The organism is Pseudomonas sp. DR48 (assembly GCF_019823085.1).
GTDB lineage: Bacteria > Pseudomonadota > Gammaproteobacteria > Pseudomonadales > Pseudomonadaceae > Aquipseudomonas.
In genome coordinates this window covers 2,433,431-2,491,101 of the sequence record NZ_CP081946.1, presented here as the reverse complement: position 1 = coordinate 2,491,101, position 57,671 = coordinate 2,433,431, and the positions used below count along the sequence as shown (strand labels likewise).

Annotated in this window: 44 protein-coding genes and 1 riboswitch (2 of these 45 running past the window's edge); of the genes, 12 read left to right on the top strand and 32 right to left on the bottom strand. The window is 59.1% G+C overall.

Annotation, left to right across the window (positions count from 1 at the left end; translation table 11 throughout):
* Positions 1-212: the 5' end (the start) of a phosphomethylpyrimidine synthase ThiC gene (gene thiC / locus K5K95_RS11315; protein WP_222589511.1), read on the bottom strand. 1,678 nt of this gene lie to the left of the window's left edge; the window shows 212 of its 1,890 coding nt (coding positions 1-212); the start codon lies at positions 210-212; the stop codon falls past the left edge of the window.
* Between the two features lie 163 nt (positions 213-375).
* Positions 376-481: riboswitch (TPP riboswitch) on the bottom strand.
* Positions 482-673: 192 nt separating this feature from the next.
* Between thiC and K5K95_RS11310 the strand changes: the two genes are divergently transcribed.
* Complete coding sequence (locus K5K95_RS11310) at positions 674-2,113, top strand: TolC family outer membrane protein (protein WP_222589510.1); 1,440 nt, start codon at positions 674-676, stop codon at positions 2,111-2,113.
* Positions 2,114-2,232: 119 nt separating this feature from the next.
* Here K5K95_RS11310 and waaA read toward each other — a convergent pair whose 3' ends face one another.
* Complete coding sequence (waaA, locus tag K5K95_RS11305) at positions 2,233-3,507, bottom strand: lipid IV(A) 3-deoxy-D-manno-octulosonic acid transferase (RefSeq protein ID WP_222589509.1); 1,275 nt, start codon at positions 3,505-3,507, stop codon at positions 2,233-2,235.
* Positions 3,508-3,518: 11 nt separating this feature from the next.
* Positions 3,519-4,421: a LysR family transcriptional regulator gene (locus K5K95_RS11300; RefSeq protein ID WP_222589508.1), complete on the bottom strand. Its 903-nt coding sequence runs from the start codon at positions 4,419-4,421 to the stop codon at positions 3,519-3,521.
* A 103-nt stretch (positions 4,422-4,524) separates the two neighbouring features.
* Between K5K95_RS11300 and K5K95_RS11295 the strand changes: the two genes are divergently transcribed.
* The 4 genes from K5K95_RS11295 to K5K95_RS11280 all read left to right on the top strand — a co-directional run bounded on the left by K5K95_RS11295 (position 4,525) and on the right by K5K95_RS11280 (position 8,040).
* Positions 4,525-4,857 (top strand): DMT family transporter, encoded by a 333-nt coding sequence (locus tag K5K95_RS11295; RefSeq protein ID WP_222589507.1) that lies wholly within the window; start codon positions 4,525-4,527, stop codon positions 4,855-4,857.
* 197 nt (positions 4,858-5,054) lie between these two features.
* Positions 5,055-6,230 (top strand): NAD(P)/FAD-dependent oxidoreductase, encoded by a 1,176-nt coding sequence (locus K5K95_RS11290; RefSeq protein ID WP_222589506.1) that lies wholly within the window; start codon positions 5,055-5,057, stop codon positions 6,228-6,230.
* Complete coding sequence (locus tag K5K95_RS11285) at positions 6,227-7,039, top strand: aldo/keto reductase (protein ID WP_090176347.1); 813 nt, start codon at positions 6,227-6,229, stop codon at positions 7,037-7,039. The genes K5K95_RS11290 and K5K95_RS11285 overlap by 4 nt, the downstream gene beginning before the upstream one ends.
* 32 nt (positions 7,040-7,071) lie before the next feature.
* On the top strand, positions 7,072-8,040 hold the full coding sequence (locus tag K5K95_RS11280) for a metal ABC transporter ATPase (protein WP_222589505.1): 969 nt from the start codon (positions 7,072-7,074) through the stop codon (positions 8,038-8,040).
* 125 nt (positions 8,041-8,165) lie between these two features.
* Here K5K95_RS11280 and hldE read toward each other — a convergent pair whose 3' ends face one another.
* The 3 genes from hldE to msbA form a co-directional block, all read right to left on the bottom strand.
* Entirely contained in the window at positions 8,166-9,590 is a 1,425-nt protein-coding gene (hldE, locus tag K5K95_RS11275) for a bifunctional D-glycero-beta-D-manno-heptose-7-phosphate kinase/D-glycero-beta-D-manno-heptose 1-phosphate adenylyltransferase HldE (RefSeq protein ID WP_090176352.1), read from the bottom strand.
* 228 nt (positions 9,591-9,818) lie between these two features.
* Positions 9,819-10,523: a sulfotransferase family 2 domain-containing protein gene (locus tag K5K95_RS11265; RefSeq protein ID WP_222589504.1), complete on the bottom strand. Its 705-nt coding sequence runs from the start codon at positions 10,521-10,523 to the stop codon at positions 9,819-9,821.
* 157 nt (positions 10,524-10,680) lie between these two features.
* On the bottom strand, positions 10,681-12,483 hold the full coding sequence (gene msbA / locus K5K95_RS11260; RefSeq protein ID WP_222589503.1) for a lipid A export permease/ATP-binding protein MsbA: 1,803 nt from the start codon (positions 12,481-12,483) through the stop codon (positions 10,681-10,683).
* Positions 12,484-12,639: 156 nt separating this feature from the next.
* Between msbA and K5K95_RS11255 the strand changes: the two genes are divergently transcribed.
* Together K5K95_RS11255 and K5K95_RS11250 are read left to right on the top strand one after the other, a co-directional pair.
* Entirely contained in the window at positions 12,640-14,502 is a 1,863-nt protein-coding gene (locus K5K95_RS11255) for an O-antigen ligase family protein (protein WP_222589502.1), read from the top strand.
* Positions 14,502-15,725 (top strand): acyltransferase family protein, encoded by a 1,224-nt coding sequence (locus K5K95_RS11250; RefSeq protein WP_222589501.1) that lies wholly within the window; start codon positions 14,502-14,504, stop codon positions 15,723-15,725. Before K5K95_RS11255 ends, K5K95_RS11250 begins: the two co-directional genes overlap by 1 nt.
* 74 nt (positions 15,726-15,799) lie before the next feature.
* On the opposite strand, the gene K5K95_RS11245 is transcribed toward K5K95_RS11250, so the two are convergent.
* The 18 genes from K5K95_RS11245 to K5K95_RS11160 form a co-directional block, all read right to left on the bottom strand.
* The gene (locus K5K95_RS11245; RefSeq protein ID WP_222589500.1) at positions 15,800-16,684 is read right to left on the bottom strand and encodes a glycosyltransferase; all 885 of its coding nucleotides are present in this window, start codon (positions 16,682-16,684) and stop codon (positions 15,800-15,802) included.
* Positions 16,681-17,835 carry a glycosyltransferase family 4 protein gene (locus K5K95_RS11240; protein ID WP_222589499.1) on the bottom strand — a complete coding sequence of 385 codons (1,155 nt, stop codon included), beginning with the start codon at positions 17,833-17,835 and terminating at the stop codon, positions 16,681-16,683. The genes K5K95_RS11245 and K5K95_RS11240 overlap by 4 nt, the downstream gene beginning before the upstream one ends.
* Positions 17,832-18,716 (bottom strand): DUF6625 family protein, encoded by an 885-nt coding sequence (locus K5K95_RS11235; RefSeq protein ID WP_222589498.1) that lies wholly within the window; start codon positions 18,714-18,716, stop codon positions 17,832-17,834. Before K5K95_RS11235 ends, K5K95_RS11240 begins: the two co-directional genes overlap by 4 nt.
* A 53-nt stretch (positions 18,717-18,769) precedes the next feature.
* The gene (locus tag K5K95_RS11230; protein ID WP_222589497.1) at positions 18,770-20,203 is read right to left on the bottom strand and encodes a PIG-L deacetylase family protein; all 1,434 of its coding nucleotides are present in this window, start codon (positions 20,201-20,203) and stop codon (positions 18,770-18,772) included.
* A gap of 8 nt (positions 20,204-20,211) precedes the next feature.
* A complete protein-coding gene (locus tag K5K95_RS11225) occupies positions 20,212-21,108 on the bottom strand; it encodes an antimicrobial resistance protein Mig-14 (protein WP_222589496.1) in 897 nt (298 codons plus the stop codon).
* The gene (locus tag K5K95_RS11220) at positions 21,108-22,238 is read right to left on the bottom strand and encodes a glycosyltransferase (RefSeq protein WP_222589495.1); all 1,131 of its coding nucleotides are present in this window, start codon (positions 22,236-22,238) and stop codon (positions 21,108-21,110) included. The genes K5K95_RS11225 and K5K95_RS11220 overlap by 1 nt, the downstream gene beginning before the upstream one ends.
* On the bottom strand, positions 22,222-23,979 hold the full coding sequence (locus tag K5K95_RS11215; RefSeq protein ID WP_090176383.1) for a carbamoyltransferase: 1,758 nt from the start codon (positions 23,977-23,979) through the stop codon (positions 22,222-22,224). The genes K5K95_RS11220 and K5K95_RS11215 overlap by 17 nt, the downstream gene beginning before the upstream one ends.
* Positions 23,980-24,206: 227 nt before the next feature.
* Positions 24,207-25,070 carry a DUF3800 domain-containing protein gene (locus K5K95_RS11210; RefSeq protein WP_222589494.1) on the bottom strand — a complete coding sequence of 288 codons (864 nt, stop codon included), beginning with the start codon at positions 25,068-25,070 and terminating at the stop codon, positions 24,207-24,209.
* A gap of 5 nt (positions 25,071-25,075) precedes the next feature.
* A complete protein-coding gene (locus K5K95_RS11205) occupies positions 25,076-25,411 on the bottom strand; it encodes a YceK/YidQ family lipoprotein (RefSeq protein WP_222589493.1) in 336 nt (111 codons plus the stop codon).
* A 240-nt stretch (positions 25,412-25,651) separates the two neighbouring features.
* Complete coding sequence (locus K5K95_RS11200; protein WP_222589492.1) at positions 25,652-27,103, bottom strand: lipopolysaccharide kinase InaA family protein; 1,452 nt, start codon at positions 27,101-27,103, stop codon at positions 25,652-25,654.
* Positions 27,103-27,855, bottom strand: coding sequence for a lipopolysaccharide kinase InaA family protein (locus tag K5K95_RS11195; RefSeq protein WP_222589491.1), 753 nt, complete (start codon positions 27,853-27,855; stop codon positions 27,103-27,105). The genes K5K95_RS11200 and K5K95_RS11195 overlap by 1 nt, the downstream gene beginning before the upstream one ends.
* Positions 27,852-28,586 (bottom strand): lipopolysaccharide kinase InaA family protein, encoded by a 735-nt coding sequence (locus K5K95_RS11190; protein WP_222589490.1) that lies wholly within the window; start codon positions 28,584-28,586, stop codon positions 27,852-27,854. The genes K5K95_RS11195 and K5K95_RS11190 overlap by 4 nt, the downstream gene beginning before the upstream one ends.
* Positions 28,586-29,392, bottom strand: coding sequence for a lipopolysaccharide core heptose(I) kinase RfaP (gene rfaP / locus K5K95_RS11185; protein WP_090176398.1), 807 nt, complete (start codon positions 29,390-29,392; stop codon positions 28,586-28,588). Before rfaP ends, K5K95_RS11190 begins: the two co-directional genes overlap by 1 nt.
* A complete protein-coding gene (locus tag K5K95_RS11180; protein WP_222589489.1) occupies positions 29,392-30,513 on the bottom strand; it encodes a glycosyltransferase family 4 protein in 1,122 nt (373 codons plus the stop codon). Before K5K95_RS11180 ends, rfaP begins: the two co-directional genes overlap by 1 nt.
* The gene (waaC, locus tag K5K95_RS11175; protein WP_222589488.1) at positions 30,513-31,574 is read right to left on the bottom strand and encodes a lipopolysaccharide heptosyltransferase I; all 1,062 of its coding nucleotides are present in this window, start codon (positions 31,572-31,574) and stop codon (positions 30,513-30,515) included. The genes K5K95_RS11180 and waaC overlap by 1 nt, the downstream gene beginning before the upstream one ends.
* A 1-nt stretch (position 31,575) precedes the next feature.
* Positions 31,576-32,610, bottom strand: coding sequence for a lipopolysaccharide heptosyltransferase II (waaF, locus tag K5K95_RS11170; RefSeq protein WP_222589487.1), 1,035 nt, complete (start codon positions 32,608-32,610; stop codon positions 31,576-31,578).
* Between the two features lie 283 nt (positions 32,611-32,893).
* On the bottom strand, positions 32,894-35,833 hold the full coding sequence (glnE, locus tag K5K95_RS11165; protein WP_222589486.1) for a bifunctional [glutamate--ammonia ligase]-adenylyl-L-tyrosine phosphorylase/[glutamate--ammonia-ligase] adenylyltransferase: 2,940 nt from the start codon (positions 35,831-35,833) through the stop codon (positions 32,894-32,896).
* Positions 35,830-36,222, bottom strand: a complete 393-nt coding sequence (locus K5K95_RS11160) for a hypothetical protein (RefSeq protein ID WP_090176413.1) — start codon at positions 36,220-36,222, stop codon at positions 35,830-35,832. Before K5K95_RS11160 ends, glnE begins: the two co-directional genes overlap by 4 nt.
* Between K5K95_RS11160 and aceE the strand changes: the two genes are divergently transcribed.
* The 5 genes from aceE to msrA all read left to right on the top strand — a co-directional run bounded on the left by aceE (position 36,217) and on the right by msrA (position 46,288).
* Positions 36,217-38,862 (top strand): pyruvate dehydrogenase (acetyl-transferring), homodimeric type, encoded by a 2,646-nt coding sequence (gene aceE / locus K5K95_RS11155; RefSeq protein WP_090176415.1) that lies wholly within the window; start codon positions 36,217-36,219, stop codon positions 38,860-38,862. The genes K5K95_RS11160 and aceE overlap by 6 nt on opposite strands.
* Before the next feature lie 11 nt (positions 38,863-38,873).
* The gene (aceF, locus tag K5K95_RS11150) at positions 38,874-40,847 is read left to right on the top strand and encodes a dihydrolipoyllysine-residue acetyltransferase (protein ID WP_222589485.1); all 1,974 of its coding nucleotides are present in this window, start codon (positions 38,874-38,876) and stop codon (positions 40,845-40,847) included.
* Between the two features lie 270 nt (positions 40,848-41,117).
* Positions 41,118-42,512 carry an alkaline phosphatase D family protein gene (locus K5K95_RS11145; protein WP_222589484.1) on the top strand — a complete coding sequence of 465 codons (1,395 nt, stop codon included), beginning with the start codon at positions 41,118-41,120 and terminating at the stop codon, positions 42,510-42,512.
* Between the two features lie 231 nt (positions 42,513-42,743).
* A complete protein-coding gene (locus K5K95_RS11140; RefSeq protein ID WP_222589483.1) occupies positions 42,744-45,437 on the top strand; it encodes an EAL domain-containing protein in 2,694 nt (897 codons plus the stop codon).
* Between the two features lie 203 nt (positions 45,438-45,640).
* Complete coding sequence (gene msrA / locus K5K95_RS11135; protein WP_222589482.1) at positions 45,641-46,288, top strand: peptide-methionine (S)-S-oxide reductase MsrA; 648 nt, start codon at positions 45,641-45,643, stop codon at positions 46,286-46,288.
* A 91-nt stretch (positions 46,289-46,379) separates the two neighbouring features.
* Here the strand turns inward: msrA and K5K95_RS11130 are convergent, their stop codons facing one another.
* From K5K95_RS11130 to putP, 8 genes are all read right to left on the bottom strand, one after another.
* The gene (locus K5K95_RS11130; RefSeq protein WP_222589481.1) at positions 46,380-47,216 is read right to left on the bottom strand and encodes a 23S rRNA (adenine(2030)-N(6))-methyltransferase RlmJ; all 837 of its coding nucleotides are present in this window, start codon (positions 47,214-47,216) and stop codon (positions 46,380-46,382) included.
* A 232-nt stretch (positions 47,217-47,448) separates the two neighbouring features.
* Positions 47,449-47,772, bottom strand: a complete 324-nt coding sequence (locus K5K95_RS11125; protein WP_222589480.1) for a hypothetical protein — start codon at positions 47,770-47,772, stop codon at positions 47,449-47,451.
* Positions 47,773-48,215: 443 nt separating this feature from the next.
* A complete protein-coding gene (locus K5K95_RS11120) occupies positions 48,216-48,635 on the bottom strand; it encodes a hypothetical protein (RefSeq protein WP_222589479.1) in 420 nt (139 codons plus the stop codon).
* A gap of 106 nt (positions 48,636-48,741) precedes the next feature.
* Positions 48,742-49,092 (bottom strand): hypothetical protein, encoded by a 351-nt coding sequence (locus K5K95_RS11115; RefSeq protein WP_222589478.1) that lies wholly within the window; start codon positions 49,090-49,092, stop codon positions 48,742-48,744.
* Between the two features lie 2 nt (positions 49,093-49,094).
* Positions 49,095-53,879: an RHS repeat-associated core domain-containing protein gene (locus K5K95_RS11110; RefSeq protein ID WP_222589477.1), complete on the bottom strand. Its 4,785-nt coding sequence runs from the start codon at positions 53,877-53,879 to the stop codon at positions 49,095-49,097.
* Positions 53,879-54,616 (bottom strand): DUF4123 domain-containing protein, encoded by a 738-nt coding sequence (locus K5K95_RS11105; RefSeq protein WP_222589476.1) that lies wholly within the window; start codon positions 54,614-54,616, stop codon positions 53,879-53,881. Before K5K95_RS11105 ends, K5K95_RS11110 begins: the two co-directional genes overlap by 1 nt.
* The gene (locus tag K5K95_RS11100) at positions 54,606-56,639 is read right to left on the bottom strand and encodes a type VI secretion system tip protein VgrG (RefSeq protein WP_222589475.1); all 2,034 of its coding nucleotides are present in this window, start codon (positions 56,637-56,639) and stop codon (positions 54,606-54,608) included. Before K5K95_RS11100 ends, K5K95_RS11105 begins: the two co-directional genes overlap by 11 nt.
* Positions 56,640-57,005: 366 nt before the next feature.
* Positions 57,006-57,671 carry the final stretch of a sodium/proline symporter PutP gene (gene putP / locus K5K95_RS11095; protein WP_222589474.1) on the bottom strand. It continues 819 nt past the right edge of the window, so only the last 666 of its 1,485 coding nucleotides appear in the window; its start codon lies off the right edge, out of view; its stop codon occupies positions 57,006-57,008.

The following is a 57,671-nucleotide window of genomic DNA, read 5'->3' as shown; positions in this document are numbered from 1 at the left end:
CCCGAGGTGTCGTACACCACTACCGGCGCATTGACCTCGCCGCCGAAGTCGGTCGGGGTCACATCGAGGCTGATTTCGCGCATCGGCACGAGGATGTCCGGACGGGAGCCCTGAACGTAGATTTTTTGCGAGCGGGTAAACGGCTGAACCGACTGTTGATCGACTTGGGCCGAGTCACTCAGGTTCGTATGGTCTTTTAGTTTTATCGTCATCACGGGCTCTCCGAACACATCCAGGCAGTGGATTTTTGTCGGAGCGAACCTGTAAACGAATGGACGCACGTGCGCTGGGAAAACCAGCTGTGCTGTGCTCAGTGCTCGAGGGGTGTTCGATTGTCGAACAACATCCCGGACGAAGCACAAGAGGACTCGCCGGGTGACGAGAAATCTTGTTCCCTACGCAGGCGCTAACCTGATCAGGTTCAACGGGATCCGAAATTATTCGATCTCAGCCTCATAGCAAGGCACCCCGACAAGAACCCGGCCAGTCTAGACACAACCAGCAAAGAACGCCAACACCGCGGTAAACACCATGATGAATGGCGCAATTAACGGATTGTTGCCGAACGTGGCCACCACTACACTCGCAAGCCATGCCGCACCTTGACGCTGTGTGGGCCGCGCCGTAGCCTTGGCGCTCAAATTATCAGCATAATTTTTTTAGGGATGGCCTCATGCTGCGCAAACTCTCACTGGCCCTTGCCGTGTCTTGTGCGTCCAATGGAATGGCCTGGGCAGCAGAAGCGCCCTTATCGACCAAAAACGATCTGGTCAGCGTGTATCAGGAAGCGAAGGACAACAACGCCGACCTCGCCGCCGCCGTTGCTCAATATGGCGCACAGAAAGAAGTCGTGCCTCAGGCTCGCGCCGGGCTGCTGCCCAATATCTCGGGCGGCGCAGAAATGGCCAACGTGCGCACTGTCATCGATCAGCCTTCGGCGACCGCCAACCGCAACGCCCACTCCTACCAGGCGACGTTGGCTCAACCGCTGTTCCGCGCTGATCGCTGGTTCCAGTTCCAGGCCGCCAAAGACGTCAACGAGCAGGCTGCACTGCAACTCTCGGCGACCGAGCAAAACCTGATCCTGCAAACCGCCAACAGTTACTTCAACGTCTTGCGCACCCAGGACAACCTGGCCTCGACCAAGGCCGAGGAAGCCGCGTTCAAACGCCAGCTCGATCAGTCCAACGAACGCTTTGACGTCGGCCTGTCGGATAAGACTGACGTGTTGCAATCGCAAGCGAGCTACGACACCGCGCGCGCCAACCGGATCCTCGCGCAGCGTCAGGTGGATGATGCTTTCGAAGCTCTGATCACCCTGACCAACCGTCAGTACAACTCGATCTGGGGTATTTCCCATACGCTGCCGATCCTGCCGCCCGCGCCGAACGACGCCAAGGCCTGGGTCGATACGGCGGCGAAGCAGAACCTCAATCTGCTGGCCAGCAACTACGCCGTCAGCGCGGCCGAAGAAACCCTCAAGCAGCGCAAGGCCGGCCATGCGCCGACCCTCGACGCCGTGGCGAAATACGAGAAAGGTGACAACGACGCCCTGGGTTTCAGCAACCCGAACGCCTTCCCCCAACCGTATGGTGGCAACGTCTCGCAAACGACGGTGGGCCTGCAACTGAACATCCCGATCTACAGCGGCGGCTTGACCAGTTCCCAGGTGCGTCAATCGTATGCGCAACTGGATCAGTCCGAGCAGCAGCGCGAATCCCTGCGTCGGCAGATCGTGGAAAGCACCCGCAACCTGCACCGCGCGGTGAACACCGACGTTGAGCAGGTGGCGGCGCGCAAGCAGTCGATCATTTCCAACCAGAGTGCGGTTGAAGCCACCGAAATCGGTTATCAGGTGGGCACGCGAAACATTGTCGACGTGCTGGATGCGCAGCGTCAGCTGTACACCTCGGTGCGCAATTACAACAATACCCGTTACGACTACATTCTCGACAACCTGCGCTTGAAGCAGGCGGCGGGCACGTTGAATCCCGGGGATTTGCAGGACCTGGGGCGTTATCTGAAGGCCGACTACAACCCGGATAAAGACTTCCTGCCACCGGACCTGGCCAAGGCTGCGGCGGCGCAGTTGAAGGCTAATCCGACGCAGTAAAAACAAAAGATCGCAGCCTCGTTTCACTCGACAGCTCCTACACCGGATTTGCATCAATCCTGTAGGAGCTGTCGAGTGAAACGAGGCTGCGATCTTTTTGTTTCAGACGACCCGATCGATCAATCGATCAGCCGCCCCAACCCATCCAGCAATCGCTGCAACGCCCCCTGATTGGTGCGCATCACCTTCAACCCCGCCTCCGCCATCCGCTGCGCATCGCGCGGCAATTCGAACAGCCGCTGCACGGCCAGCGCCAGACCTTCGGCATCTTCCACTTCCTGTAACGCCCCGGCGCTGCGCAATTGCGCGGCGATTTCGAGGAAGTTGAACAGGTGCGGCCCACTCAGCACCGGCTTGGCCAGTGCCGCCGGTTCCAGCAGGTTATGCCCGCCGTTTGGCACCAGACTGCCGCCGACAAATGCGCTGTCCGCCAGCGCATACAGAAACAGCAGCTCGCCCATGGTGTCGCCCAGCAACACCGACGTGCCGGCGGTGACCGGTTCGCCAGCGGAACGACGCACCGTGGCAAACCCCTGTTGCCGACACAACTCGAACACGGAATTGAATCGCTCTGGATGACGTGGCACCAAAATCAGCAGCGCATCGGGATGATTGGCCAACAACCGACGATGAGCCGCCAGCACCACTTCGTCTTCGCCTTCGTGAGTGCTCGCAGCGATCCACACCGGACGTTCCTGAGCCAGCCATTGCGCCCGCAGTTCGGCAGCGCGCTGAAGCAGTGCAGGGTCGATGGTCAGGTCGAACTTGATCGAACCGGTCACCTCGACAGTTTCTGCACGCGCGCCCAAGTCACGGAAGCGCTGGGCCTCGGCTTCGGTCTGCACCGCGAACAGACTCATCTCGGCAAGCATCGGTTGAGTCAGTTTGCTGAAGCGGCCATATCCCCTGGCCGAACGCTCGGACAGTCGCGCGTTGGCCAGCGCCACCGGAATGTTGCGTTTGGCGCATTGGTGAATGTGGTTAGGCCACAGTTCGGTTTCCATGATCACCGCCAGTGTCGGCCGGACCCGATCGAGAAATCGCTTGGCGGCGCACGGCAAGTCGTAAGGCAAATAGCAGTGCTGGATGCGCGGTTCGTTGGCGAACAGTGCGTGGATGCGCTCGGACCCGGTTGGGGTCATGCAGGTCACGGTAATCGGCAGCTGTGGATAACGTTGCAGCAAGGCGCGAATCATCGGCGCCGCCGCAATGCTTTCACCCACGGACACCGCGTGCACCCAAATGCCGCCCGGTTTCATCGCCGGCATGCCAAGGGAGAATCGCTCGCCAATCCGTTTGGCATACGCCGGTGCCTTGCGCGAGCGCAGCCACAGCCGAATCGCTACCAGTGGCAGCCCCAGGTAAAACAGCGCGGTGTAGAGAGTTCTATTCATGGCGGCGGAGTTTATCGGCTTTTTTGACCGATCGCCTGCAAGTGCACGGCAAAACGTTCCGCCAGCCAACGCGCCGCCGGACCGAGGGGTTCATCGCGGCGCCATACCAGCTCCACCACCAGCGCCGGCGGAGTCCATTCGCTGTCCAGCTCAACCATCAGGCCCTGATACGCCGGGTATTGCACCACGTGCCGCGGCAGCCAGGCCCAGCCGAGGCCGCGCACCAGCCATTCCGCCATGACGTAGAAGCTGTCGGCCCGCCAGACCTGCGGGCTGGCCGGCTCACTGCCGGGGTAGACGCTGGACTGTGTGGACATCAGCAGCTGTCGATGCTGCGCCATTTGCTGACAATCAATCTGCATCTGCCTGGCCAACGGATGTCCGACACCGCACACGGTCACCATCTCGACGCTGCCCAGCACTCGCCGCTCAAGGGCTTCGGGAATCTGATCGTGATAGAACAGCAAGCCCAGATCGGCCCGGCGCTCCACCAGCTTGCGCGCCACATCGCCTTGGGCGGCGCTGGTCAGTTGCACTTCAAGGCTGGGAAATTTTTCCGCCAGGGCTTCAAAGCTCTCGATGATCGGCTGATAGGGCATCGCCTCATCCTGAGCCACCCGCAGGCGTGCCTCCTGGCCGCGCATCATCGCCAACGCCCGCCCATTGAGGCGTTCACATTGACGCAGCACTTCGCGCGCCTCTTCCAGCAAGGCGTTGCCGGCTTCGGTGAGTTTGGGCTGACGGCCACTGCTGCGGTCGAACAGGCTCACGCCGAGGTCGTCCTCCAGCTGGGCAATCGAACTGCTCACCGCCGATTGCGCCTTGCGTTGATCCCGCGCAACCGCCGAAAACGAACGCTGCTCCGCTACGCTGACAAACAGCCGCAGATGCTCCAGATTCCATTGCATGCTCATGAGGCAACCCATCTTCAGAACAGATAGGTAATGACTTTACCGCATCTGGGGAGTCTCTAGAATGCCGACCACACAAAGCAACACTTCACACGAGGATGCACCCATGACCGCTTACTACTATCTGGCCATTGCCATCTGCGCCGAAGTGATCGCAACCGTTTCGATGAAAGCCGTCAAAGGCTTCAGTACCCCGTTGCCGCTGATTCTGGTGATTGTCGGCTACGGCATTGCCTTCTGGATGTTGACCCTGGTGGTGCGCAGCGTTCCGGTGGGTGTTGCCTACGCGGTGTGGGCCGGCATGGGAATCGTGATGGTCAGCGTGGCGGCGCTGTTTATCTACGGCCAGAAGCTGGATGTGCCGGCGATGCTGGGGATGGTGCTGATCGTATTGGGTGTTGTCGTGATCCAGCTCTTCTCCAAAACCGCCGGGCATTAAGCTCCAAGCACTATCCATTGTGGGAGCGGGCTTGCTCGCGAATGGGCCATATCAGTCGACATCAATGTTGCCTGACACACCGCTTTCGCGAGCAAGCCCGCTCCCACAGGTTTTGCGCCACCCGATTGATCACCAACAAATCCCCTTTTCTTCGAGTCTGTATACTGCGCCCTCGTCTTGAACATTGAGGTCGCTGCATGCCATCCGTTATTTCCACCGACGTTCTGATTGTCGGCGCTGGTGTCGCCGGCCTCTGGCTGAATGCGCGCCTGCGCCGTCAGGGTTTTTCGACCGTGCTGGTGGAAAGCGCCAGCCTCGGCGGCGGACAGAGCGTGAAGTCTCAGGGCATCATCCACGGCGGCGCCAAATACGCGCTGCATGGCGCCCTGACCGGCGCCTCGGAAGCCATCGCCGACATGCCGCGCCGTTGGCGTGAGGCGTTGGCCGGCGACGGCGAGCTGGACCTGTCCGGCGTGCGCCTGTTGTCCGAAGCCCATTACCTCTGGTCCCCCGGCACCCTCGCCGGCAACCTCACCAGTTTCTTCGCCAGCAAAGCCGTGCGCGGCCGCGTCGATCAGGTCAAGGGCGACCAACTACCGCCGGCCCTGCAAAACAAGCGCTTCAAGGGCAAAGTCTATCGACTGGCAGAATTGGTGGTCGACGTACCGAGCCTGATCCAGCGCCTCGCCGATCTGGCGGGGGACGGCTTGCTCGCCGGCCAGAAGATTGAACCGTTGCTGGAGGATGGCGTTCTGGTGGGCCTGAAGGTCGACGAGCGCGAGATCCGTGCGCAGCGCATCGTGCTCAGCGCCGGTGGCGGCACCGCAGCGCTGCTCGAAGCACTCGGCCTGAGCCAGCCCGCCATGCAGCGCCGGCCGCTGCACATGATCATCGCCAAAGGCCCTAGCCTCAAACTGCTGTACGCCCATTGCCTGGGCGGCGGCACCAAGCCGCGCATCACCGTGACCACCCACCCGGCGGCCGATGGCCAATGGGTCTGGTACCTGGGCGGCGATATCGCTGAAGCCGAAGGTGTTGCTCGCGAACCCGCCGAACAAATCGCCACCGCGCAGAAAGAACTTGGCCAGTTGCTGCCATGGATTGATCTGAGCACGGTGCAATGGGCGACCCTGCGCGTGGACCGCGCCGAGCCGCTGCAATCGGGGCTGACCCGTCCTGACAATGCATTTTTGGCCGAAGAAGGTCGACTGCTGGTCGGCTGGCCGACCAAATTGGCACTGGCGCCAGACTTCGCCGACCGGGTGATCGCAAGCCTTGCGCGTGACGGCATTCAACCCGGCCCTACGACGCCGCTACCCGATCTGCCAAAACCACCGATTGGCATCCCCGCCTGGGAGCAACTGTTGCCATGAGCCAACCGACCCTGCACGAACTGCATCGCCCACTGGGCAGCACCGGCCTGCTGGTTTCGCCGCTGGGCCTGGGCACGGTCAAGCTCGGCCGCGATCAAGGGGTGAAATACCCCAGCGGCTTCCAGATTCCCGATGACGACGAAGCGCGGATGTTGCTCAAGCTTGCGCACAACATGGGCATCAACCTGATCGACACAGCCCCGGCCTATGGCCGCAGCGAAGAACGTCTCGGGCCGTTGTTGCGTGGCCAGCGTCAGGATTGGGTGATCGTCAGCAAGGTCGGTGAAGAGTTTAGCGACGGCCAGTCGAGCCATGACTTCAGCGCCGCGCATACCCGACTGTCAGTGGAGCGCAGCCTGCAACGCCTGGAAACAGACTTCATCGACCTGGTGCTGGTGCACTCCGACGGCAACGACCTGGCGATCCTCAATGACAGCGAGGTCTATGCGACCCTCGCCGCACTCAAGGCCGAAGGCAAGATTCGCGGCTTCGGCTTTTCCGGCAAAACCGTAGAAGGCGGTTTGAAGGCTCTGGAACAAGGTGATTGCGCCATGGTCACCTACAATCTGAACGATCAGAACGAGAAGCCGGTCATTGACTATGCTGCTGCTCACGGTAAAGCCATTCTGGTCAAGAAAGCCCTCGCCAGCGGTCACGTCTGCCTGAGCCCGGGTGTAGACCCGGTGCGCGCCAGCTTCGAGTTGTTGTTTGAACATCCCGGCGTTGCCAGTGCTATTGTCGGGACCATTAATCCGCTGCACCTCGCCCACAACGTCGCGACCGTTGCCCAGGTCCTTCGTAGAAACTGATGCCGCCCACGCGGCCTTAAGCAGGAGCCGACATGCCGCGTACGCTCATAAGAAAGAACCCGAGCAACTTCAAGACCCTGCCGTTATACGTCGAAGCGACTCCCGAAGGCCTGAGTTATCAGAGCGTCGGGATGCCGCTCAATTTTTCCCAGACCCTGCAACGTCGCCGCCCGGTGGCGGTGGCCGACCCTCAGCGCTTTGCGCTGGAACTGGCCAACCTCGGGGTCTCGGTGCGCCTGACCCTGCATTGGCAAAATCGCGATTACTGGGTATTGGTGCGTCAGCGTCGGCAGGACCGTGGCGACGTGGTACTCAAGTTGATCTCTGGTTACGTGCCGGCCCACGAACTGAACCTGCCGCTGCACACCGCGATCCAGGAGATAGCCGAAGAGTGTCTGCTCGAAACCCCGGAAGGCTGGCTCGGTGGACGCTTCAATGACACCTGGTTGCCGGCGCCCTACTCGTCCGCGCTGCATTACCGCGAGGCATTGCCCTTTCGCCTGACACCGTTGTCCGGCTCTGCGCGGCCGGTGCGTTGCGCCAAGATGCAGTTGATCGAACGTCCGCATGCCTATGTGCATCTGCCGACGGCTTCGTTGCAATTGATCTATGACTTGCGCCTGGAGGTGCCCAAGGAAGCCAAATCCCTGAGCCTGTTCCATGTCGATGAAAGACTGGAGGGTGATCAGCTGGTGGCCCGGCTCGATCGCAAGCGCCCCGATTTGTACCTGATGCCTCTGCAGGACGGCCAGCCGATGGCCGAGTTGTATACCTTGAAAAAGGATCAGCTATACCCGGCGAGTACGCGTGGGTTGTATCTGGCAGAGAGTTTTGCCCAGCAGGAAGGCTGGCTGGTGCGCGACGAGCGGATTCGCTGGAAGGACTGGATGCGACAGCAGGGATTGAGCCCGCCGGGGAAAGATTCCGGTTTGGCGCGGCTGCGTGGGAAAGCGAAGCTATTACTGAAGAAGATTGTGCCGCGGAAAAAAGTCAGCTCTTGATCGTTCTCACGTCGAACCGGTCGAACCGTCGGCGTGGAAGGCTTCAATGGACGCTCGGCGTCCGCTCTGGGACGCCGAGCGTCCCGGGCTGCATTCCCACGCGGAGCGTGGGAACGATCAACGTGTCATTCGGACTTGCGGATTTTCTCGACTATTGCAGTCGTCGAGCTGTTCGCAACCAGCCCCAGCACTTTCACCGTCCCGCCGTAAGCGGTCACGATGTCCGCGCCGACCACCTGGTCGATTCCGTAATCACCGCCCTTGACCAACACATCCGGCTTGACCTCGCGCAGCAGGTTTTCCGGGGTGCCTTCAGGGAAGCTGATAACCCAGTCCACCGCGCCGAGACCGGCCAATACGGCCATGCGACGGTCAACGCTGTTGATCGGACGACCGGGCCCTTTCAAGCGGCTCACTGACGCATCGTCGTTGACCGCGACGATCAGACGATCGCCCTGGGCCCGAGCCTGCTCAAGATACGTTACGTGGCCGGCATGCAGGATGTCGAAACAACCGTTGGTGAACACGATCTTCTCTTTATGCGCACGCGCATCGGCGACCGCCAACAGCAACTGCTCCAGGCCCAGTACGCCGCGCTCGGAACCTTCTTCACGCTGAATGGCACGACGCAACTCCGGCGCGCTGATGGCCGCCGTACCGAGTTTGCCGACCACGATGCCCGCCGCCAGGTTGGCCAGGGCCACCGCGTGAGGGAGTTCTTCACCCGCTGCAATCGCTGCCGCCAGGGTGGAAATTACCGTATCGCCGGCACCGGTCACGTCGAACACTTCACGGGCACGGGCCGGCAGGTGCAGCGCCGGATGGTCCGGACGCAGCAAGGTCATGCCATGTTCGCCTCGGGTCACCAGCAATGCGCCGAGATCGAGGTCGTGCATCAGCTGCGCGCCTTTGCTCACCAGTTCGTGCTCATCGGCGCAACCGCCGACGATGGTTTCGAATTCGCTGAGGTTCGGGGTGATCAGGCTCGCGCCCCGATAGATCGAGAAGTCCTTGCCCTTGGGATCGGCCAGCACCGGAATGCCACGGGCACGGGCGGCCTGGATCAGCACCTGATGGTTTTTCAGCGCGCCTTTGCCGTAGTCGGACAACACCAGCACCTTGATGCCTTCGAGCAATTCGTCGACTTGCTCGCCCAGCGCCAGTGCGTCGGTAGCGAACGGCTCCTCAAAGTCGATACGCAGCAATTGCTGGTGACGGCTCATGACCCGCAGCTTGACGATGGTCGGCTGGTGCGCGATGCGCTGGAACAAGGCACGAACGCCTGCCCCCTTGAGACTATTGGCCAGACTGTCGGCTGCTTCGTCGTCGCCGGTCACGCCGACCAGCGAGGCCGGAGCACCGAGGGCGGCAATGTTCAACGCAACGTTGGCGGCACCGCCCGGGCGGTCCTCGATTTGCTCGACCTTGACCACCGGCACCGGTGCCTCAGGGGAAATCCGTGAGGTACCACCATGCCAGTAACGGTCGAGCATGACATCGCCGACCACCAAGACAGGGGCTTGATCGAATCGCGGCATGGACAACTTCATGGAGCAACCCACATACAAAATGAACAGGGGCGCGATATTACCACAGGGTGGGCACTGGCTTGCGCGACGGCTGCAACCGGATGATTCGACACTAAAATCTGGTCATTTATTGAGCAGAAATGACGATAACTGCCTGCAAGCATCTGCCTGCGCCCGTTTTTCGGTGTCGATCTCGCACTCGGCAGACAGCGGCGCCTCGTACGTCCAGATCACCAACATGGCAGCGACTCATTCATAACCGAGCAACTCGTAGTCACGTTGATACGCTCGCCGCACCAGGCGGCGTGTGCGCGCCGTGCAGAAATCCCGGGCCGGCGTTGCAAGTCGTTGCCGGGAGGCGTTGAGGTGAGGCAATGCCACCGACTGACCCAACCGCTCGCAAACCAGCTGGAAGTCACGTTCCAGGTGTTCCTGATAACCAACGAAATCCAGGGCCAGATGCCCCAGGGAGTCGGTGACAAAGTCTGTCTGCGCGGCGAAGTGCAATTGCCGGTTGATGGTTTCCGGGTGCAGCCAGCGCCTGACGAAGTCATCGAAGTCGCGGTAGTGACTGACCAGTTGCTGCGCTGCGTGATCACGCTGCCCCAACACATTGCCCCGTAAAAAAGCGTAGGCCGAGTAGGCCCTTTCCAGTGGATCACGAACGAAGGCGAACTTGAAACTGGCGGCATACTGCTGGGGAAACTGCTGCTCGTACCAGTACAACGGCAAGTGCCCCGGGCTCCAGTTATCGAATATCGCCGCACAGATGCTGCTCCCGGCGCATTTAGGGACGTGGATGAACAGACAGGCATGCTGCTCGAAGGCCCGAGGGAAACGCAGGTTGCCCGACATCGACTTGTTCACTGCCTGACGGTCCACCACCGACAGGCGCCCCAGCAGGAAGGCCCGTTGCGGCTTGGGCAGGATTTTCCAGAGATAACGTTGAAACATGGCATTACCCGCGCGAAAGGGATGACCCTATCGTTGAAGTCAAGATTCGTTCAGGAACCTTAGCAAGCGCGGCACGCAGTTTTATTCAGGTTTGGTCAAGAAGGGTAAAGGTCTGGATACAAATCACCGGGCGCATTGCACGCCCGGTGATCATTTGTCAGGCGATGTCTTCGGCCGGGGCATCGAGGCCCATGGCATTGAGTCGGGCGTAGTAACCATTGTGCGCCAGGAGTTCGGCATGGGTGCCGCGCTCGACGATCCGCCCCTGGTCCATCACCAGAATCAGGTCCGCCTTCTCGATGGTCGACAACCGATGCGCGATCACCAGGGTGGTCCGGCCTTTCATGACCTGATCCAGCGCTGCCTGAATGTGACGCTCCGACTCTGTATCGAGGGCCGACGTGGCCTCGTCCAGAATCAGCAGGGGCGCGTTCTTCAACAGCGCCCGGGCAATTGCCAGCCGCTGGCGCTGACCGCCGGAAAGCAGCACGCCGTTCTCGCCGACCTGGGTGTCCAGGCCTTCGGGCAGTTGCGCGATAAAGTCCATCGCATAAGCATCCCGAGCTGCTTTTTCAATGTCTTCACGGGGCGCGCCGGCCAGATCGCCATAGGCAATGTTGTTGGCCACGGTATCACTGAACAGCGTGACGTGCTGGGTCACCTGGGCGATGTGCTTGCGCAGGTTCAGCAGTTTGTACTGCTCCACTTCGACACCGTCGATCAGGATCTCGCCCTTGTCGTGGTGATAGAAGCGCGGAATCAGGTTGGCCAGCGTCGACTTGCCGCTACCCGATCGACCGACCAACGCCACCATTTGCCCCGGCTCGACCGAGAAGCTGATGTCATCGAGCACCTGGCGCTCGGTGTCGGGGTAGGTGAAGCTCAGGTGGCGCACGTCCAGACGGCCGCTGACGGCATCACGCTCGACGGTACCGGTATCGACTTCAGGCGCGACGTCCAGTTGCTCGAAGATGCTCTCGGCACCGGCCACGCCTTTCTGGATGGTCGAGCTGACTTCGGACAATTGGCGAATCGGTTTGGGCAGCAGACCGGCCAGAGTGATGTAGGCAACCATGTCGCCCGCCGACGAATCACCGCGCAGGTAAAGCACCAGGAACATCAGTACCGCCATCGCGGTGTAGATCACCAATTGCAGCAACGGCGTGTAGATGGCGCCGGTACGGGTCATGCGCAGTTGCTTGTCGGTGTTGCCCTGACTGGCTTCGAAGAAACGCTTTTCTTCGTAGACTTCGCCGCCAAAGCTGCGCACCACGCGATAACCCTGAATGGTCTCCGACGCCACATGCGTCACGTCACCCATGGCCAACTGGATTTTCTTGCTCTGCTTACGGAATTTCTTGCTCGCGGTGCGCACCATGATAGCGATCAACGGCAGGATGGCGACCATGACCAGCGTCAGGCGCCAGTTCATGAACAGCAGCGAAGCGAACAGGAAGATCACCGTCATGCCTTCACGGATTACGACCTTGATCGCATCTGTGGCCGCCCCGGTGACCATTGTCACGTTGAAGGTGATACGCGAAATCAAATGACCCGAGTTATGCTTGTCGAAATATCGATTGGGCAAGACCAGCAGGTTATTGAACAGCTGCACACGCAAGTCATGCACCAGCCCGAGGGAAACCTTGGCCAGAAAGTAGTTGCCCAGATAAGATCCCAATCCCTGCCATGCGGCAATCAGGATGATCAGCAACGGCACGGCCTGCAGCAGTTGCAGATCACGCAGGTAAGGCACGTTTGGAAACAGTGCCGCCTCGGGGTTGGACAAACCGTCGACGAAATACTTGAGGATGTAGCCAAGCATCGGCTGCGTCGAAGCGAAAATCAGAAAACCGACGATGCTGATCAGAAACAGACTGATGTACGGCCGGACATAACCGAGCAGGCGGAAGTAGATTTTCAAGCTCGAAGGGCTTGCGGAGAGACTGGAGTCGGTCATATCACGCGAATGTCGATAAAAAGGACGCTGACTTTAGCACAGCTTCCTCAGGGTTCTGGCAATCGCACAAAGGCTGTTATTGTTAGACGTAGTGTTCAGCATCAAATAGCCATCACCCCGAAATGGCCGATCAACTTCAGGATTGAATCTTTCAGCATGCAGCTAAGCGGTTTAAACAACGTGTCCAATCGAGTTTTCGATTTCATTTGCCTCTGGATTCTTCCCGTTGGCTATTTTCTGCTCTTGTGCGCGATGTTTTTCCTGCCGGGCCGAAGTTTGCACCACAAGCTTTTTTATGGACTGTTCAGCATTCCGGCATTGGTTGCCCTTTGCCTGCGGCCTCGTGCACTAAAGGAGCTGCTACGCCAACCGATCTTCATTGCAGCGCTGGTGTTCGTCGCCTGGGCTATGGTGAGTTTATGCTGGACCCCTGACAGCAAAAGCTTCTTCGGCGAATTCAAGCCACCGCTGCATACGTTGTTGTTGTTCGCAGGGTGTTATTTGCTGGTGCGTTATCGCAGTGAAATCATTCAACCACTGTTGCTCACCGCCGCAATCGTGGGTCTGATCTGCACGGCCTACTACTTATTCATGTTTTCTCGTATCTACGAGCCTGGGCTACGCCTGATCGGTGGCGGTGCGTTCGACAATCCCTTGCTCAGCTCTCACGTGTTCGGATTTTTCTGCGCGTATTGGTTGAGTTTGAGCATGACTTGCAAGCGCAAGCAGGTGCTCTGGCTGAGCATCCCGGCGATGGCCGTGATGTTCGCCGCCGTCATTGCGACCGGCTCCAGAACCCCGCTGGTTGCGCTGACCATCGCCTCGTTTTGGCTGAGTTTCATCTGCTGGGGTCGGCGGTCCATGGTCTTGCTTGGCGTGCTGCTCGTCAGCGGGGCAACCGTAGCAGTGCTGTTCTCACGGATGATCATCGAGCGCGGCGACTCTTATCGTTTCGAAATCTGGCAGTTGGCGCTGAACAAAATTGCTGAACACCCGTGGATCGGCCATGGCTACAACGCTGATCTGGCCATAGACCCGGGGGTCGGAACAAACTTCCAGGAGCCTCACAGCTTTGCCTTGGGCGTTCTGTATTACGTCGGCATTATAGGCCTGCTTCCGTGGTTGTTCTTTCAGGCCTGGGCGTTGCTGAGCAGCTGGCGTAATCGCGTGCAACCGCTGTTTATCATTGCCTCGACGTGGTTGATATTCGGGATTGGTGCGGGTCTGACCGAAGGTGGCGGCATTATCTCGCGACCTAAAGAGCACTGGTTTCTGCTATGGATTCCGTTGGCACTGGTCGCCGCCCTGAGCATCAACCTGCGCACCAGACGCCTGTTGGCAATGCCGGTCAAGGCACTGAAGCCGACAGACCTGCAAGCGCTGACGGCCAATGCGCAGGTAATCGAAGAAGATGGCCTGGGCCCTAAAGTCCTGCGTCTGGTTGATGGCAGCTTCCTCAAGCTGTTCCGTCGCCGCCGCTGGTACACCTCGGGCAGCTTCAACCCGTACTCCGAACGCTTTGCCGTCAACAGCGAACAATTGCGCGGCATGGGGATTCCCACCCCGAAAATTCTTGACCTGTACCGGCTCCACGATGGCAGCAGCGCCGTGCACTATATGCCACTCCCGGGCAACACCTTGCGCCAGGTGATGCAAGGCATTACAGCTCCGGCAGTGCGTCAGGCTCTGGTGGAGCGATTCGGCAAGTTCATGGCTCAACTGCATGAGCAAGGTGTGTATTTCCGCTCGCTGCACCTGGGCAACGTGTTGGTGCTTGAAGATGGCGAGTTCGGCTTGATCGACGTGGCCGACATGCGCATCTACCCTTCATCCCTGAGCCTGTCGCTGCGTCAGCGTAATCTGCGCCACATGCAACGCTACACGGTAGATCGACGCTGGTTGTTCGAAGATCACTTCGAAGCGTTGCTCCAGGGATATGCCATGACGGCGTCAAAATCCGCTGTCGATAATCTGCACAGGCAAGTGCTGGCCGGGAGTCTCCCGGCTCGGTCTCATTGATGACCGAAACCAACCCACTCATTGCGCCGGCAGCCTATCTGCTGGCCATCCTGACCGCCGCCCTGTTGTTGCGCGCCGTCCCGAAAATAGCCCGTCACCTGAAGCATTCCGGCGAAAGCCGTTACGCCAGCATTGACGGGTTACGCGGCTATCTGGCGTTCGGCGTGTTCGTGCATCACTCGATCATTACCTGGATCTTCCTGCGCACCGGCGTGATCGATTTTCCGCCGAGCAATTTTTACGCACAACTCGGCCAGGGCAGCGTCGCGCTGTTTTTCATGATCACCGGCTTCCTGTTCTGGAACCGATTGCTCACCCAAGGACGTCAACACGACTGGCTTGCCTTTGCCGTGTCTCGCCTGTTTCGCCTCTACCCGTTGTACCTGCCGCTGATGCTGATCGTATTTGTCACGGTGTTTTATCTGCAGAACTGGGAACTCAAGGAACCTGGCATCCGTCTGCTCGGACAGATTCTGGCCTGGCTGACCTTCGCCCTACCCGACGTCAACCAGTACCACCGCACCGGCATGTTGATCTCCAACGTCACCTGGACCTTGGGCTATGAGATGTTTTTCTACCTAGCCCTACCGCTCGCCGCCATGGTGTTTATCTATCGCACAACCTGGATGCAAGTGGTGCTGTGCCTGATCGGCATCTATGCCCTTTACCAGGTGGTCGGCTGGGAACATTCGTTGAAAAAACACTTCCTGGCGAGCTTCCTCGGCGGCATCGGAGCCGCGTACTGGATTCGCCGGCCACAACTGATGGCCTGGAGTCAGACACGAATGGCGGGCATTGTCGCATTGCTGGCATTGGCCATTGCATTCACGGCATTCAACCGCGCCTTCAGCCTTAGGCCATTGTTGCTCATGTCGTTGTTTTTCGTGATCGTGGCGTCCGGAAACAACCTGTTCGGCCTGTTGAAACCGCGCAGCATCCGCTGGCTCGGGGAAATCAGCTACAGCACCTATTTGCTGCACGGGTTCGTGCTTTGGTTATTGGTGCAGCGACTGCCGCCCATGCTGGAGCTGGATGCTCGCGACACTTCGACCTTTCTGACGCTGCTGGCCGTGTGCAGCTGCCTGTTGATAGTCATCAGCAGCTTGACGTTCCTGTACATCGAACAGCCGGGCATCAACGCAGGCAAGAAAGTCTTGCAGTGGTTGCGGCAAAGCAGGAGCAGGAAGGTCGACAAGGGCCTGACGGAAAAGATCGCTCGCTGATCTCACATACCCTCTAGCAGCTGGCGCAGCCGAATGCAGGCTTCGCCAGCTGTTAAGAATATTGCGTCAAGACCTTAGTCTTTTTCCAGCGGCGAGAAGTACAGCCGCCCGAGACCACGCCAGGTCTTCTTGTTCCAGGCTTTGAACGGGATCTGTGCCAGCAGCTCGCGAGCCAACTTGCGATCGCGGTTGGAGGTTTTGAGAAACATTGAACTGAGGAACTTGTAGCGCACCTCGTCGTACAGCGGATGATCGCTGAACAGCGCGTAGGAGCGCAGGATATTGTCGACCATGAAGCGGTGGTTCTTGTAGGAATTGGTGGGGTGCTTGCGATAGCGCGCCATCAATACATTCAGGCCATCGATGAAGTACCCGGCACGGGTCACCTTCAATTCGATCAGCAAGTCTTCCAGCCGAATGTTCGGATCGAACCCACCCACCTTGTCCAGCGCTTCCCGACGGATCATCAGGGTCGGCGCGGGCGGATAGGGTTTGCGCTCCAGGAACATGTCATCAAAGTCCAGGCGCCGAAACGGCACATCGCGGCGCTGGCGCTTCTCGGGAAACAGATTGCCGTCGGCGTCGATCAGCTCGATGTTACCGGCGCAGATACCGACCTCAGGCTTGCCATCCATGTAGGCCACCTGCGTCGCAATACGTTCCGGGAGCATGATGTCGTCGGAACCGAATGGCACGATCAGGCTGCCCTTTGAGCGGGCAATGGCGGCATTGAGGGTATTCGTCAGGCCCTGGTTCTGTTGAACCCGGAAATCGAAGCCGTACTTTTCCTGCAATACCTTGATGCGCTCGACACTGTCGTCACTGGAACCATCATCGACCACCAGCAGTTCGATGTTCTTATAGGTCTGATTGAGAACGCTGAGGATACTTTCCTCGATGTAGCGAGCGTGGTTATACGACGCGATGATGACCGTTACGAGAGGTTGCGCGTCGCTCATGGTTGTTCCTTGCGAGCCTGTTCAAGGCCGGATTCGATCAGGTTCAGGTATTCCTGGCGGAACACCTCGATGTCATGTTCTTTCTGCAGATAAAGGAACGCCTGCTCACCCTTGGCCTTGAGTTCGTCATCCGACAGGGCAAGGTAGTTATCCAGCGCCGTGACCAGGCTCGGCACATCCTTCGGCGTAATCGCCAACCCGCCAGCCCCTTCGATCAACGGCAGCATTGCCGGCACATTGGAGGCGATAACCGGCAGGTGTCCGCTCATGCCTTCCAGCAGCGCCAGGCCCAGGCCTTCAGCCAGGGACGGCATGGTCCAGATATCGAACGCACGAATGTACTGCAAGGCGATTTCCTTGAAGCCCAAAAGGTGTGCGCGACCGGTCAGGCCCAGGCGCTCGATCTCGGCTGCCAGTTTCGACTCTTCGCGGCCGGCCCCGATGATCGCCAATTGGGTGTTCGGGTATTTGTCTTTGAGCGCGGCAAACGCCTGCAGCAGATAGGTGTGGCCCTTGACCGGCACCAGACGACCCAACGCGCCGATCAAGCGCACCGACGGATCGATGCCCAGCAACTCGCGGGCGCGCTCACGACTGTGCTGTAAGCCTTCGGCCTGTTCGATGTCGATCGCATTGGTGATCGCGTAGGTGTTCTGGTCGGTGAAACCACAGTCGCAGTCCAGCAGGTACTGTTTGACGGCCGGCGATACGCCGACAAAACGCCAGTGCCGATCGATCAGGCGCTGGGTCTGGCGACGCCGGTAAAACCGGTCGTACTCGCCAAAGCCGTGGGAGATGCCAATGCACAGCGGCACTTTCAACCAACGGTTGAGGGTCAGCATCATGTTCACGGGTTTGAAGCGGTTGCAGATCACCACGTCGAATTTTTCCGCGCGGCAAAACTTGTACAGCTGCCACATCGCCCGCAGGCGCATGCCCTTGAGGGACTTGTCGGAGAACTCGAAATACACCGAACGGTCAGCCCGGCTCACGGCCTCGCCTGGCCCGGGCTTGCCACGCAGGAACGCGGCGGTCACTTCATAGCGCTCGCTCGGCAAAGCCTTGACGATCTGCTCCGCTAGGTCGGCAAAATCATGGGCTTTGACGTTGTAGTCTGGCTGCAACTGCAGAACCTTTGACCGTTGACTCATAACTCTCCCCGGTGAAAACCAGTCGCATCAATGACCCAGGTCGCGTCGGCGGCAATACGCCGGACCTCGGCTGGATCGGGTGAAGGCAACCGTGACCACTCATTGCGCTTCCAGCAGACGAAGTGGAAATACGGAAACCGGCGATCGCCATCGCGATCGTTGCTCAAACAGCCATTGCGCCAATACCAGTGGCGCGGAAAATCATCCGTGCCGTCGTGCCACTTGATGCAGCCTCCCGGGGTGCTGAACGCCTCAGTGAATTCACTGCGTCGTCGAGACGGATTGAGCTTGCCCACCCAGGTGAACAAGGGCTCGGGAAAATTTTTGCGCCAGTGGAAGATTCGGCTGAATGCGCCCTCGTCCAGCGCGTGGTGCACTTGGTCGGTAAAGCGCTTTCGCCAGTCCTTCATCTTCATGAACAACTCACGCTTTCGGGTGTTGTTACGCATCAGGCAAAGATGGCCCGCGACCCGCCGCTCGTGAGTCGAGAACAGGTCATGACCGGCCAGTCGCTCCGAGGTGAAATAACCACGAAGGTCACCATACACCAGATCAATATCGCCGAACCCCCAGAAATCATAGCCTTGCAGGCGGTCGGCATGAATATGCCCCAGCGCCGGTTTGATATCACAGAGTTTGTAAGGCGCATCCGGTGCAAAGTCGATATCGAGCCGATCAGACACCAGCCCACAGTACTCACTGAATGTCATGCATTCGACCGTGACGTTGGGCGGCAGATGCTCCGGGATACCGCAGTCGCTGAACAGCAACCAGACGATATCGGGGTTACGACGACAACTCTCCAGAAAGAACGGCATCCAGAACGGCCAGCAGCCGAAATACGGAATCAAAAAAACTATTCGTGGGCATGGGTTGATCACGGAAGAATCACTACAGTAGTTTGAGTCGCAGCCATGCTAGGCCGCGCAGAACTTCATTTCTGCTGCCTAGGTGTTTCAGTATGCTTCAAAAGCCATAGCAACTCGTGACGCCTGATCGCCTTACGAAAAAATTCGTTTTCGCCATACAGCGGCAGTGCTCTACGGGCCAGCAGTCGCTGTATCAACCGACGCACACGGCGCTTGAAGGGCATGGGCGGTTGCAGGTCATGCATCATGCCCAGCGCCATGGCTTTATCTCTCTGCAAGTCCAGCGACAGCGGCAGGCAGTACGGCTCCATCGGCGTGACCGAGTCAAAGGCAGGAGGCAGTGCGATGCCGTGGCCTGCATCGCCCATTGGCCAACGGTCGTTGTCGTGCAAATGGTTGGCATAGCCGAGCAGTGTCGTCGGCTGCCACTCCAGCCCCTGCAAGGCTTCGAGAACTGCTTGCTGGGCGCAAATATGATCAGGGTGCGGATCGAGTATCGGGTGTGGCAACACAATCACCTCGGGCCGCGCGCGCAGCAACAGCTCGCGCAGATCGGCCAGCAGATTGTTCCAGGTCGCAGCGCCGTCGACATCGCCTGGCAGGGCGAATGGGTTCAACTGGCGAAACACTCGGGTGTCGCTCAGATCCGCTTCCCGCGAACCCACCGATTGAGCCGGCGTGGCCTGCATCGCCGCCAATTGCAGACAGAAATAACCCAACTGAACGCAATGCGCTTCAGGCACACCGGCCCAACGCGGCACCGCGATGCTGTCCCAGGCGCGCAAACGCCCTTTGAGGCGTGCTGCCTCGACCTTGTTCAGGCCCAGTTGTCGATAGTGTTCAGCTTCGATTTCACCGGCGGTGAGCGTGACAATCCAGGCTTCATCGGCCTGACTGTATAAACCATAGGCCGCCAACTCTGCATCGTCAGCGTGGGGCGCAATCACCATCACGCGCTGGCGTCGATAATCGGGTTGTTCGAATGCCCAGAGTACGGGCTCGCCGAACAATCGGCAGAACCGCCCACGCAGACGTAACTCGCCTCGCGACAGCACCTGCGCCTGACCGCTGAGGTTCAGGTAACGCAGACCGTTGACACCCCGTTCGAAGGTTTGCCGGTCGGGACTCTCGCCGCCCGCCAACTCAACCACCGGATCGATAAAGCGTCCCAGCCACGTGCTCTTTATCCGCAGCGCCAGCACCAGAGTGGCGTCATCGACCAGCATGACGCCTTCGTCCAGCCGTAGACGCTCACCGTCCAGATGAACCTTGGGCTGCTGGGTGTACGGCGCAAAACTGTATTGGTAATCGTCTTTGGGCGAATAGAACAAATGGTCGGCAAACCAGGCTTCGTGAGCAATCCAGCCCAACACCGCCAACACCGGCGGCAACCACCAGGCCACCCACACGCCGATGGCAATCAGCAGCACCAGTGCGATCAACAGACCGATGCGCTTGTTGCGACGATGGCGTTTGAGCAGTTGCTGTTTGCGGCTCATGGGCTGTCTCACACGGTGAAGACCGGCACGGGATTGCACCAGCGGTCCTTGTATTCACGATCGGCGCGCCCGAAGGAAAACCGCAGGGGCTTATCCAGGGCCCGCGCATGCTCCCAGGCACTTTGAGTGTTGAGAAAACTCAGCACACTGCCGGGACTGAACTCACGCGTTTGAGGGTCGACGCCCCCGTTGATGTATTCAACGCTGATCCACTGCGGCGCCTCGACGCGATACACCAGCTGAATCGCAATCGGTGCATCGTTGAGGAAAATCACCGAGCCTATCAGGAAGTCGCGCAGCAGCTCGATCACCTCGCCCATGCGCTCGGCCCCGGTGGCCGGGAAGCCCCAGCGCCGCTGGAACAGGTCGCAGTAGATCGCTGCCAGCTCAGCGCTGGAGAAATCGGCGACCGGACGCACCACCCCGCCCGCCTCTTCCAACAGGCGCAATTCACGGCGCTGGTTGTAGCGAAATTTTTTCGACAACTCTTCGGGTGTACGGGCCATCGCCAGTTGTTCGGCCTGCAACTTGATGTCGGTGAAGCGGCCTTCGCTCAAGGCTGACAAATATCGCCCGCGATGGCGCAGAGGTGCTTGAGCATCTGCGGCGGCCGGCAAGATCAGCTCGGCATTACCGAGGTCGAACAGGCCCTTTTTACCGCGGCGCTTGAGCACATCCTTGGACAGCGCAAGGTCGCGCCCCCAGGTCGGAATCGCTGCTTTGACTTCACCGTTTTGCTCCCAGGCCAGGTACCGCACCGGGATCTCGGCCAACTGCGCCAGGCGTTCAACCACCAGGGGATGAGTCGCGACGCTGCCGCCAAAACGCTGCCAGGCCTGGGCATAAGTCGAGGCATCGACCACCGCCCAGCCACGTTCGCGCCAGCCTTGAAATCGGTTGAGCATCAGCCCCTCTGCGCCAGTTCTGTGACCTGTGGCAAATGCCAGAAAGCATCACGTACCGCGCGGTCGGAGAAATGCTCACGCAAGCGATCGAGCATCAGTTCGGCGCACTGGTGACGTTGCTGGTCGTCCATCGCGGCCAGATGTTGCAGCCCTTGGGCCAAGTGTTCGGCATCGCCCAGCGGGAATAGAATGCCCACCCCTTCAACGATTTCCTTCGCCCCACCGCACGCAGTGGCGAGCAACGGAACGCCGGCAGCCATGGCTTCCAGCAGCACCATGCCGAAGGGTTCGTGATCAGAGCTCAAGGCAAACACGTTGAATGCGCGGAAATAGCGGCGCGCATCCGGTACCTGACCGAGAAACAGCACGCGATCGCCGATACCCAATTCACGGGCCAGGGCCTTGAGGTCCTGTTCGAGTCGGCCGCTACCGAGGATCACCAACTGACTGTTGGCCGGCAAGCCCGGCAATGCTGCGGCGAAACCGTGCAGCAGCGTGGTCTGGTCCTTGTCCGGATGCAGCCGCCCGACGTTGCCGACAATCCAGGCATCCGCCGACAGGCCGAGGGTTTCCCGTGCCTCGCGGACCGACACCTGGCTGGTCTGCAACGCCGGCACGTCGATGCGGTTATAGAGAGTCTGAATCCGCTCGGCGGGCCATTTCGGCAGGCAACTGCGCATGTCATCACGCACCGCATCGGAAACCCCGAGCAGGCTCAGGCGCTTGCGGAAAAGATTGGCGAAAAGTTTGCGGGTGCCGCGTTTGTAATCGCCAAACGCGTGGTGCACACCGATCACCGGCAGCGAGGTGCCGAGCAAGGCGATGTAGATCGGCTTGAACCGGTGAGCGATGCAGAAACTGAAATTGCGTGAGGCGGCGATCTTGCGCAGATCGCTGATGGCGCCCAGCTTCAGGCCACGGATGGCCTTTGAGCTGTACTCCATGAACAGCACTTCATCGGAAGCGCAGCCTGCCGCGACATCGCTGTCGGCGGCCCCGGTAAGGAACACCGTGGTCACGCGATATCCAGTCCCGGCGAACAGGCTGGCGTACTGCCGGGCGCAGTCCAGAAACGGCCCGTCATAGCCGTGACAGAACTGCAGCACATGGCGTTCAGCCGAGCGTGTCATAAGCGTTCGCACCCTCTTTGACCACCAGAATGTCTTCCATGATCAGGTACTGCAGGTCCGAGCCGAAGAACATGTTCAGGGCGTCGGTGGGTGAGCAGATCATCGGTTCGCCGCGACGGTTGAGCGAGGTGTTCAGCGACACGCCGTTGCCGGTCAATACTTCCAGCGCCTTCATCATGTCGTAGTAGCGCGGGTTGTATTCGCGCTTGAGCACCTGGGCCCGGGAGGTACCGTCTTCGTGGACAACTTCCGGCACGCGGGTCTTCCACTCTTCAGCCACTTCGAAGGTGAACGTCATGAACGGCGCCGGGTGATCGATCTTGATCATCTGCGGCGCGACGGTGTCGAGCATCGACGGGCAGAAAGGCCTCCAGCGCTCGCGGAACTTGATCTGGTGGTTGATGCGGTCAGCGACGCCGACGGCACTTGGGCAGCCAATGATCGAACGACCGCCCAAGGCACGCGGACCGAACTCCATGCGTCCCTGGAACCAGGCCACCGGGTTGCCATCGACCATGATTTTGGCGATGTTTTCCGGCATGTTCTCAAGCTTGCGCCAGACCGGCTTGCTCGGGTGACGGGCACAGGCAGCGAGCACGTCTTCGTTGGTGTAGGACGGGCCGAGGTAGACGTGTTCCATCTTCTCGACCGGAACGCCACGGGCGTTGGACACGTAAGCTGCAGCGCCCACCGCGGTGCCGGCATCGCCGGACGCAGGCTGCACGAACAACTCTTTAACGTCATCGCGGGCGATGATTTTCTGGTTGAGCTTGACGTTCAACGCACAGCCGCCGGCGTAGGCCAGCTTGCCGGTTTCCTTGAGCACGTCGCCCAGGTAGTGGTCGATCATCTGCAGCGCGATCTTTTCGAACAGCGCTTGAATGCTCGCCGCGTAGTGGATGTACGGCTCGTCAGCGATGTCGCCTTCGCGCTTGGGTCCCAGCCACTCGATCAGCTTCGGCGAGAAGTAGTAGCCTTTGCCCTTCTCTTTGTAGCGACGCAGGCCGATGACGTTGGCGTAGTCGGTGTTGATCACCAGTTCGCCGTTTTCGAACGACGCCAGGCGCGAGAAATCGTATTTGCTGGCGTCGCCGTAGGGCGCCATGCCCATGACCTTGAACTCACCATCGAGCATGTCGAAACCGAGGAACTCGGTGATCGCGCCATACAGGCCGCCAAGTGAGTCCGGATCGAAGAATTCCTTGATCTTGTGGATCTTGCCGTTTTCGCCGTAACCGAAAAAGGTCGTGGCGTACTCACCCTTGCCATCGATCCCCAGGATCGCGGTTTTCTCTTTGAAACCGGAGCAGTGGTAAGCGCTGGAGGCGTGGGCCAGGTGGTGCTCGACCGGCTCGATCTTGATTTTCTTCGGATCGAAGCCCAGTTGCTCGAGGCACCAGACGATCTTGTTGCGATAGCGCTTGTAGCGACGGTTGCCCATCAGGATCGCGTCGAGCGCGCGGTCCGGGGCGTACCAGTAACGCTTGGCGTACTGCCAGCGAGCCTTGCCGAAAATGCTGATCGGGGCGAATGGAATCGCGACCACGTCAACGTCGGACGGCTTGATACCCGCCTGTTCGAGGCAGAACTTCGCCGATTCGTAAGGCATGCGGTTCTTTGCATGTTTATCGCGCACGAAGCGCTCTTCTTCAGCCGCAGCGACCAGCTTGCCGTCGATGTACAAGGCTGCGGAAGGATCATGGCTAAGGGCGCCGGACAGGCCAAGAATCGTCAATGCCACAGGGGTCTAGCCTCTTTAGTCTGCATGCAGGCGACAAGCGCCTCAAAAATTAATGTGCCCTCGCAAGGGGCGAGAGACAGCTAAAGGGCGGGATTATAGCTTAAAAGCCGCGGCAAGCCTCTAGCGGGAAACGGCAGGCTCGCGCGTTGACAGTAGAAGATCGTCGACATAGACTCCTGCGCAAATGGACTGGGGGATCCCGGTCGGCGCTTTGGCCTCGGTGAGTTTCACCGGGGCTTTTCGCTTTCTGAGATAGGGAAAATTTTTAAACCCCAGTTTTCGAAACCCTCCCCCACATTGTTCCGACCACCACTGCAGTAGAACTTGCGCTTGAGCACGTCAAAGGCACGATTCTCCTGCCCCGACCGTAAAACGCTCATACCAATGGGTCTTGCAACAAGATCCGCAAGCTGTAACCCCGTTGAGTTCACTTGTTTGGTTGCAAATACGATATCGAACGGCAGCTGAATGCCCAATCGGTTCGCACCGTCGCACATACGGCGAAACTCCAGTTCAAGCCCATTATCTTCCCGCTTCCCGCGACGCTCGAAAATCACATGAGTCAACGCACACTGCTGATTCTTTTCCTGTAGAAACTCATAAAGCGTTTCCAGGCAAAAGCCCAGAGCAACGTGATAAGGATTGTGAACGGGACCTTGTTTTTCGCGAAGAGTGGCTTTGTCGATAACGCAGCTGATCAAGACGAAATTGCTTGTCTCGATAATGCCGCTCAACTCCTCGAGAAAAGCATGTTTATGTTGTCTCGACGTGAACAGGCTGGAGAACGCTCCCTTTTCTTTTCGGATCTCCAATTCATGCAGGCCGATCAGGTCGTGCCCCATATGGTTGAATTTAAACTTCTGAAGGGCTGGAATAACCTTCTCGCAATAGTGCCGTTTATGAAAAACACAGAAAGCAAGTACAAACATTGGGTAATTTGGATCTAGCGTTTGCATCCCATGATCGCCGCTCTCATCGACATAAATTATGAAGTCGCTGTACTTCCCTTTCGGAGGTAGGCGCTTTGTCGCATCGACATTAGCGTCGGATTCACTTTCGCTTTCAAAAAGAAAAAATTGTTGAGAGTACAAACGAGTTACCCGCGATCTGCCCGCCAGTAAATACCCAGATTGCCGTCAGTAGCCTGGCGGAAAATCGTATAGGGCAAGGACACCGTGTCGCAGACGCCCGAGAGCGTCAGATCGAGCAGTACCAAGGGCACCAGGACGCCCGTAGGATCCGGCGGGGCATGCAGGATGCAGAAGTTGTAGGCCAGACCGCTGTAAACACGGGGGATGGATTGGCAGTAGGTCTTGTGTTTTCGCAGGCCGCGGGCGGCGTCTTCGTCGTCTTGCAGCACTGTTAGCGCTGTTCCGCAGCCCGTTAAAGCCAATGAAAAAGCCCCCATCGCAACAGCCATTTTTATCGTCAAAATCTGCCCTCCGTGAACGTCAGGCAAACTAGCATCGTGGCTATTCAGGGCACAGTTCATGGAGTCTGTGGATCATGTAGGACAGTTCACAAGAACTTGTCCCCTTAATCTCGGCTGACTGTTCTGGCCCCATCGCGAGCAAGCCCGCGCCCGCAGGGGATCTGCGCCACACACAAAATATGTGTGCGGCGCAGAATTACCGTGGGAGCGGGCTTGCTCGCGAAGGGTCGAAGACCCGATTCAGGCAGCGCCAGAGATGTCTTGGGGAAGCCGCTGATCGATGACTTTGTAGAGGGCGCTTTCTTCAGGCCAGTTACGCATGAACCGCGCCCGATCCCGCGCATACGCCGGGGCAAAGCTGCCCATCGAGCCATGCTGGCACATCGAATCCAGATCGATCAGCGCCCAGCGATCCTGCTGCCAGAACAGGTTGTGACCCTTGAAGTCGCCATGGCTGATGCGCTCGCGAATCAGCTCGGCAAACAAATGATCCAGTGCCGCCAGTTCTGCCTCGGGCGCATCACCGCTCTCAACGTAGGGTGCAAAGCGCTCGATGATGTCCGGTCCCGGCAGGTATTCCGTAATCAGGTAAGCCCGACTGCGCAACCAGAGAAACCGCTTTTCCAGCAACGCCAACGGCTTGGGCGTAGCGATGCCCAGAAATGCCAGGCGATTGCCTTCGCGCCACGAGTGCCATGCACGGCTCGGGCGCCAGAAGCGTTTGAGCCAATGCGCAAAGCCTTTGATGTTGTAGCGTTTGATCACCAACGTCCGACCCGCTACATCGACTTTTCCTACGCTCGCCGCACCGCCGGTCTTGTACAGATGCCCCTGATCGAGCAATGCATCGGCCTGATCCAGCACCGGCAGCATCGCCGTTTCTTCCTCGCGACGAATAGCCCGCAGGCCGAACGGCCCGCGCTGAACGCTGAACAGCGTGCAATCGCGGCCCACCTTGATCAGGTAGTCCTTCAAGCGCCAGCTGCGAACCTTGTCGATCTGCTTCTGCAACGCTTCCATTGGCAAGGCGTGTTCGCCATTGCTCAACAGGTAATACACCAGCAACTCTTCGGTGAATGGCTCCAGCGATTTAGGTAGCTGGGCGAAAAACACACCGAGGTTCTCCAGGACTTTCTGCCGTGACAGCGGTTGGCCGGGGGTCTCGGCGCAAACGCCACCGCCATCGATCAGATACAGCCGACCGCGCTGACGCAAAAGGTTGTCCAGATGCAGGTCTTCCTGCCAGAGCCCCTTGCGATGCATTTGGCCGATAGCGCCCAACGCCTCGGCCAGCACGGCCCCTTGCATATCGGCCAGCACCGGCAAGTGCTCGACCTGTTTCCAGGTATCCCCCAGGCTCTCGGCGCCTTCGAGGAAGTCAAACAACAGCCAGCCGCCTTCGCCTTCTTTCAAACCATCCGCCAGCAGTTGCGGCGTGGTCAGGCCTTGATCGGCCAGTAAGCGAACACCGGCCAGTTCACGCTGAAAATGCCGGGCCGCCTTGCTGCCAACCAACAACTTTGCCAGCACCGGCCGGCCACGCCAGACGCCGGCACCAACATAACGCTGTCCCGGCAATACGCGTAGCAAACTCAACAACTGCAATTGGCCGGGGCCGGCAGCATCGGCCAGGGAAATACTCATCGGCAGGCTCGGGCTGCGGCCGGCGTTTTTCAGCTCGGACAAACGCATCAACGTGTCTCCTTATGACTGCGCCGGGCAGTCAGGCGCGACATCCAACTGTCCACCAGCGAACTGTCCTGAGGCTGTTCGAGATAGACCGCCAAAAACTCGCGCAACTGCGCATCGGTCCATTCCGGGGCGCGGCGCAGCAACGGTTCCAGGTCCTTGATCCGGTCACGCTGGCCAAACAGTAACGGCCGGGTTTTCTCCAGGTCGATCAGCTGCGCCTCATAACCGTCTTCCGTGGGTCGTAAAAAAATATGCTTGGGGTAGAAACACCCGTGAACCTGGCGCACGCCGTGCAGCTGCCGCGCCAGTTCGCCACAGGCTTTCATAATGGCCAAGTGTTGCTCCTCGCTCAGCTCCGACCAGAACTGCAACAGCGAATCCAGATCATCCCAGCCATCCAGGGCGCGAGTCAGCAGCACCGCACGGACTTCGCCATCAAATTTTCGCTCACCAAAAAACGCCGCCTGCAGTGCCGGAATGCCCAGCTTCTGATAGAGGCTGATGTTACGAAACTCACGAGCGAAACTCGGCTCGCCGAAGGGCGCGCGCAAGGTGCGGGTCAGGTAGTTGCTTTGGCGCTTGAGGTAATAGCCATGACCTTCCAGGTCCAGCCGAAACACACTGCTCCAGCCATCGCTAACGGTATTGGGTTCATCCACTGCATCGAGCTGCTTGGCCCAAAGTTCGTCGAAGGTGCCGAGGCCGTGATGCTCAAGGAGCGCACGGTCTTCGGCGGCCAGAAAATCGGTCATTCACGCCCCTTAAAAAATCTCACTACGTGCCGGATGCGTTTTTTGTCGTCGGCATCGAGCCGATCACGCTGGCGGTATTGCAGATAAAAACGCAGGCGCTGGGTCGCCGACAGGTGATATTTGGCCACCTTGTCGAGACAGGCCAGGTCTTTAGTAATTCGGTATTTGAGCCAGAAGCCGCGCCAGAAATCGCCGTTGGGGCAATCGATCAGAAACAGCTTGGGCTCATCGTTGACCAGCAGGTTGCGCCACTTCAGATCGTTATGGGTGAAGCGCTTGTCGTGCATGATCCGGGTGTACCCGGCCAATTGACGACTGACGGTGTCCACCCAATCGCGGTCCGCGAGCCTGGGGTCGTGCCGCCCGGCGAGGGCTGACAAGTCTTCGGTGTTGGGCAGTTCGCGGGTAATCATTGCACCCCGGGCATACGCCGCACCGCGCCGCTCCAGGCCCCAGGCCACGACTTCAGCGGTGGGAATACCCCACTTGGCGAAGCGTTTGAGGTTCTGCCATTCGGACTTGACCCGGGGTTTGCCCAGATAGCGGCGCAGACCTTTGCCGGCACCCACGTAGCGCTTGACGTAATAATTGACGCCATTGCGATTAACGCGGATGACCTCGGACAACGGGTCGAGGGTTACGCTCTCGCCCTGAAGCGCGAACACCGCGTCCAGGCTGCCAAAATCTTGCGCCAGATCGCTGTAAGCAGACCCCAGTTTCCAGCCCGGCATCAGAGCGCGTCTCCGTATCGCTGTTTACGGTCGTAAAGCTTGTTGGCTTTGCCTTCAAGCCAGGCAAGCAACGGGGCTTCTTCGGCCAGAATCTGGCGCAATGGCTGCTGGAAGTAGCCTTTGAGGAAGCGCAGCTTGTCGCGCCGGGTCAGGCCGATGTCCAGCGCTGAGAAATACAGCGCCGCCAGGTCTTTGTCGCGCCAGCGCCGGGTAATCGCCGGGCGGGTCTGGGCGCGGTGCAAATCAATCACCGAGAGTTTGAAGTCATCGGCCGTCACCGGTTTATCGGTGTGCAGCAGGAAGTGGCAGATGTAGCAGTCGCGGTGGTTGACCCCGGCGCGGTGCATCATGCCCGTCATGCGGGCGACTTCGGCGATCAGCGCGCGCTTGAGCCTGGGCTCGGGCGGTTGTTTGACCCAATCGATGCTGAAGTCTTCCAGGCTGACGGTGGGCGCCAGCTCTTCGGTGACGATGAACGAGTGCTGGTCCGCCGGGTTGCTGCCCTTCTCGCCATAAGCCACGGCGGTCATGGTGGGCACGCCGACTTCTTTGAGGCGTTGAATGGCTTTCCATTCCTGGCCTGCGCCGAGGACCGGCAATTTGGCGGTCAGCAGGTTCTTGAAAATCTCACCCCAGCCAATGCCGCGGTGAATTTTCACGAAGAAACCATTGCCGTTCACTTCAGTGCGCAACGTCCGGCGTGCTTCCAGCTCACGGTAAACCTCACCCTGCAGGCCTTCGACTTCAGTGAACGCATCCCGTCCGGCCCACAGGCTCTTGAACGGTTCAGCCAGCATCAACTTCATTAAGCGTGCTCCGCCAGAATCACATCGGCCGCGTGCTGCGGCATGCTATAGAGGTCGGCCGTCTCGGCGAAAGCCAGACCGTTGCGGCTCCAGGCCGCCCGTGCCTGAGCGTCGTTCAACATGCCGGTCAGGTACTGCGTCAGTTGCGCCTGATCGAATGGTTCGTCCAGCACCAGACCGGCGTCGGCCTCGGCAATGTAATGGGCGTAACCACAGACTGCGCTTACCAATACCGGCAACCCGGCCACCACGGCTTCGAGCAACACGGTCCCGGTGTTTTCGTTGTACGCCGGGTGGATCAACAGATCGGCGCCGAGCAGGAAACGCGGAATATCGCTGCGACCCTTGAGGAACGTCACGTTGTCGCCGAGCCCCAAAGTGGCGCTCTGCATCTGGAACAATTTGGGGTCATCCTGGCCAATTACAAACAGCCTGGTGCGCTTCTTCAGATCAGCGGGCAATGCGGCCAGCGCCTTGAGGCTGCGATCGACACCCTTGGTCTTGAACCCGGAGCCGATCTGCACCAGCAGCAATTCATCGTCCTTGAGGTTGAATTCGCGACGGAATTCGGCGCGTATCTCGGCCGCATTAGCCGGCGCGCGACGATCCTGGGAGATGCCCGGTGGCAGCAAATGAAAGCGTTCCAGCGGCGTGTCGTAATACTTGATGAACAGCGGCTGCTGGACCTCGGAGATCATCAGCACTTCGGTCTTGGCGTCCTTGGCGAACACCGCGCGCTCGTACTCGGCGAAGTGCCGGTAGCGACCCCAGCGACGGTACAGCGAGTTGCGCAGGTTTTGCGCCTTGTCTTCAAAGCAGCCGTCGGCGGCGTAGTAAACGTCCAGGCCCGGCATCTTGTTGAAACCGATCAGCCGATCCACGGGGCGCTTGGCCAGATCCGCTTCCATCCATTCGCTGAGCTTTTCGTTACGGCGATGGTTAAAGAACGCTTTGACCGGCGCGACCAGCACTTCAAAACCCGGCGGCACGTCGCCCTCCCAGATCAGCGTATACACACGAATCTGATGACCGCGCTTCTGGCATTCCAGGGCGATGCGCATGAAATCGCGCTGCAAGCCCCCGAATGGAAAGTACTTGTACAAGACGAATGCCAATTGCATCAGCGCAGCTCCTCAGCCAGTAACAACGTGCTCAGTCGAGTCGCGACACGCTCGGGATTCAGGCGCGTGAAGCACAGCGGCCACTCACGCTTCAGGTCGAACCGACGGGCATCATCGGCCGTCGGTTGATAGGTGCATTTCTTTTGCAGGCACGGCGCGCAGGGGAAATCGCTGGCGATGTGAATCTGCGCCTTGCCGTAGGCGCCGGTCAGGCCCGGATTGGTCGGCCCAAACAGCGACAAGGTTGGCACGTCGAGCGCGGCCGCCAGATGACCGAGGCCAGTGTCCACGGCCACACAGGCCTGGGCGCCGGCCAATACTTTGCCGACGCCGGCCAGATTCAGCTTGGGCAACACTTCGACATGACGGAACCCGGCTGCGATGCGCTCGGCCCGGGCCTTCTCGACCGGATTGCCCCACGGTAGCTTCACCGCGACACCGAGGTAACCGACCCGCTCGGCCAATTCACGCCAATAGGCTTCCGGCCAGTGTTTGGTGTCCCACGTGGTGCCATGTAGGAACAGCACGTAAGGATTCTTGCGCGGCAATTCCACCAGGCGCTCGACATTCAGGCCGTAATCGCCCAGCCCCTTGGGCAAGTCGTAGCCCAATGCCAGGGCGAACAACTGACGCACTCGCTCGACCGCGTGTTGCCCACGCCCCACCGCCAGGCGACGGGAATAAAAGCGCGCGGCAATCGGTTCGCGTGCCGAATCCTTGTCCAGCCCGGCGACCGGCGCCTTGACATAGCGGGTCAGCCAGGCGCTTTTCAGCAGGCCCTGAGCATCAATCACCAGATCGTATTTCGAGGCGCGAACGCTTTGTTTGAAGCGCTTCCACTCGCCGCTTTTGATGGTTTGCCAGAGGTTCTTGCGCCAGCGACGGATCGCCACCGGAATCACCTTGCTCACGGCCGGGTGCCAGGTCGGGATTTCGGCGAAGCCTTCTTCCACCACCCAGTCGAACTGGATGCCGGGGATCGCCCGCGCCGCGTCGGTCAGCGCCGGCAACGCGTGAATCACGTCGCCTAGCGATGAAGTCTTGATCAGCAAAACGCGCAAACTATTTGACCTCGACCACAGTGCCCTGCAACCGCTGCAAAGCTTCGTTCACGGCTTGCGGCATGAGCTGGCGCAGACAGTTGTAATGACCGAAACGGCAGGTGCGATCGAAGCAAGGGCTGCATTCCAGGCCCAGGCGCACAATCTCGACATGCTCGGCCAACGGTGGCGTGAAACCCGGCGATGTCGAGCCGTAGACCGCAACCAGCGGGCGGTTCAGCGCCGCAGCAACGTGCATCAGGCCGGAGTCATTGGACACCACCGAGTCAGCACAGGACATCAGGTCGATGGCTTCAGCCAGAGAGGTGCCGCCGCTGAGGTTCACCGATTCTTCACGCAGGCCCGGAATCAGCCGCGCACGAATGTCTTCGCCGACCGCGTGATCGTTTTTCGAGCCGAACAACCAGACTTGCCAGCCTTCGCGGATCTTCGCTTCGGCGACCTTGGCGTAATGCTCGGACGGCCAGCGCTTGGACTCGCCGAACTCGGCGCCAGGGCACAACGCCAACACCGGGCGGTCCAGGGTCAGGTCGAACTTGGCCAGTGCCGCCTCGCGAGTGACCGGGTCGATCCGCAAGCTCGGCCGCGGATACGGTTTTGGCAGCTCGACACCGGGCTCGAAGGCCAGCGCCATAAAGCGCTCGATCATCAGCGGGTAACGTTCTTTATCCAGGGTGCGCACATCATTGAGCAAGCCGTAGCGGAACTCGCCACGCCAGCCCGTGCGTTTCGGGATGCCGGCGAAGAATGGCACCAGCGCCGACTTCAGGGAGTTGGGCAACAGGATCGCCTGGTCGTACTGGCAGGCCAGGGATTTGCCGATGCGTCGACGCGTCGCCAGTTCCAGTGCGCCATGGCCGAGCGGAAAGCTCAAGGCCTGACGGACTTCGGGCATACGCTCAAGAATCGGCCGGCTCCACTCGGGGGCCAGGACGTCGATTTCGCACTGCGGGTGGCGTTGCTTGAGGCACTGAAACAGTGTCTGCGCCATCACCATGTCACCGACCCAGCTGGGCCCAACGATCAGAATTTTCATGTGGTTTCCAAAAACGAAACCGGGGAGGCATACGCCTCCCCGCCTCGAGAATCCAGCACCCGCAGCCTTGGCTGCCAGGTCATTTGGACGAGCCGGTTGGGGCTTGTCGGATCAATTTTGTGCACATCCAGTGCGGTGCAGCTTAGCTGCCTCACTTTACAAAACAACACAGACCTACTGTGGGAGCGGGCTTGCTCGCGATAGCGGTGTGTCAGTCACCAACAATGTCATCTGACACACCGCTTTCGCGAGCAAGCCCGCTCCCACATTTGAATCGTGTCGCTTAACTCAATCCCAGCTCACGCCAGATCCTCATCACCTGGCGCCGTTCGTCCACGAACTGATCACCCGGTATCACTCCCGGGTCCTTCTGCAAGGCCTGCCGGTGAGCGGCGGAACGGTAGGCTTTATAGGCCTCTCGCAGCAGGCTGGCGTCTTCGGCAGGCATCAGCCCTTCGTGTTCCAGCTCTTCCAGAATGCGGATATTGTCCGTCCAGCGCAGCAATGGCGGATGTGTTTCGGACCACGCCAAGGCCGCGTATTGCACCATAAATTCAATATCGACGATACCTCCGGCGTCCTGCTTGAGGTCGAATGGCGCCGTGGCCTCGAAGGCATTTGCCCCGGTGCCGGCCGCCGTGCTCTTGCTGCCGAGGTTATCGCGCATCTTGGCGCGCATCTCGCTGACCTCCTGACGCAAGGTCGCCAGGTCGCGCGATTTACCCAATACCGCGGCGCGGACTTTCTCGAAAGCCTGGCCGACATCCTTGCTGCCCACCAGCACCCGCGCCCGTACCAGCGCCTGATGTTCCCAGGTCCAGGCTTCATTTTCCTGATAACGGGCAAACGCCCCTACCGAACTCACCAGCAACCCCGATGCGCCCGACGGCCGCAGCCGCATATCGACTTCATACAGCTGACCGGAGTTGGTCTGCGTCGTAATCAAATGAATGATCCGCTGCCCAAGCCGGGTAAAAAATTGCGCGCCGTCGATGGGTTTCGCCCCGTCAGTCTCGGCCTGCGGATCGCCATCATGGATGAACACCAGGTCCAGGTCCGAACCATGCCCCAGTTCCAGACCGCCGACTTTCCCATAACCGACAATGATGAAGCCGGGATCGCACAACGTGCCGTCGGTGCGCAGCGGCGTGCCATATTTGGCCACGGTCTGGCGCCAGGCCAGGGCCAGCACTTGTTCGAGGATCGCTTCGGCCAGCCAGGTCAGGTAATCGCTGACTTTCATCAATGGCAGGCTGCCGGCGATTTCCGAAGCGGCGACCCGCAAGCGGTGCGCCAGTTTGAAATGGCGCAAGGCTTCCATTTGCTGTTCGAGGTCGTCTTCGGGAATCCGTGTCAGACGCTCGCGCAACTCGGCGGCCAGTTCCGGCGCCAGCGGCGGCTTGAACAGTCGGCCTTCATTGAGCAATTCATCCAGCAACAGCGGGAAACGGGTGATCTGCTCGGCGATCCACGGGCTCGCTGCGCACAAGGTCAGCAAACGCCGCAGCGCGCCAGGATTTTCGGTCAGCAACACCAGATAGGCGGAACGGCGGGCCACGGCCTCGACCAGCGGCAGCACACGCTCCAGCACCAGATCGGGATTGGCATGCTCGACCGCCTGGGCCAGCAAGCGTGGAATAAAGGCATCGAGGCGCTCGCGACCCAGACGCTGCATCGCGCGCAATTGCGGGCTGCTGCGCAAACTGGCCAGCGCTTTCAAGGCTTTGGTGGCATCGGCAAAACCGCCCTCTTCCAACTGACGGCAAGCGGCCTCTTCATCCTGGGCTTCTTCCCACAGCGGCAGCCATTCACCACCGACCACCACTTCGCTTTCGGTGCCTTCTTCTTCATCGGGATCGGCGATCACCTGGCCAAAGTGCCAGGCCACGCGTCCACGCCAATGCATCAATTGCTCTTGGAACGCCGCCCAATCGGCAAAGCCCATCATAAAGGCAATGCGCGCCTGATCCTGTGCGCCGTCCGGCAGCATCTGGGTCTGGCGGTCGGCGATGGCCTGGATCGCATGCTCGGTGTAACGCAGAAACTCGTAGCCTTCGCGCAACTCACTGATCACCGCGGGCGGCAGGTAACCCTGACCTTCCAGCGTGCTCAGTACTTTTAATAGAGGACGCTGCTGCAGGCTCAGGTCGCGGCCACCGTGGATCAGCTGGAAGGCCTGGGCGATAAACTCGACTTCACGAATGCCGCCGGAGCCAAGCTTGATGTTGTCGGCCATGCCCTTGCGCCGCACTTCCTGCTGGATCAGCTGTTTCATGGTGCGCAGCGCTTCGATGGCCGAGAAGTCCAGGTAACGCCGGTAAACGAACGGGCGCAGCATTTCCTGCAACTGCGCGCCGGCCACTTGATCGCCGGCCACCACCCGCGACTTGATCATCGCGTAGCGCTCCCAGTCGCGCCCCTGATCCTGGTAATACTGCTCCAGAGCGTTGAAGCTCAAGACCAGCGCACCTGCCGAACCATAAGGGCGCAGGCGCATGTCGACGCGAAATACAAAACCGTCCACGGTCATCGGGTCCAGCGCCTTGATCAGGCGCTGGCCAAGGCGGATGAAAAATTCCTGGTTGTCCAGCGGGCGCTTCACCCCGACGGTTTCGCCGCCCTCGGGATAGGCGAAGATCAGGTCGATGTCCGACGACAGGTTGAGCTCGACGGCGCCGAGCTTGCCCATGCCCAGGATGACCATCTGCTGCGGCTCGCCGCTGCGCCGACCGGTGGGCACGCCGAACTGTTGGCAATGGCGCGAGTACAACCATTGATAAGCCTGATCGATGCTGGCATCGGCCATGTCCGAGAGGTCGCGACAGGTCTGGATCAGATCAGCCTGACGGGTCAGGTCACGCCAGACGATCCGCACTTGATGACGGGCGCGCTGGCGGCGCAAGGCACGACCGAGTTCGTCTTCGGTCTCGGCGGCATTGACTGCGCCAGCAATCTGCGCGCACAGCTCGCCGGGCGCGAAGCTGCGGTCCAGTTCGCCGGACTGCACCAGCGTCAGCAACATCAAAGGGTCACGAACAGATTGTTCAATCACGAAGTCGCTGGCGGCCGTGACGCGGGCAAATTGTGCCCAGCGATCGGGTGTCCAGGAAGAAAGACCATGATCGTCGTCCAGCGCCGCGACGGCGGTACGGAACGACTGCTCGGCACGGGTGACAAACGGCAGGAGAATGTCGGGCAGTTCAGCAAGCGTGGGAAGGCTCATGGTCTATCCTTGATCGGCGTGTAAAGGGCTGCATGTAGTGATTTTGCGAAATGCACTACGTGATCGACTGTCGAACAAAGGTTAGAAATAGCTGAAATTTCTTTATTTTTGGCAGACAGCATCAAGCTTTCACCTTTTTCGGTTGGCAAAAGACCAACCTTAACGATTATTCTCACAACGCAGCTGGAGGCCACAAGCCGCTCATCTGTAGTTTTACTACTCGTATATACATTCGAAAGGCTGAAATGCCCGATGATTTGTAGTAAAACTACACGCCGCCGGAACAACCTCTCGGCAATCCAAGAATTTATATCGTCTGCCCACAAGGCCAGTCGCAAACTCAGGCAACCGATTCTGGAAGCCTTTCCGCCCTGGAGCAAGCCATGCAAGACCTCGATCCCGTCGAAACCCAGGAATGGTTGGACGCCCTGGAATCGGTTCTCGACAAAGAAGGCGAAGACCGCGCTCACTATCTGATGACCCGTATGGGCGAACTGGCGACCCGCAGTGGCTCGCAGCTGCCTTACGCCATCACCACGCCATACCGCAACACCATTCCCGTTACCCACGAAGCACGCATGCCTGGCGACCTGTTCATGGAACGCCGCATTCGCTCGTTGGTACGCTGGAACGCGATGGCCATGGTGATGCGTACGAACCTGAAAGATTCGGACCTGGGCGGTCACATTTCCAGCTTCGCCTCCAGCGCCACGCTGTATGACATCGGCTTCAACTATTTCTTCCAGGCCCCGACCGACGAACACGGCGGCGACCTGATCTACTTCCAGGGTCACACCTCGCCAGGCGTTTACGCCCGTGCGTTCATGGAAGGCCGCATCTCCGAAGACCAGATGAACAACTTCCGCCAGGAAGTGGACGGTCAGGGCCTGTCGTCCTACCCGCACCCTTGGCTGATGCCTGATTTCTGGCAGTTCCCGACGGTATCGATGGGTCTGGGCCCGATCCAGGCGATCTACCAGGCACGCTTCATGAAGTACCTGGAAGCCCGTGGCTTCATTCCTGAAGGCAAGCAGAAAGTCTGGTGCTTCCTGGGCGACGGCGAGTGCGACGAGCCGGAATCCCTGGGCGCGATCTCGCTGGCTGGCCGCGAGAAGCTCGACAACCTGATCTTCGTCATCAACTGCAACCTGCAGCGTCTCGACGGCCCGGTTCGCGGCAATGGCAAGATCATCCAGGAACTCGAAGGCGTGTTCCGCGGTGCCCAGTGGAACGTGACCAAAGTCATCTGGGGCCGTTTCTGGGACCCGCTGCTGGCCAAAGACGTCGACGGTATCCTGCAACGCCGCATGGACGAAGTCATCGACGGCGAGTACCAGAACTACAAAGCCAAAGACGGCGCGTTCGTGCGTGAACACTTCTTCAACTCGCCAGAACTCAAGGCGATGGTTGCAGACTTGTCCGACGACGAGATCTGGAAACTCAACCGTGGCGGCCACGACCCGTACAAGGTCTACGCGGCGTACCACGAAGCGGTCAACCACAAAGAACAACCGACCGTCATCCTGGCCAAGACCATCAAAGGTTATGGCACCGGTGCCGGCGAAGCGAAGAACACCGCGCACAACACCAAGAAAGTGGATGTTGAAAGCCTGAAGCTGTTCCGCGATCGTTTCGACATTCCAGTGCGCGACGAAGAGCTGGAAAACCTGCCGTTCTTCAAACCGGAGCCAAACAGCGCCGAAGCCCGTTACCTGAGCGAGCGTCGCACTGCACTGGGCGGTTTCGTGCCACAGCGCCGCGCGCAGAGCTTCAGCGTTCCGACGCCATCGCTGGACACCCTCAAGGCCATTCTTGATGGTTCGGGCGACCGTGAAATCTCCACCACCATGGCCTTCGTGCGCATCCTGGCGCAACTGGTCAAGGACAAGGAAATCGGCCCGCGCATCGTCCCGATCATCCCGGACGAAGCCCGTACCTTCGGTATGGAAGGCATGTTCCGTCAGTTGGGCATCTACTCGTCCGTCGGCCAGCTCTACGAGCCAGTCGATAAAGACCAGGTGATGTTCTACAAGGAAGACAAGAAGGGCCAGATCCTCGAAGAAGGCATCAACGAAGCGGGCGCCATGAGCTCCTTCATCGCTGCCGGTACTTCGTACTCCAGCCACAACCAGCCAATGCTGCCGTTCTACATCTTCTACTCGATGTTCGGCTTCCAGCGTATCGGCGACCTCGCCTGGGCCGCTGGCGACAGCCGTACCCGTGGTTTCCTGATCGGCGGCACCGCCGGCCGTACCACGCTGAACGGCGAAGGCCTGCAACACGAAGACGGTCACAGCCACATCCTGGCTGCCACCATCCCGAACTGCCGCACCTTTGATCCAACCTACGGCTACGAGCTCGCGGTGATCATCCAGGACGGCATGAAGAAGATGACCGAAGAGCAGCAGGACGTTTTCTACTACATCACCGTGATGAACGAGTCCTACCAGCAGCCAGCCATGCCGGCCGGTGTCGAGGAAGGCATCATCAAGGGCATGTACCTGCTCGAGGAAGACACCCGCGAAGCGGCGCACCACGTACAGCTGATGGGCTCCGGCACCATCCTGCGTGAAGTCCGCGAAGCGGCGAAAATCCTGCGTGAACAGTTCAACGTCGGCGCCGATGTGTGGAGCGTTACCAGCTTCAACGAACTGCGTCGCGATGGCCTGGCCGTTGAGCGTACCAACCGTCTGCACCCTGGCCAGAAGCCTAAGCTGAGCTACGTCGAAGAGTGCCTGAACGGCCGTAAAGGTCCGGTCATCGCCTCTACCGACTACATGAAGCTGTTCGCTGAACAAATTCGTCAGTGGGTCCCGTCCAAGGAATTCAAAGTCCTGGGCACCGATGGTTTCGGCCGCAGTGACAGCCGCAAGAAGCTGCGTCACTTCTTCGAAGTCGACCGTCATTTCGTGGTGTTGGCAGCCCTGGAAGCCTTGGCTGACCGTGGTGACATCGAACCTAAGGTGGTGGCTGAAGCCATCGTCAAGTTCGGTATCAACCCGGAAAAACGCAACCCACTGGACTGCTGAGGAGACACTCTGTGAGCGAACTCATTCGCGTACCTGACATCGGCAGCGGTGAAGGTGAAGTAATTGAACTGTTTGTGAAGGTCGGCGACCGTATCGAAGCCGATCAGAGCATCCTGACACTTGAGTCGGACAAGGCGAGCATGGAAGTGCCTGCGCCAAAGGCCGGCATCATCAAGAGCCTGAAAGTGAAGCTGGGCGATCGTCTGAAAGAAGGCGACGAACTGCTGGAGCTGGAAGTCGAAGGTGCCGCTGCTGCGGCCCCGACGGCTGCCGCTGCGCCAGCTGCCAAGGCTGAAGCTGCACCTGCTGCGGCGCCTGCCGCTGCCGCCGCTCCAGCTCCAGCTGCCGCACCTGCTGCCGCTTCGGTTCAGCAAGTGCACGTGCCGGACATCGGTTCGTCGGGCAAGGCCCAGATCATCGAGATTCAGGTCAAGGTCGGCGACACCGTCGCAGCTGATCAATCGTTGATCACCCTGGAATCCGATAAGGCGAGCATGGAAATCCCATCGCCTGCCGCTGGCGTGGTCAAGGCCATCAGCGTCAAGCTCAACGACGAAGTCGGCACCGGCGACCTGATCCTAGACCTGGAAGTGGCGGGGGCTGCGGCACCGGCTGCGGCCGCTCCAGCTCAGGCGGCTGCACCGGCCGCCGCTGCTCCGGCACCTGCCGCTGCGGCCCCGGCTGCACCGGTTGCGGACAGCGTTCAGGACATTCATGTGCCGGACATCGGTTCGTCGGGCAAGGCCAAGATCATCGAAGTCCTGGTCAAGGCCGGCGACACCGTTGAAGCCGACCAGTCGCTGATCACCCTGGAATCCGACAAGGCGAGCATGGAAATTCCATCGCCAGCCGCTGGCGTGGTGGAAAGCGTTTCCGTCAAGCTGGACGACGAAGTCGGAACCGGCGATCTGATCCTCAAGCTGAAAGTCAAAGGCGCTGCTCCGGCCGCGGCTCCGGCACCAGCTGCCGCGCCTGCTGCTGCTCCTGCGGCGGCCAAGGCTGAAGCGGCTCCTGCTGCTGCCGCTGCGCCTGCCGCACCGGCGGCTGCACCGGCCAAGCCGGGCGCCAAGGTTCACGCAGGCCCCGCTGTACGCCAACTGGCCCGTGAATTCGGTGTCGAGCTGAGCGCAGTCGGCGCAAGCGGTCCGCACGGTCGCATCCTGAAGGAAGACGTGCAGGTTTACGTCAAAGCCATGATGCAGAAGGCCAAGGAAGCACCGGCAGCCGCTGCTGGCGCAACCGGCGGCGCGGGCATCCCGCCGATTCCGGTCGTGGACTTCAGCCGCTTCGGTGAAACCGAAGAAGTGCCAATGACTCGCCTGATGCAAATCGGCGCGTCGAGCCTGCATCGCAGCTGGCTGAACATTCCGCACGTGACTCAGTTCGACTCGGCTGATATCACCGAGCTGGAAGCGTTCCGTATCGCCCAGAAAGCCGTTGCAGAGAAGGCTGGCGTCAAGCTGACCATCCTGCCGCTGCTGCTTAAATCCTGCGCGCACCTGCTCAAGGAACTGCCGGACTTCAACAGTTCGCTGGCACCAAGCGGCAAAGCGATCATCCGCAAGAAGTACGTCAACATCGGCTTCGCCGTCGACACTCCTGAAGGCCTGCTGGTACCGGTCATCAAGAACGTCGACCAGAAGAGCCTGTTGCAACTGGCTGCCGAAGCCGCCGCACTGGCTGCCAAGGCCCGCGACAAAAAGCTCACCGCCGACGACATGCAAGGCGCCTGCTTCACCATTTCCAGCCTCGGCCACATTGGCGGCACCGGCTTCACGCCGATCGTCAACGCGCCGGAAGTGGCGATCCTCGGTGTCTCCAAGGCAACCATCCAGCCAGTCTGGGACGGCAAAGCCTTCCAGCCGAAACTGATGCTGCCGCTGTCGCTGTCCTACGATCACCGTGTGATCAACGGCGCCGCTGCTGCACGCTTCACCCAGCGTCTGAGCAGCCTGCTGGCGGACATCCGCACCATCTTGCTGTAACCACGACCGGCCCTCCTTCATCGGAGGGCCGTTCGCGTTCCACGTTTTCCGAGCGCCACGCTCGTACCTCAACCCCGCCAATTTGGCGGGGCTTTTTTTGCCTGGAATAAAGCATTTTCCTACAGCCTCAGCTGACCCCGCCCACAACTCCGGTCCACTTTCGCGCGATATTTTTCTTCGCCCAATAACTAGGCTTAGTTCAACAGGAACTTCTAATAAATCCCTAGAACTTCCTTTACTTAGTTAGCGTTATTTCGAATGGATTCGAACATGTTCAAACCGACTGTTGGCCCAATCATTGGCCACACTACAACTAATCACGTGCGTATTTTTCTGCGCGGTGAACATCAAGATGAGTCACTGGTCTTTGCAGGTATCCGTTACCGGCGCGAAGGAGAAGTACGTTGGTCCCAAGGCATTTTTGTCAAACTGTCCATCCTGCGCGACATGTCCGATGTGATCGCGCTCAATGATCTGGCCACCGACACTGAATACGAATATCAAGCCGGATGGTTCAGCCCCATGAGCCCGGTGCACACCGTCGAAACGGTTCAGGAGTTACCGCTGCAATGGCCTCGGGAGACGTATCGTTTCCGTACACACTCCAGCAAAACCACGACGCCGCGGGCATACATCGTCGGCTCCTGCCGCTACCTGAGAATGACTGCCGGGGTGGCAATCACGCCACAGGCAGGCGACCGGATCTTTGCTTCGATCACACAGCTTTCGCAGCAGGCTGACCCTCCCATCAGCGCCATGCTGATGACCGGCGACCAAATTTACGTCGACGACTTAAACGTTATTGCGCCTGACCGGGAGTACAAGGAAATACTCAGCAAGTATCGGACGGCTTTTGCCCAGCCTCATATCGCAAAGTTAATGTCCGGCACGCCGACTTACATGATCCTCGACGACCATGAAATAGAAGACAACTGGCCCGCCAACAAAAGCAAGGCAGACGACTATTTATATAAAAATGCCATGGCCGCCTATGAGCTGTATCAAGCCAGCCACAGCCCGGCACATGAACTTCTGCCCAGCGGACAACCGAGCAAAAAACTGGAACAGTATTGGTATCAGTTCACCGAAGGTGACATTGAATGGTTTGTCACTGACAGCCGCACCCGACGCAATCTGTCGGCCGATGATCGACGGATACTCGATGAGGAGCAGGAGCAGGCAATGTGCAAATGGCTGGTCCACAGCCCGGCCAGGGTCAAATGCGTGGTCACCAGCGTGATGTTCTACCCCGACCGCAAATCGCACGGCGATGACGCCTGGAAAGCGTTTCCGGAACAACGACTACGACTGCTGGAGACCATTCGTACACAACGCATCAAAAACGTCCTGTTCATTTCCGGCGATGTCCATGGCTCCCTCACCAGTCGCCTGACCCACAGCGAAGATCCAGACTTCGAAGTGCACACCATCGTTTCGTCACCGCTGTGCAACAGCAAATTGCTGCCGTATGCCAAGGCGTCGACCTTCATGCTTGACCAGCCACTGGCACAAACCGCGGCCGGGGACTATCGGCATCAACTGACCAGCGACGTGATCAGCCAGGACAACTTTGCCCACCTGATCATTGAGCAGGCGCAGATACGGGTCAATTATCACGACAGCGATGGCAAGCCACTGCAATCGGTCACGATCCCTTTGCGTTAACCGCAAAAAAAATCGCAGCCCTGGGCGACGCCTGTGGCTGCGATTTCTTGCGAAAAGCATTAGTTTCGGTCGTTGGCTGGAGAAATCCGCCCCGCTGCCGACATATTCTTATAGCACTTGGCCTTCATGTCTCTTGTCAGTCAGTGTCGCAATGATGCAACCTTGCCGCAGGCAACAGTTAAGAGGGCGAGAGCCCGGCGCGATCAGCACATTCGAAGCGAGTTTCCCTCAATGAAAAGCCAACCCGATGCCGCCAGCCGTATGGTGGCCGAGGTAGTGACGCAATTGCCTGTGCCCTCGCGGCTCGGCATGCTGCGTTTCGAACGGCTGAATGAAGCTAGCTGGGCGCTGCTGTTTCTCGATCCCAATTGCGAAAGACAGTTTGGTGTGCCGGCCGTGGAGCTTTGCGCCCTGGTCGACTCACCCTACGCCAGCCTGATGGAGCCCGAAGCGCGCTATCAACTGCACGACGCGATTCAGCAGCAACTCAGCAACGGCCCCAATTACCTGATCCGCTACAAACTGCACACCGCCAAGGGCTCCCTGAGCCTGCTCGAACTCGGCGAAGCCTACCGACAACACAATCGACACCTGCTGCGCGGCTACCTGATGGTCGTGGACGGATTGTTCGAGGACGGACAACTGCTGCCGACGCTGGACCTGGAAACCCAGAACTCACGCCTGCAAATCGCCCTGGAACTCAATCAGCGCGCCCAACTGGAGCAACTGCAGCATCTGGATCGGGTGCGCGCCCAGCAAGACCTGATCCTGCTGCTGACCCGCCAGCGCTACAGCAGCAACAATTCCCTGCAAGAAGCCGCCGAGCTGATTACCCGTAGCGCCTGTGATATCTACGAAATCGACTGCGCCAGCCTGTGGAACCTCGAAGGTTCGCTGCTGGTGCCGATCTCGGCCTATCACCGCGCGTCCGGGGAGTATCAATTGCCCGAGCCGATCGATGTCAGCGGCTTCCCGGATTACCTCGAGGCGTTGCACAGCAGCCGCGCCATCGACGCGCACAACGCCATGCGCGACCCGCGCACCCGGGAAATGGCCGAAAGCCTGCGCCCGCGTAATGTGAACGCCATGCTCGACGCCAGTATCCGCGTGGATGGCCAGGTGGTTGGCGTGCTCTGTCTTGAGCAGACCGGCGTGACCCGCGCCTGGCAGTCGGATGAAATCGCCTTCGCCGGCGAGCTCGCCGACCAGTTCGCCCAGGTCATCAACAACCATAATCGCCGCACCGCCACCAGCGCCTTGCACCTGTTCCAGCGTGCCGTCGAGCAAAGCGCCAACGCCTTTTTGCTGGTCAATTGCGACGGCGTGGTGGAATACGTCAACCCGAGCTTCACCGCGATCACCCAGTACAGCACCGAAGAAGTCCACGGCCAGCGGCTGTCGGAACTGCCGGCACTGGAAAACCTCAGCGAGCTGCTGTTCGACGCGCCCTCGGCGCTGGCCAAGAGCAACAGCTGGCAGGGCGAGTTCAAGAGTCGACGTAAAAACCTCGAACCCTACTGGGGCCAGTTGTCGATTTCCAAGGTCTACGGCGACAACCGCGAGCTGACGCATTACATCGGCATCTACGAAGACATCACCCAGACCAAACTCGCCCAGCAGCGCATCGAGCGCCTGGCCTACACCGACAACCTGACTAACCTCGGCAACCGCCCGGCATTCATCCGCAACCTCGATGAACGCTTCGCCCGAGACAGCGATACCCCGATCAGCCTGTTGCTGGTGGACATCGACAACTTCAAGCGGATCAACGACAGCCTTGGCCACCAGACCGGCGACAAGTTGTTGATCAGCCTGGCCCGACGTCTGCGCAACAGCCTGAGCCCGAGTGGCAGCCTGGCGCGTTTTGCCAGTAACGAGTTCGCCGTGTTGCTGGACAACACCGACCTTTCGATGGGCCAGCAAGTCGCCAACCAATTGCTCGCGACCCTCGACAAGCCGATGTTCGTCGATAACCAACTGATCAGCGTCACCGGCTCCGTCGGCCTGGCCTGCGCGCCGCTGCACGGTCGCGATCCACAGACCCTGATGCGTAACGCCGGCCTGGCGCTGCATAAGGCCAAGGCCAACGGCAAACATCAGGTTCAGGTGTTCACCGAAGCGCTGAACGCCGAAGCCAGCTACAAACTGTTCGTTGAGAACAACCTGCGCCGCGCCCTGACCCAGAATGAGCTGGACGTGTTCTACCAGCCCAAACTCTGCCTGCGCAGCGGCCGCTTGCTGGGCATGGAAGCGCTGCTGCGCTGGAACCATCCGGAAAAAGGCATGATCCGCCCGGACCAGTTCATCAGCGTCGCCGAAGAGACCGGGCTGATCATTCCGATCGGCAAGTGGATCGCCCGCCAGGCCTGTCGCATGAGCAAAGACCTGACCGCCGCGGGCCTGGGCAATCTGCAAGTGGCGATCAACCTGTCGCCCAAGCAGTTTTCCGACCCGGACCTAGTGTCATCGATTGCCAACATCCTCAAGGAAGAAGCGCTGCCGGCGAACCTGCTGGAGCTGGAACTGACCGAAGGCCTGCTGCTGGAAGCCACCGAAGACACCCACTTGCAGCTCGATCAGCTCAAGCGCCTGGGCCTGACCCTGGCCATGGATGACTTCGGCACCGGTTACTCATCGCTCAGTTACCTGAAAAAATTTCCGATCGACATCATCAAGATCGATCGAAGCTTCATCCATGAAATCCCGGACAACCAGGACGACATGGAAATCACCTCCGCCGTGATCGCCATGGCCCACAACCTGAAACTCAAGGTCGTCGCTGAAGGCATCGAGACCGCCGAACAACTGGCCTTCTTGCGCCGCCACCGCTGCGACGTCGGCCAGGGTTACCTGTTCGACCGCCCTATCCCGGGTTCCGAGCTGATCGAAAAGCTCAAGCGCTACCCGCGCGGCCCGCTCGTCTGACAGCCCACACCCTCGCGTGACACCCCCAATCCCCTGTAGGAGTGAGCCTGCTCGCGATGGCGGTGTGTCAGCGACGTGGATTCTGACTGACACACCGCCATCGCGAGCAGGCTCACTCCTACAGGGGTAGTGCGTAACTTGGCAGCATTGGGCACACTGGCAGCCTGTTTATTTACAACTCAACCTGACTGAGGGGACTGCTAATGGTCTTGCGCTCGGAAATTCTGGTGAACAAAAACGTGCTTCCTACCAAAGAACAAGCTCTGCCCGGCCGTGAAACCCCAATGACCGTGCCGGAAAAACACTTCGTCCACGACGCTCCGCTGCTGGGCCCGTTCGCGATGGACGTGGATTTTGCGATCTTCGGCCTGGGTTGCTTCTGGGGCGCCGAGCGCAAGTTCTGGCAGCGCGAAGGCGTGGTCAGCACGGCGGTGGGTTACGCCGGCGGCTTTACCCCGAACCCGACATATGAAGAAGTCTGCTCGGGCCTGACAGGCCACAGCGAAGTGGTATTGGTGGTCTACGAGCCGGCAAAAGTCAGCTACGAAGCGCTGCTGAAGATGTTCTGGGAATTGCACAACCCCACCCAGGGCATGCGTCAGGGCAACGACATCGGCACCCAGTACCGCTCGGTGATTTACGCCACCAACCCGGCGCAACTGGCCGCCGCCAAGCACAGCAAAGACGTGTTCCAGGCCGAACTGACCAAGGCCGGGAAAGGCGAAATCACCACTGAAATCGACGAAGCGCCGACGTTCTACTTCGCCGAGGCCTATCACCAGCAATACCTGGCCAAGAACCCGGAAGGATATTGCGGGATTGGCGGTACAGGCGTGACCTGCCCAATCTAGCGACAGCTATAAGCGGCAAGCGGCAAGCCCCAAGCGAAAAGCCTTGCGCTCACGCTTTTACTTGCAGCTTGCCGCTTGAATCTTGCCGCTGCTACTCAGCAATCAACCAATCCATCTGCCACCCACCCTGGGTCTGCCCAAGCTTCTTGGACAACCACGGCAGCAACTCACGCAATTCCTCTTCCAGGCCCCACGGCGGATTCGCAATCGCCAACCCGGAACCATTCAAACTGTTCGGCGTATCCAGCGGATGCACCAGCAACTCCACACGCAACAACTTCGGCGCGCCCGTACCGGCCAGGTCCTGATAAAAACGTCGCAACAAGCGCTGGTCCTTCACCGGATACCAGATCGCCGCCACGGTTTGACGCATCCGGCCAATCGCCTCTTTCAGCGAAGCCGCGCAGCGCTGCATCTCATCGAGCTGCTCAAACGGCGGATCAATCAACATCACCGCCCGCTTCTCCTGCACCGGCAACATCGCCCGCGGCACATGCCAGCCCTCGCCCAGATGCACCTTCACCCGACGGTCACCGGCCATGTTGTCCTTGAGCAACACACCGTCCTCGGGGTGTTTCTCGTTGAGCATCACCCGATCCTGCGGCCGCGTCAGGCGCCGCGCCAACTCGGGCGATCCCGGGTAATAGCGCAACTGGCCATCCGGGTTCATGTCGTGCAACACCTTCATGTAATCAGCGGTCAACGCCGGCAGATCCGGCTGATCCCACAAACGCGCAATACCTTCCAGGTACTCACCGGTACGGCTCGCCTGATCACCCTGCAGGTCATACAGACCAATGCCGGCGTGAGTATCGAGATAGGCAAACGGCTGCTCCTTGCGCGACATCAAGGCGATGAGGCGGGTCAAAGTCAGGTGTTTGAACACATCGGCGTGATTGCCGGCATGGAAGGCGTGACGATAATTCATGATTGCTCCTGCGAAGGCCGGGAAGTTTACCTTGTACGGCGCCGAACGTCAGGGCCTCACAGCCGAGCGGCCACTCCACAAGCTGATCGTTCCCACGCTCCCGCGTGGGAACGCCTCAAGGGACGCTCCGCGTTCCAGCCGCGCAACCGAATTCGCGCATGACACCAATGTGACGCAGAGCGTCACGGGCTGCATTCCCACGCTGGAGCGTGGGAACGATCATTCTTCGGCGCTACTCCGAAGGCCGGGCCCGCAAACGCCGCCCAATCACGTCCAACACATCACAGCCATCGCGCAACGGAATGGCGCAGAGCAAAGCGAAATCACTCAGGATGAACGACTCACACTCGACGGAGCCGCGCATCGACATGTTCTCAAGTACTTGGGTAACGGCGCGAATTCGATAGTTGGCGGCGTCGTATAAAACATCGAGCGGCGCGTGGGTATCGACGAACAGCGTGGGCATGTCGCTGCAGTTGCTGGTGAGGGCCATGAAGCGATTTTTGGGGTGGGGGATTGGTTTTTCGTAGGGTGGATCTGGCGTTAGCGTTGTCATTTGTAAATTCCATGAGTATAAAAATGAGCTGCCAAACGCACCCTCCTACAGGTTTGGGTGGCAGCCATGCGCAGGAGTAGGAGTACCGAGCACTCATGAACCTCGGCCACGCCGAAGCGTGTCCCGCACACAGCCGCCGCGAACGATCATATGGACACGAGTTAAGTGCCGCAATCAAACGACAGAGCTGTTGCATCATGAGAGAGGGCTCCTACACCCTGCCACCACTTACGCGGTGACAGCCAAAGACTATCCCTGCAACCCATCGGCCACCAGTTCATGGAAGCCGTCACAACTTGAAGGAAACTTCCGATGGGCTTGCCCGGAAATTTCGTAATAGTTGCGAGTTCTTTAAACAATACTTAAACACTCCGCAATGCTGGCAATTGGCACTGGGAATGCCGACGCGGAGGAGTCCAGACTGACAGGCGCCACCTTCTCCATCACCAACTGGCCCGATCTTCAAAACTCGCTAAAAGAAGATCTTCCTTCCATGCCTCCTGAGCCAAAATATAGACATCTTGAAGAAATCCACGGGGGTCCTCCAATGCATACCACTCACCACGCGGCCAACTACCTGCATCTTCTTCATCTATATCAAACAAACTCTGAAAATCATAAGACGCATCGCTTAGCTTTTCCGCTAGAAAATCCATCAGCACGAGCTTATGTCTATAGGACAGATAACCTAGATTCAAGCTGTATCTTTTGATCAGCTCCGCTCTGTCAAAGCGGTCATTAGGATTAAATGCTTCCAGTTCCGCGCCCCGAGTTTCCTCGCGATCATAAACATCAAAAACGCCAATAAACCACATCAAATCCCGTTGAAACTCTTCATTTAAAAATGGATCTCGCAACATCATTCCCTCCCGAAGGATAAGCAGTAAAAGGCCGCAGCACATTATCCTTATCGAACTTAACTTCGAAAAAAAACGGAACGGATTTATTTATTTTAGAATCGCATAGTTTTTATTTCATTTCAGCCTGATATCGCAACAGGCATTCCAGAAGAACCTGCATAAATTTCCGTCGATCTTCAACCTCGTCATCAAAATAAGTTGTCAACTTATCAAAAACAGAATCAAAGCTCTCCTCCAACCCCAAATAATAAATCAATGTATCGATATACCACTCGCGATCACTGTCACTATAGGCAGTGAATTCTGGCCTCATTAGCATATCGAACAACTCAGCGAGCTCCGCCTCATCATTAACATTTTTAGAAGCTATGATCTCTTCTCTTTCGACATCATCAACATTGTCAATGTCAAATAGAAAAAGCAGGCCGCGCAAGATAGAAAGTTTAGGTTGGCGTTTCATATTCAAAAATCCGCATAAGTTGTTATAGGAGCACCGGCTCCATCTAGTATGGCGACTGCGTCTGTTTGTTTGCCATAGACCAAACCATCTCGTTTGTACCCCTCGCCTATTTGCTTACCCATATTCATTGGCTCTTTAGATGCCGCATGACCATTACGCCTGAATATTAGCTGAGCACGATGAATAGCGTTCAACTGATCTCTATAACTAATAAAACGTGTCGCAGCACTAGGGATCTTTGGCTGACCAGCCCTTCTCCCGCTTGTGTATCTTTCAATAACTCCCGTTGTAGGGTTTCGTCCGGTCATTACTCGCTCACGTTGCGACGCCAAACTAGTTTGCTTGCCATGTTTTTCTAGAAAATGAGCACCTGGAGTGGCCCTTTCCATCTCATCTAAACGTCGATATGCATTCGCTTCCGCCAGCTCATCGATACGCGCTCTTCGCTGATCTCCCGTCAGCTTCGGCAGCGCCGGCTCACCCTCATCAACCTTAACGCCAGTCGTATCATCCGGCGCCCCACACCCTGGCTTATTCGGTGGCGGGCAATTCCCGCTCAACCCCAACGGATCAATCCACCCCGTCGGATTCGGCGTGTATTGATACTGGTTCAGCCCACCCGCCAACTTCACCGGGTCCGGCGTCAGGTAGCGGCCGATCTCTGGATCATAGTACCGATGCCGGTTGTAGTGCAGGCCGCTCTCGGCGTCGAAGTATTGGCCCTGAAACCGTAACGGTTGTTCAAGTTGCTCGCCGCCGCCGAACGTCTGGTGAGTGACTTTGCCGTAGGCGTTGTACTTCGCTGACCAGACGATCTCGCCACCAAAATCGGTCAGTTCCTGCGGTGTGCCGAGGTGGTCGAGTTGGTAGTAGAACGGGCACGCGTGGCGCGGGCCTTTGCCGTCGAGCATGGCCAGTGGGCGGAAGGTGCCGGGTTCGTAGAGGTAGCTGCGGTAGTGTTCGCGGCTGCTTTCGGCGATGAGGTGGTCGCCTTGCCAGAAGAACTCGGTGGTTTTGCCGTCGACGGTTTTGGCGATGCGGCGGCCGAAGGCGTCGTAGCGGTAACTGGAGCAACGACCGTCCGGGGTGGTGACGCCGATCAGGCGGTGTTGGCAGTCGTAGCGGTATTCGGTGACGAGTTTTTGTCCGGTGCCACGGCGTTCGCGGATCAGGTTGCCGAAGGCGTCGTAGTGGTAATGGCGGTCGCCTTGCATGAGCAGGCGGTTACCGACAACCTTCGCGATACCGGGACGGTCCTGCATCAGCAGGTTGCCGGCCGGGTCGTGGGCGAAGCTTTCGGGCGGCTGCTCGCGCAAGTGACGGACGCGGATCAGGCGGTTGAGCGGGTCGTATTGGTAGTTGCGCTGGCCGTGACGGGTGTCGGCGATGCTGTCGAGATTGCCGTTGGCGCTGTAGGCATAGTCGCGGCGATACAGCGTTTGGTGTTGCTGACTGACAGCGTGAGCCTTCAAACGGCCCTGATCGTCGTAGGCATAGTCGCTGAGCAGCTGACCTTGCTGGCGTTGCTGTTCGCGGCCGAACACGAACTGGTGGCTGGTGAGCCGCGCGCCATTGAGGTCGATGGCGGTCAGTGCGCCGCCTTTGGCGTGGTGATAATCAAGCTTGCTGCCGTCCGGCAGACGCAGATGGTTGAGCTGGCCACAGGCATCGTAGGCATAGCGCAACGTGCCCCAGCCCTGATGCTCGGTGATCAACCGATCCTGTTGGTCGTACTCGAACTCCAGCGGATGGTCGTGGCCGTCGTCGACGCTGACCAATCGGCCGAGGCTGTCGTAGCGGTATTGGACCTTGATGCCGTCGGGCAGAGTTTTGACTAATAGCCGCCCTTCCGCATCACGCTCGTAAGCGGTGATCAGCTGCGAGCCGTCGTCACCGAATTCGGTTTTCTCCAGCAGATGGCCGTTGAGGTCGTAGGCATACGCCGTGCGCTGCCCATCGAAGCCGGTTTCCTGTCGGATCAATCCGCCGGGGGTGTAATCCAGCCGATATTGTTCGCCGGATTCGTTCTCGATTTCCGTGAGCAACAACTGCGCGTTGTCGTAGCGATATTTCAGCTCGGTGCCGTCGGCATGGATGCGTCGGCTGACCAGGTGCAGATCGTCGAGGTATTCGTAGCGCGTGACGCGGCCCAACTCGTCGCGTTCGGCGGTGATCTTGCCGTAGGCGTTGTAGCTGTAGGCACGACTCGCGCCGGTAGGAAGAGTCGTCTGGATCAGTCGGCCAACAGCATCCCATTGCGACTGGGTGACTGCGCCATGTTCGTCCTGACGGGTAATCTGCCGACCCAGTGCATCGTAGGAAAACCGCCGTACGCCACCGTCCGGCAACGTTTCCTCGACCAACTGCCCCAAGCCATTCCAGACAAACACATGCCGACTGGTATCCGGGTAGCGGATCGACAGCAACTGACCTTTTTCGTCGTAGTGGTAATGGGTGACCTGCCCGTCAGGATCGGTGGCTTCGGTGACGTCGCCCTGAGCGTTGCGCTGATATTTCCACACCGCTTCACCGCGATAGCGCGCGTGCAGAAAACCGTTGCGATACTCGTAGGACGTTGGTTCGTCTTCCGGTGGAATCAGCGCCACCAGCCGTCCGACTTCGTCGTAGCGATATTCAGTCACCGCGCCGAGCGGACCCTGCTCGGCAATCAACCGCCCCTGGTCGTCGTAGGCCTTGAGCTGTTCGCCGCCGTCCAGATCGACCCGACGCACCAGTCGCGCCTTATCGTCATGGACATAAACCTCTTCGCTGCCATCGATGTTGTGGACGGTGACGCTGCCCTCGTCATCCCAGACATAACGCGCGTCCATCTGCGCAAACGAGGCCCAGTGGCGGACACATCGGGCCGCCTTGCCGGAGCGTTCCCACTCCCAGAAGAAACTCGCCCCACCGGCCAGTTGCCGCTGCAGAATCACGTGATGATCGTCGTAGTCGTAGCGCTCGCTTTCGCCGGCGGCGTTGGTGGCTTCGATGAGTTGATCGCGCTCGTCGTAGCGATAACTGACCAGCGTCTGCTCGGTCTTCCAGGGTTCATTGAGCGTCTGGGTCGGGACAAACACCTGGTAGTCGACGGCGATCAGATGGCTGCGTTCATAACGCAACAGCAAGGCGCGACCGACACCGTTGTCGAGGCGTTGAATGCGGCCCTGTCTGTCGCGGGTGATGCGCAGACGGTTGTCGTATCCGTCACTGATCGCTGTCAGAAAACCATTCTGAAAGTGATAGAAACGCGCTTTGTCACCGGCTTGGGCAAGGATCAGTTCTTCCGGCTGATCACCCAGAAAAATCGCGGCGCGCGAGAGGCTGTTGTGAATTTCCGGGCGCGCAGTATTCGGCAACGGGAACGTGGTGCGACGGTTTTCGTGATCAATCCAGATGACCGTGTCGCCGTCGATATCCAGTCGATGGGATAGCGAATGACTCCAGCCCCAGCCCAGCCCGCAATCAATTTCCACGGCGCTGGTGCGGTAGAGGCGGGCAAACGCGAATGGCAGCAAACCGTTAAGTGAGCCGTCATCAACGGTCAGCAACTCTTCGCCGGTGACCATCGAAACCGGGCATTTGTTGGTGGCGGTTTTGTCGGCGGAATCGGCGGGGTCGCCGTTGGGGTTTTTCGCTTGAACCGGGACGTTGTCGTGATGCTCGGTTTGCTTGAGTGTGGTGTTGCGCTTGGCATCCCAGCGCAGTTGCATGCGACCTTTTTTGAGACCCGCCGCTACACCGCGCGCGGCGACCGATTTGTACTGGTCGACATACTTCATGAAGGTGTTGAGGATATTGAAAGTGGCCTCGACGAAACGTATTGCGAGATTGGCCAACACCATCCCGTACTTGATTCCACGAAGCTTCAAATAGGCCACGGCTACGGGCATGCCGACACCCGTAAAAACCAGCGCCGAAGCAATCAAAACATCGATCAGCACCGAGACAATTGCATTGCTGACCGCCCCTGCTGTGGTACCCACAACTTCACTTGGCGGTAACGCCGAAAACCAAAGACTCGCGGCACGAAACAGCAGGCAAAGCGCCGCCTCATCACTGGCCAGCAACAAGGCTTTTTCCATCGCGGCGGGGGATTGCTTCGCCAGTTCGATAAGTTGCTGCGCACTGCTGCCTAGTCGTTCAAGGTGAGCGCCAGGATTTTGAAGGATGTCAAAGACGAGATTTAGACCGTCCCAAACTCCCATGACCGCCGCCCAACTTCCCGCCAGCAGTCCGTTACCAGCGGCGGCAAAAGTCGAATGTGACCATTGTGGTTTGAAGCCTTCCCACTCTTTACGCAGCCAAGTTTCCAGTTCTTTGGTCAGGCCATCGTAAGAGGAGAACAGATCCTCAATTTGATCCGGCGTAACTTCACTCTGGACATGAACCCGGTAGAACTTGCCCGGTGTCCCTACGAACTGCCCTTTACCGTACTCATCGAGCTTGATCGGTGTGCTCTCTCCGCCGTCGCTGGCAACCACATCAACCGAAATATTCCCCAACGGAATGTCATAAACCGATTCGAACTTGCTCTCGATCTCCAGAATTCCGCTTGCAGGACACCGCGCCAAACCCGAGAAAAAATCGTCGTCGCGACTACTCACCGCTGTCGTCGTATCGCCAAGCTTTATCAGCCGCTCCATGTCCAACAGCGAAGGCATGTCGATCGCCCGGCTGGCCTTGTCCGCATTCCGGCTCAAGAAGCTGCCAAGTTGCTGCCGATACAAAACCAAGGTGTCTTTAAAACCGTCGAGCTCCTGCTCGATCCGCACAATCTGATCCATCAGTTCAGCTCCGCCATCAGGTAATCCACCAAGGCTTGTTTCGGTGCTTGAGGCAGGTCCGGCATCTGCAGAAAGGTCGCGACTTTGTGGCGCAATACGCTTGGCGAAAACGCCTCATAAAGATCAGGTCGATCCTCGCTCAGCCACATCAGCAAGTTGTTAATGCGGGTCGTCGCGGACTCGTCAGAGAGGTACTTGAGCAGCGATTCGGAAACTTCCCACCACGGAAAAACCCTGGAAGTTTTCAGCGCACTTCCACCGATATCGAGCGGCTGACCATTGATCAAACAACGGTCGATCACAGGCATTAACTGCGTGGCACTCACTTCGCCGGATTGAAGAATCGGCCGCATATAACGCCCATCCCAGAACCGGAAAAACACCGCGTTTCCATTAGGTAAAAGCACTTGAGTGAGGCTGCGCAGATGCTCGACCAGCACGTCTTGAGAGGCAGAAGAGACCGCCAGCCAACCCCAGTCCCGAGATTCGGTGCTGGCAACCCATTCCAGAAACTCACTGCCCGCAGCGACGATTCCGACATAGGGCATGACGGGTTCCCACTCGGCGTAGGCGGTGTCGACCCAGATCGGGCTCGGCGCCTGAGCGGAACTCGAGCGCTGCCACGCTTTGAATGGCTCGGCTGCGCTGGCATTACTGAAAATCGCGAAGAGTTGTTCCGATGGTTTTGGCGGCTGCCGTTCCAGCCATTGATGAGGCGACACGCAATCAGGCTGCACAGACACCGTCCTTGCAGCGCTCGCATTCCTCACAAAACGGCGCGTCGCTTTTCAGGCTGAGGATCTGCGCGGCGCTCAGCAGTGCTGCCGGGGCGGCGGCGAGTTTCAATGGGGTGTCCGGCGAGGCAGGTGCCGCCGCCATGGCCGGCATCAACGCGCCGCCCACCTGAATCGGCACACTGCTAAAAATCCCGCCGGGACCGATATTGATCCACTGTCCGCCGGCCTGAATCGTCGCGCTGGCCCCGCCATCGATGACCACTTGCTGGCCGGCGCTGACATGGAATTGCTGACTCGCGTTCAGTGCCTGACTGGTCACACGAATGTGCCGGTCACCGGCCACCACCAAGTGATCATCGAGCTTCACTTCGGTCTGGCGCTGGCCATGAGTGATGCGCTGCTCGTCAGCCTTCAGCTCGTGGCGAGCCATGCCGGTGACGACAATGCTGCGGGCGTTATCGACCTGCACCTGTTGATCGTTCAACACGTGTTGAGTCCAGTTTCGCTGGGCGCGCAGGTAGATTTCCTCGGCGCCTTTGCGATCCTCGATACGCAATTCGTTGTAACCGCCGCCACCGGGGCTGCTCTGGCTGCGGAAGATGCTGCGGGTCTTGTCGGCGGGCAGGTCGAGCGGCACCGGCGTTGCCGCATTCGGCAGGCAACCCATCACCAGCGGTTTGTCGGCATCGGCGTCGATAAACCCGACCAGAACTTCCATGCCGACTCGCGGGATCAGTACGCTGCCGTAACGGTCGTGGGCCCAGCCAGTGGCCACCCGCAGCCAGCAACTGGAATGCTCATTGAGTTGACCCTCGCGGTCCCAGGCGAGCTGAACCTTGACCCGGCCGGACTCGTCGCAATGGATTTCGCTGTCGACCGGACCGGTGACCACGGCAGGTTGATAGCCGAGCATGCGCGGCTTGTCTGGCCCCAGTGGCGGGCGAAAGGAAACGTCCCACGGCGTTGCCAAAAACGTATTGCGATAACCCTGGAAATCATCCGGGTCGTCGCTGGTGGCTGACTCTTCCAGCACTTGCGGTTGTCGGCCACGGTGTTCGATTACGGTGATCAGCCACAGGTCATTCCAGGCCTGGTGCGGGTGCTCGGCCAGCTGCAGGAAATGTCCACTGACCAACGCAGAATCGTCGCCCTTACCTTCGCCTTGCCGGAAGTCTGCGTTGTGGCGTTCGAGTGTGCGTTGGGTCAGTTGCTTGCCATGCTCGCGATCAATGAACTGCCCGGGAAAGTGGTAATCCTCCAGCACCGGGCGCTGTTCGCTGTCGACACGGCTTTCAAGGGAAAGCCGCGGCTTCTGGAAATCGTAATCACGGCGGGTTACTGCCGTGGGACGGGTTTCCAGGCGCACGTTGAATCGCTTGATCGCCGGCGCATCCGCCGCCATGCCGCTGCCCGGCAAGTACAGCGTCGGCTCAGGCAAACGAGGGAAAACCGTCTGGTCATCGCCGAATACCAGCAAGTGGCCGTTGGGGCTGTGCTGGAAGTGATAGTGAATGCCGATCTCGGCACACAGTCGCTGGATAAACGCGAGATCGCTTTCGGCGTATTGCACGCAGTATTCGCGAGGCAAGTAGTCGCTGCCGAGCTGAAACTCAAACGCGTCGCGCTGGATGCCGTGATCCTTGAGGACCTGCGCGATGATCGCCGGTACGTTTTTGTGCTGGAAGATTCGCTGGTTGATGCGCTGGCCCAGGTAGGCCAGTCGCGGTACGAGGCTGACCTGGTAGCCCGTCAGACGCTTCCCGGAATCGCTTTGCCCGACCCGAAAAATCTGACCGTGAATGCCGGAGCCTTGTGCATCGAAACCTTCTGCATCAAAACTTAGAAACGCCTGACGATGCAGCAGGTTCTCAAGCTCGATGTCCGGTCGTTCGCTGACCAGTTCAAGGTCAAAACGGTAGGGTTGGCTAATGGCTTCCGTGCCCGTGAACTCAAGTACCTTGAGCTCATTCTGGACGCCGTCGATGGTCAACGTGAAACGCGGTTGATTGGCAGGAGCGAACATCCGATGTGTCTCTGCAGAATGAAGGCGGGCGATTCTGCATGAGCAACAAGGGGTGTTGAGGGAGGGACAGGAAAATCAGATTTGCCCTACTTTATTAGAGATTTTTCCTTCAGAAATGAGTGCGTTTTGCTACAGACATCTCCCTCAAATTCACCTCTACATCCTGTGGGAGCGGGCTTGCTCGCGAATGCGGTGATCCATTCAGCATTTATGTCAACTGATCCACCGCTTTCGCGAGCAAGCCCGCTCCCACAAGGGATCCTCAACATCTCAGGATTTGTGCAGGCAAAAAAAAACGGCCCGCCTCCAACAGGAGACGGGCCGTTTTTATGCTCGGTGAATGGTCAGAGCATCAGCTCATCCCGATCACTTGTTCAGACGGAAATCAGCCTCGGCAGCGGCGAAGCGCTGCAGCATGCCGTGAGTCGGCGTGCCCAGTTTGCTGACGATGTAGATCGCCAGGCTGGCGAAGATGAAGCCCGGGATAATTTCGTACAGACCCAGCAGCTCAAAGTGTTTCCACACGATCACGGTGATCGCGCCGACCAGGATGCCGGCCAGTGCGCCGTTGCGGGTCATGTCTTTCCAGATCACGGAGATCAGCACAACCGGACCAAACGCAGCACCGAAACCTGCCCAGGCGTAGCTGACCAGACCCAGTACCCGGTTGCTCGGGTTAGCCGCCAGCGCGATAGCGATCAGGGCAACCAGCAGCACCATGGCGCGACCGACCCAGACCAGTTCAACCTGAGAAGCGCTTTTACGCAGGAAGGTTTTGTAGAAGTCTTCGGTCAGGGCACTCGAGCACACCAGCAACTGGCAGCTCAGGGTGCTCATTACGGCAGCCAGAATGGCCGACAGCAGTACACCGGCAACCCAAGGGTTGAACAGGATCTTGGCCAGTTCGATGAACACACGCTCGTGGTTTTCGCTCACAGGCATGGCCACGGCAGGGTTTGCCGAGAAGTAGGCGATACCGAAGAAGCCCACTGCCACGGTGCCGCCCAGGCACAGGATCATCCAGGTCATGGA

Bases quoted from the DNA above. Each gene is read 5' to 3' on its own strand.
- K5K95_RS11225 (WP_222589496.1), bottom strand. From the start codon at position 21,108: ATGCTCAACCGATTTCAAGGCTGGCGCGAACGTGGCTGGGCGGTGGTC.
- K5K95_RS11290 (WP_222589506.1), top strand. From the start codon at position 5,055: ATGCCATCCGTTATTTCCACCGACGTTCTGATTGTCGGCGCTGGTGTC.
- K5K95_RS11110 (WP_222589477.1), bottom strand. From the start codon at position 53,879: ATGGATCAGATTGTGCGGATCGAGCAGGAGCTCGACGGTTTTAAAGAC.
- K5K95_RS11310 (WP_222589510.1), top strand. From the start codon at position 674: ATGCTGCGCAAACTCTCACTGGCCCTTGCCGTGTCTTGTGCGTCCAAT.
- K5K95_RS11190 (WP_222589490.1), bottom strand. From the start codon at position 28,586: ATGCCGGGCTGGAAACTGGGGTCTGCTTACAGCGATCTGGCGCAAGAT.
- msrA (WP_222589482.1), top strand. From the start codon at position 45,641: ATGGTCTTGCGCTCGGAAATTCTGGTGAACAAAAACGTGCTTCCTACC.
- msbA (WP_222589503.1), bottom strand. From the start codon at position 12,483: ATGACCGACTCCAGTCTCTCCGCAAGCCCTTCGAGCTTGAAAATCTAC.
- hldE (WP_090176352.1), bottom strand. From the start codon at position 9,590: ATGAAGTTGTCCATGCCGCGATTCGATCAAGCCCCTGTCTTGGTGGTC.
- K5K95_RS11280 (WP_222589505.1), top strand. From the start codon at position 7,072: ATGCCGCGTACGCTCATAAGAAAGAACCCGAGCAACTTCAAGACCCTG.
- K5K95_RS11140 (WP_222589483.1), top strand. From the start codon at position 42,744: ATGAAAAGCCAACCCGATGCCGCCAGCCGTATGGTGGCCGAGGTAGTG.
- K5K95_RS11265 (WP_222589504.1), bottom strand. From the start codon at position 10,523: ATGTTTCAACGTTATCTCTGGAAAATCCTGCCCAAGCCGCAACGGGCC.
- K5K95_RS11180 (WP_222589489.1), bottom strand. From the start codon at position 30,513: ATGCAATTGGCATTCGTCTTGTACAAGTACTTTCCATTCGGGGGCTTG.
- K5K95_RS11130 (WP_222589481.1), bottom strand. From the start codon at position 47,216: ATGAATTATCGTCACGCCTTCCATGCCGGCAATCACGCCGATGTGTTC.
- K5K95_RS11285 (WP_090176347.1), top strand. From the start codon at position 6,227: ATGAGCCAACCGACCCTGCACGAACTGCATCGCCCACTGGGCAGCACC.
- K5K95_RS11255 (WP_222589502.1), top strand. From the start codon at position 12,640: ATGCAGCTAAGCGGTTTAAACAACGTGTCCAATCGAGTTTTCGATTTC.
- K5K95_RS11100 (WP_222589475.1), bottom strand. From the start codon at position 56,639: ATGTTCGCTCCTGCCAATCAACCGCGTTTCACGTTGACCATCGACGGC.
- K5K95_RS11115 (WP_222589478.1), bottom strand. From the start codon at position 49,092: ATGAAACGCCAACCTAAACTTTCTATCTTGCGCGGCCTGCTTTTTCTA.
- K5K95_RS11250 (WP_222589501.1), top strand. From the start codon at position 14,502: ATGACCGAAACCAACCCACTCATTGCGCCGGCAGCCTATCTGCTGGCC.
- glnE (WP_222589486.1), bottom strand. From the start codon at position 35,833: ATGAGCCTTCCCACGCTTGCTGAACTGCCCGACATTCTCCTGCCGTTT.
- K5K95_RS11195 (WP_222589491.1), bottom strand. From the start codon at position 27,855: ATGACCGATTTTCTGGCCGCCGAAGACCGTGCGCTCCTTGAGCATCAC.
- K5K95_RS11230 (WP_222589497.1), bottom strand. From the start codon at position 20,203: ATGAGCCGCAAACAGCAACTGCTCAAACGCCATCGTCGCAACAAGCGC.
- K5K95_RS11240 (WP_222589499.1), bottom strand. From the start codon at position 17,835: ATGAGTCAACGGTCAAAGGTTCTGCAGTTGCAGCCAGACTACAACGTC.
- waaA (WP_222589509.1), bottom strand. From the start codon at position 3,507: ATGAATAGAACTCTCTACACCGCGCTGTTTTACCTGGGGCTGCCACTG.
- K5K95_RS11300 (WP_222589508.1), bottom strand. From the start codon at position 4,421: ATGAGCATGCAATGGAATCTGGAGCATCTGCGGCTGTTTGTCAGCGTA.
- K5K95_RS11145 (WP_222589484.1), top strand. From the start codon at position 41,118: ATGTTCAAACCGACTGTTGGCCCAATCATTGGCCACACTACAACTAAT.
- K5K95_RS11295 (WP_222589507.1), top strand. From the start codon at position 4,525: ATGACCGCTTACTACTATCTGGCCATTGCCATCTGCGCCGAAGTGATC.
- K5K95_RS11245 (WP_222589500.1), bottom strand. From the start codon at position 16,684: ATGAGCGACGCGCAACCTCTCGTAACGGTCATCATCGCGTCGTATAAC.
- waaF (WP_222589487.1), bottom strand. From the start codon at position 32,610: ATGAAAATTCTGATCGTTGGGCCCAGCTGGGTCGGTGACATGGTGATG.
- K5K95_RS11125 (WP_222589480.1), bottom strand. From the start codon at position 47,772: ATGACAACGCTAACGCCAGATCCACCCTACGAAAAACCAATCCCCCAC.
- K5K95_RS11120 (WP_222589479.1), bottom strand. From the start codon at position 48,635: ATGATGTTGCGAGATCCATTTTTAAATGAAGAGTTTCAACGGGATTTG.
- K5K95_RS11200 (WP_222589492.1), bottom strand. From the start codon at position 27,103: ATGCGTTTGTCCGAGCTGAAAAACGCCGGCCGCAGCCCGAGCCTGCCG.
- rfaP (WP_090176398.1), bottom strand. From the start codon at position 29,392: ATGAAGTTGATGCTGGCTGAACCGTTCAAGAGCCTGTGGGCCGGACGG.
- aceE (WP_090176415.1), top strand. From the start codon at position 36,217: ATGCAAGACCTCGATCCCGTCGAAACCCAGGAATGGTTGGACGCCCTG.
- K5K95_RS11220 (WP_222589495.1), bottom strand. From the start codon at position 22,238: ATGACACGCTCGGCTGAACGCCATGTGCTGCAGTTCTGTCACGGCTAT.